Consider the following 57,671-nt stretch of genomic DNA (forward strand, 5'->3'; position numbering starts at 1 on the left):
CTGTGCGGAGGTGGGACGACGAAATCAAATTCTAACGAATTACCGATTTCTGTCCCACTCTCATTTTCTGCAATTTTTTCGAATGGTATAAGTGAGGGGATTCCCTATACGAAATCATCGGAGGTTGCTATGAAGAAACGACACGAGTATGTATCGCCCACCTTGGATTTAATGGCGAAAAAGATTTTTAGTCTACCGGATGTGACAGCCAAATTCATCCGCGAAGTCTTGGATCTGCCAGTAGAGTCCGTTGAGATTTTAGAAGGAGACCAGATCCATGAGCAGGGGTTTTTAGGAGATCTTCCTTTTGAAACATCCGTTGATGTGAGAGCAAGACTAGATAGTGGGCTTGAAGTGATCATTGAGATTCAAGTTTTGAAGCAAGAGTACTTCTTGAATCGTTTCCACTATTATTTAGCCAATCAACTGGTAGAAAATGTCCAACGCAAGCGAAAGAAAGGAGCGACCCATTCTATGTACCAGGAGCTGGAGCCGGTCTATGGGATCGCTATCCTGGAGCGAAGTATTTTTCCTCATTTAGATTCACCCGTCAATGTCTATGAAATGCGCCATACGGTAGATGGGACACCTCTTTATAGCTCTCGAAAGAATGGAGTAGCGCACAATATGTTAAAGGTTGCCTTTTTAGAGTTGGATAAGTATAATGAAAGTAGAGATACGGAGTTGAATGCTCACTGGAGACAATGGCTTGAATTTTTTGGCAATCACCCATTCAGTCATCAACCAGATCAAGTGATCGAGCAGGCAGAATCACTCCTGATCCCATCAAATTGGACAAGGGAGGAAAAAGAAATGATTGATGAACGGATTCGTATCAGAGAAAATTGGGAAATGAGCATGGATACCTTTCGGAAAGAACAACTGGAAGCCGGTTTTCAGAAAGGGTTGAAACAAGGACTCGAACAAGGACTCGAACAAGGACTCGAGCGTGGTCTTGAACAGGGATTGGAACAAGGCAGACAAGAAGGCATGGAGTTGGGAGTTCAAGCTGGTCAGCAGTCTCTGATTCAGAAACTGGCTTTGAAGGGGATGAGTATCGAGATGATTGCTGAAATGACGGATTTATCCAGGGAATCCATCAAAAAAATGTTGGCTACTGATTCGTCTAACGAGGAGTAGTAGCGCGAACAGAATTTGTGGAACAAAGAAACTTTGAGAATTATCTTGCTTAGAAAAAAGTAGTTCTAGAATGGATTGTAAAGATCGTCAGGAGTTCGTTATTCTTGGATCTTGATCCTCTACAGATTTATACGGTTATGATTTATTGATGGTTGGATACTTTTGTCCAACCTTTTTTCTCATTCTTCTTGGCCCATCCTTAGTGAAATGGAATAAAAGTTTAAAATGTCCGAGTTGTAATCCTTGACATTACATTATGATCGTGTATAATAGCTATTGTAACAAAAAATCTTACAACAGAAAGAGGAAACAACTATGAAAAACATTTTATTTATCGTCGGATCTCTTCGTCAAGGATCTTTTAACCACCAAATGGCTAAGAAAGCAGAAAGTCTTCTTGAAGGAAAAGCAACTGTGACTTACTTGGACTACAAGGACATCCCAATGATGAACCAAGATTTGGAAACACCAACCTTGCCAGCTGTACAAGCAGCGCGTGATGCGGTTCTTGCTGCAGATGCCATCTGGATTTTCTCGCCAGTTTATAACTTTGCGATTCCAGGCGTAGTGAAAAACCTGATCGACTGGCTGAGCCGTGCCCTTGACCTGTCAGAAACGCGTGGTCCATCTGCCCTTCAAGACAAGATCGTAACGGTTTCTTCAGTAGCCAATGCCGGACACGAACCAATGTTTGCGGCTTACCAAGCGCTCTTGCCTTTCGTTCGGACTCAAGTGGTTGGAGAGTTTACTGGAACAACCGTTAACCCAGAAGCTTGGGAAACAGGTGAATTGGTCTTGACAGATGAAGCGGTCGCAGGGCTGGAAAAACAAGCACAAGCATTATTAGAAGCATAAGAAAAGCTGAGACAGAAGTCTCAGCTTTTTAGATACTAAAGAGTTGTCCGAAGAAGTATGTCACACCCATGGTGAGAAGGCCAATGATGAGGTTGCGAAGCATGGCTTGCTTGGTTGGAGCTTTTCCCAGTTTTGCACTGGTATAGCCAGTGAAGATCAAGGATAGTCCAACAACGAAGACCGTCACCGGAATACGATAGGCAGTTGGAAAGAGAATAATAGAGAGCATTGGAGGAAGGGAACCAACCGAAAAAGCAAGGAAGCTAGAGGCAGCAGCATGCCAAGGATTGGTAAACTCCTCGTATTCGATACCATATTTTTCTTCAACCAGGGCTTTGAGGGGATGTTTCAGAAAGGCCCGTTCTGTCAAAATCTTTGCGGAAGTTTCGCATTCTCCATTTTGAAGATAAGCGTGGTAGAGAGATTCTCTCGCTAACTTTGGATCGCGATCCAACAAGGCTTGTTCGCGGTTCACAGCGGCTTCTTCCGTGTCTTTTTGTGTGGAAACAGAGACATACTCACCGCCCGCCATCGAAAAGGCACCTGCCAGAATCGCCGACAAGCCAGATAGGAAAATGATCCAGATGTTTGGTGTGGCACTGGCTACCCCAATCACCACCCCAGCAATAGAAATGATCCCATCATTGGCCCCGAGAACAGCGGCTCTCAAGATATTCAAGCGGTCGTTAAATGATTCATCTACTCCATGTTTCATTTCAGTCATACAATATCTCCTTCATCTTATTTAGAATGATTATAAATAAAATACAAAAAGAAAGCAAGGATTTTAACTCAAATGATAAAAGTTCGACAATTTAATGAAGTTTAAGTTGTAATATTTGACATTACAACTTAAAGAGGTATAATGTAACAAATGTAATTACAACAAAAAAGAGAAAGAATATGGTATACGCCTATTCTAGCAAGGTTTATTTAGCGGAAGTGGCCTTACCTTTCAAGATCCTGATGGCATTGTCACACGGGTAAGAAAAGGATAATAAAAAAACAGCAAATTTTGCTGTTTTTTATGAGATAAATTAGTTCATTTCATTTTCTTTTCCGACAACCCAAAATAAGAGAAGGAGTTGGAAGATGCCTAAGGCAAATAGGACCATAAAACCGTTGCGACTTCCCTTAGCAGTGGCTTGGGTGAAGTCCATCTTTTGATTAGCTTGGCTCATGGCAACGATCAGTGAAGCCAGGGTTGTTCCGACAGCGCCTGCAAATTGTTGCAGAGTGTTAAAGATCGCGTTCGCATCGGGTTGCTCTTCCAGAGAAAGTTGTTTTTGTCCGTTGGTCATGATATTGCCAAAGGCCAGTCCCATACCGGTCATGAAGATCATGTAAAAGATGAGAATCAAGCCATTTGTCAGCTTCAGGGCAAAAAGGGTGAAGTGGAAATGGGCTAGAAGGATTAAAGCAGCTCCAAGGAGAATCGGTTTGCGAGCGCCCAACTTATCTAGAATGAGACCAGAGAAGGGAGCAAAACCTGCTCCAATGATGGCTCCTGGAAGCAACATCAAGGCTGCAAGAGTGGTGCTCGAGTGGTTGACCAATTGGACATAATTGGGCAAGAGGAAACTCATGGCCAGAGAACCTAATTGGAAGGTGAAAAAGGCAAGAACATGGCCAGTGAGGAGATGGTTCTTTAAGATGGCAAGGTTGATAATGGGAGTCTCTAACTGATTGGACCGCCAGACTAAGAGAACCAGTCCCAAAAAACCAATCACCAGCCAACCAAGGACAGAAAAACTAAAGAAAGCATGATCAGAAAGACCGTGAATCCCTAAAATCAAGCCTAAAAATGAAGCAATAATGGCGAGAAGGCTCATGATATCAAGCGTTTCTCGCTTGACTGTACTGATTTGTTCAATGGAGCGAAGTCCTGCAACTAGCGAAGCTAGAAGGATCGGGAATTGAACCAAAAAGATGGACCGCCAACCGAAGTTAGCTGTCAAGAGACCACCGACAGTAGGCCCAATGGCGGGAGCGATAGCTGTAATCAGGGTACCCACTCCCATCATGAGACCGATCTTGCGTTTTGGGACCTGCTCTAAAATGATATTAAACATCAGAGGAAGGGCAAAACCAACCCCCATTCCTTGGACCAATCGCCCCAGAACCACAAAGCCAAAACTTGGAGCCAGGAAGTCAATGAGAACACCTAAAACAGATAGGAGATTTCCAACTAAAAAGATGGACTTCATTTTAAAAGAGCGCTTGAGGTAGGCAGATAAGGGGACTACACAGGCAACCACTAGAAGATAGATGGTGGTGACCCACTGGACGGTTGCGGTATTGATCTCAAATTCCTTCATCAATATTGGGAAGGTGATATTCATGGCAGTTTCTCCAGCCACCCCGCAAAAGGAAAGGATCCCTGTTGCAAAAATAGCATACAGGACCTTGGCTGAAATTTTTTCTTGTGACATCGGTGTTTGATTCCTCCTAAATCTTCCTAAAGATATGGACTATGGTATAAAAATCATGGTTACGATCTGATTTTCCGTCAGCTCCAATCGCTATGAGCATAGCAAGACCAACGGTAACCTGATCCATCGTTTTGTTAGCTAACAAATAGTATAGAGGAAATGAAGACCCCTGTCAAAGAGTTTTTGAAAAGTTTTGAAAATATTAACAGCATTCTCAACTGATGACATCTCTCCAAACGAAAGGATACGGTCGCGAGTATGATATAATAAGAAGAAAGCAGTAAACGTGAATAAGTCAATCAACTCGAACAGGAGGCCCCATGACCAAGTATTTAGTCCAGAAGTTTTTCTGGTTACGAGAAAAAAGTTTGATTCAAATTTCCCAGAAAACTCTGGTTTCCTTATTTCCTTTTTTTCTATTTTCAGGAATCATTCGGGTGATCGCTCTATCGGTCTTCTCCGATCGAGGCTATATCCATCAGCTCTTTTCGATGGATAGCTGGTTGCTATGGGATCAGGCCATCAGCCAGGTCCTCGGTAATATTTCTAACTTTCTAGGAGGTCTAGCTGGACCGTTAGCGACCTACTTCGCTGGAAAATACACAGCTGGGCACTACGGTAGAAGTACAGGGACAGCAGGTGTCACTGCTCTTTTGGTCAGCTTGATTGTAGGGTCCCAGGAATTGTTGGTGGGACCACTCCATGACGGGCAACTGACACGTATCAACTTACCTGCGACGACCAATATCGTCTTAGCGATTTTTTTAGGCTATCTAATCGGGCAGATCTTTCGTCTATCCAAGGCCAGTGACGACCAGATTGTGGACAAGGATTTCATCTATCAACCCAAGACGGTGCGTCCCATTTTCTTATCCTTAGTTCTAGGGGTCAGCCTCAATCTTCTTGTGGTTCTTGGGAACCAATTTAATATTTTTCAGACTATCCGACAGTTCTTGGCTTCTCTAACGGTAAGCAGTCATCATCTCTTGTCCACCTTTGTCATGGGACTATTTAGTGGGCTATCTGCTTGGTTTGGTAATAGTCAAGCCTTTGCCTTGAACTCAATTGCGGATGATAACTTTGCTTTGGAAAATCTCACCTACGCTGTGACGCATCATACAACGACAGGCATTCCTCATCTCTATACCTTGACCAATTTGTACCGCAGTTTTGGTCTGGTAGCTGGTGTCGGAGCCGTCCTAGCTCTTTTGGTTGCAATCTTATTGGTTTCACGAAGTCAAAAGGACAAGAAAGTCAGTTTTCTCAGTCTGTTTCCAAGCCTCTTTAACAACGGGGCGTCTTTCATGGTAGGGATACCGGTCCTTCTCAACCTCCTATATGTGATTCCCTTCTTATTGATCCCCTTGGTGAATATGGGAATAGCAGCTGTAGCTTTGTGCTTCAAGCTGATGCCTGCAGCCGTCTATCCGGTGCCAGATGGGACTCCTAGCCTTCTCTATGCTTTTATTGGAACCGGAGGAAGTTTGAGGGCCTTAGCTGTCAGTATCCTTTGTTTTGCCATCGATGTGCTCCTTTATCTACCATTTGTCCGCATGGGAAATCGTATCCGAAAAGATCTAAAAGTGAAAGGAGAAAGCGATGAAGCCATCTAAAAAAACAGCGATCGTCCTCACTTTGGTCAGTCTTTTCTTGATCGCTTTAGCCATTCCTTCTTATAGCTGGACTCGGACCAATGTTTCAAGAATCGAGAAATTTTATAATTCGAAATTGTCTCCCATCATCATGATCCCGGGAAGCTCTGCGACAGAGAACCGCTTTGATGGTTTGGTGACCAAGCTCAACCAAGAACGCCAAGGAACCAAACACAGTCTACTTAAGGTTAAGGTTTGGAATGATGGGCATATCACCTATAGTGGTAGTATTGATGCCAAGGACAATGAGCCGGTAATTGTGGTTGGTTTTGAAAACAACAAAGATGGTTATAGCAACATTAAAAAGCAGGCTAAACTATTCAATCAAGCCTTTGAAGCCCTTCAAGAAAAATATAATTTTAATAATTTTAAGGGCTTGGGTCATTCCAACGGTGGCTTGATCTATACAGCCTTTATTGAAAATTATCTAGGGAATTATGATGTGGATCTCAAGACCCTTATGACGATTGGAACTCCCTACAATTTCACGGAGACCAATATCAAAAATAAATCTGAGATGTTGGCTGACTTTATCAAGGGAAAAGAAGCCATCCCGACAACCCTCCATATGTATTCAGTAGCAGGGACCATCACCTATGATTCAGATGAGTTGGTCCCAGATGCCAGTGTTTCTGCTGGGAAATATATCTACCAAAACCAAGCAGCTAGCTATACGGAGATTACGGTGACGGGGGAAGATGCCCAGCACTCGGATCTTCCGACCAATGATGAGGTAGTTGCCTTGGTGAAAGAGCATATTGAAAGTCAAACGGATAGTCGTGCCAAACCGAATAAAATAAACTAAGTGTGAAGAAGGGATTCCTTCCTCATGTTTTTTTTAGTATAATAAAGATCAGTATGAAAACATGGGAGACTAAAGGAGAAAAGATGAAAAGAAAACAATGGATGCCCTTAGGCTTAGTGGCTTCAAGTATGGTCATGTTAACAGGATGTTACCAAAGATACCAACGCCAGTCCAGTCCCAAAAAAGAGGCTGCAACAAGCCAGACCTCAGCAAAGAAACAAGCGAAAAAAGCAGATAACAAACAATTATACCAGTCTGTTTTTTCAGACTACCAAAAGATTTTTACCACTTCAAAAGATTTAGATGCTATTTCCAAATTGAATGATGCATTAGCCAAAGAAGATCGGATGATCAATAGCTGGGTGATCGAGACTATCATCAATCAGCCAGATGCCGTTCGCTATGCCTTTAAGGACTTAAATAACGATGGGGTAGATGAGATGATCATCGCCAATCAGCAGACTGATGGAAGCTACTTTGTGACAGGAGTTTATTACCTCAAGAACCAAAAACCGACTCTACTAGCTGAAGGTTTCGTCGCTGGACACGGTGGAGCGCGCAATGCGACGACCCTCTATCAGGGAGGAGAAGTCTTAGAAGTCAGCTGGATGTCAGGAACTGGCCGTGGTGTAGCTGTGCTCTCACGGATAGAAAAGGCGCCTCAAGCTGCGACCAAAGTCCAGGAAGAAGAGGTCCAAGTACCTGGTTCAGATCTGAATAGCCTCTTTGGAAAATCGGATGAGGAAAAATTGGATCTCAAGAGTTTTGACTGGCAAACTTTTGACAGCACACCATCGGCGGGAAATAGCCAAAGCCAGGAAAAAACGCCTTGGAATGCTGAGAAATCAGCAAAATTGGCAGAATTTATGAAGACCTGGGGCGAAAAGATGGGCCAACCCAACTATCAAAAAGGCATCGCTGGCGGTGATGTAGGACCAGACAACCTCTATACTCTAGGGGAAAATAGTAAGATGGATGCCATTTATACAGATACTGGTCAAGGAAATGCAAAATACCGCATCGTGGAACGCTATAGCAATTGGGACAAGTATCCAGATGTGCATAGTTATTTCTTTGCCATTACAGATACAGGAGAAGGTATTGTCTTTCATTCTCCAACGACTAATGGTGGAAAGATGTATCTAAAACCAACGGACAACAAGGAACTTCAAGAAGAGTTCAATCAATTACTTCATCAATGAAAAAAAGAAACAGGAGCGAAATCTTGTTTCACACATTTTATGCACTGTTGCAGTTAAAAGGCAAATAAATATGTTAGAAACTTACTTTAATACCTCGATGTAGTTCTTTAAACAATCAGCTACGGGCTTATTCAGTTATTTCAAGCATTCATCAAAGATTGGACGTTTTGTCTAATCTTTTACTTTATTCGCAGAATAAATAAAAATTTATTTTCTGGTTTTTGTGAAGAGGACGGCAAAATATGTTAAGAGTTAGTGATAAAAGCTGGTATAAAAAGGATTAAGTGCATAAAATATTTGACAATAAAAAGATTTCATTTTAAAATATAATTAATCAATATCTATAGGAGAAAAAATATGAAAAAACTTCTTACAGCCGGTGTGGCTCTCTTGTCGGTTGCAACGTTAGCAGCTTGTTCTGGTAAAACTGCTTCAGAATCATCAAGCAAGGATTCAAAAGCTTCTTCTAGCAAAGTAGAAAAATCATCTACTTCAGAAAGCAAATCAAGCAGTTCATCAAAATCAGCGACATCTTCTGTTGAAATTCCAGAAGTTGTCTTGTTGACTGATGAAGAAATCGATAATGCCAAAACAATTGGTGATTTTAAAAATCTTTATACTAAATTAATCGATAATTACAAAAAGTATGCACAAGATATCGGTCAGAAAATGCCGGCTTCACAACGTGATAGCTATAATCAACAAGTAGAACCAGCTATGAAAGCGATGGATGAATCAAAAACTCAATTTGATACTATGCTTTCAAGTGCGGGTTCAGATGATACGGTTGTTCCTGACCAAGGACGTACACCTTTCTTACAACAAATTAAAACATCTCGTGACTCATTGAAAAAAATTCTTGATAGTGTATATACAGCTCTTGGATCATACACATCTTCATCAGCTGAATAATCAAAGAAAAAAATAGGGTAGGACCTCAAGTCCTAGCCTATTTTTGTTTTCTTACAAAAATGTAAGAAATAAAGGGTAAAATGTAAGGTTATGTTATGGTGAAAGCGTTTCAGTTTTAGTACAATAGATTTGTAAAAAACGATTGAAGCTTTTATCGAGCTAGAAAGGAATGGACCATGACCCTACTAGACGTTCAACATATCAAAAAAATCTACAAAACCCGCTTTCAAGGAACGCAGGTTGAAGCCCTAAAAGACATCCATTTCACCGTGGAAAAAGGGGAATACGTTGCCATCATGGGGGAATCAGGATCCGGGAAATCCACCCTCCTCAACATCCTAGCCATGCTGGACCAGCCGACCGAAGGCTGGGTCTACCTCAATGGCACCGACACCTCGACCATCAAGAACAAGGATGCGTCGAGCTTTCGTCGGGAAAAACTAGGCTTTGTCTTTCAAGATTTCAATTTGCTTGATACCTTGTCTGTCAAGGACAATATCCTTCTCCCTCTGGTCCTTTCTCGCAGACCGGTCAAGGAAATGATGAGTAAGGTCGATAGCGTCAGTCGGGAATTGGGCATCCACCAACTGCTTGAAAAATACCCTTACGAAATCTCTGGTGGGCAAAAACAAAGGGTGGCCGTAGCGCGGGCCATCATCACCTCGCCAGAAATCCTCCTGGCAGATGAGCCAACAGGGGCGCTGGATTCCAAGTCTTCGGCTGCTCTTCTAGATGTCTTTGAAGATATTAATAGCATGGGGCAAACTATCCTCATGGTGACCCACTCAACCGCAGCGGCAGCTCGGGCCAAGCGCGTGCTCTTTATCAAGGATGGGATCCTTTACAACCAGATTTTCCGCGGGGAAAAGCCGGAGCGTCAGATGTTCCAAGAAATCTCGGATACCCTGACGGTCATGGCGGGAAAGGAGGATCGTGATGTTTAAATTAACAAGTAAATTGGCTCTTTCCAACCTCAAACAAAATCGCAAGTTGTATTACCCTTTCGCTATAGCTGTCATTTTAACGACCATGATCCTCTATAGTTTTATCGCCTTGGCAACGACCCCTCATTTAGAGGATTCTTACGGAGGGAGAACGGGGAGAACGGTTCTTGGTTTTGGTTGTTTCGTCGTCCAGCTGGTCGTCATCATTTTAGTGGCTTATGCCAATGGCTATGTCATGAAAAATCGTTCCAAAGAACTGGGACTCTACAGTGTTTTGGGAATGGAGAAGAAGCACCTCCTCGTCATGACCTTATGGGAATTGCTTATCTTCTATATTCTCACAGTTGGCGCGGGACTGGGTTTGGGGCTTTTATTTGATCCCTTGATTTTTGCCCTGCTCTTAAAATGTATGGGGCTTCCAGTCGTCATTCAATCAACCTTCCAGATAGGGGCTGTTCTTAACACTTTACTTGGGTTAGCCTTAGCTTTTGGCCTCATTCTTTTGTTGAATTCTTTCCGCCTCTTGCGCTACAGTTCCCTTCATCTTATGCAGCAAAAGAAAGCAGGAGAGAAGAAGGGAAGATTCTTGCTGGTCCAAACTCTTTTAGGTCTAGGGCTCTTAGGAATTGCTTTCTATTTGGCGCTAACAGCGGAGCGTCCGGTTGCGGCTGTCCAAGGATTCTTTATTGCTGTCATTTTGGTCATTCTTGCGACTTATCTCTTATTCAACGCAGGCTCCATTACCTTCTTAAGATTTCTCAAAGGTCGGAAATCCTACTATTACAAGCCAGAGAATTTTATATCTGTCTCTAACTTAATAGCTCGGATGCGAAAAAATGCAGCGGGCCTTGCGACGATTAGTATTCTATCCACCATGGTTTTGGTCACCTTAACCGGGTCGCTTAATATCTTTGTTGGAGGGAAGAACTATCTAGATACTGTTTACCCTTCTGATTACATGATTAGTGTGGGGCATATGCCTTCAGATGCTGAAACAGAACCGGTTATCAAGGATGTTCAAGCTATTATTCAGAAAACAGCCGATGCGACACATCTGTCAGATTATCAGGTGGCACAGACAACATACTGGTCGGCTGAAATTCGAAAGATTGATGGAAGGATCTTAGAGGTGAATGATCAGTCCACTCCATCAACTGGTCAGGAGTTAAAGTCAGAAGGAACAGTCTACTTTTTTGATCAGGCGACTTATGAGCAACTGACCGGTCAAAAAGTTGAGCTTGGGGAAAATGAAATCCTAGCCTATGGTTATCAGTATCCGGGAAGACTAGACTCGAAATTAGAAATCAATGGGAAGACCTTCACGATTAAACAAAAATTAGACTCTAACTTTATCCAAGGGAAAATCCCTCAAATCGAACTGTTTCAACATCAAATGGGCTTGCACCTTGTCCTCCCTGACTTGAACCAACTGGGACTAAAAGTTGATAAAAATTTGGAATTCTCTATTACTGCTAAAAATAAAGAGAACCAAGATTTTATCTCTAGCTTGATCAAAGAGCTGTATTCGACAGACAAAATGAGTCAATATGGTGCGACTCTTTTTGGTGGATATGAACGATACAGCATAGAGAAAGAGTGGCGTGAATCAGCAGGGACTCTCCTCTTTATTGGAGTTTTCCTATCTGTGATCTTTCTATTGGCTACGGTTCTCGTGATTTACTACAAGCAGATTTCAGAAGGCTATGAGGACCGGGAAAATTTTGTGATCTTGCAACAAGTAGGATTGGACCAAAAGCAAACGTCCATCACGATTCGCAAACAGATTCTCACCGTCTTTTTCCTTCCATTATTCTTCTCCTTCCTATACCTAGGAGTAGCCTACAAGATGATTGCAAAAATCGTTGCTATCTTAGGAGCAACCAATGCGGGCTTGGTCCTTCAAACAACTCTCTCTATCTGCGCCGTCTTTTTCATCTCCTATATTCTCGTCTTTCTTCTGACTTCTAGAAGTTATCGGAAGATTGTCGTGAGATAGCGGTTGAGTCTAGAAAAGATTGAGAAATGAAAAAGCCGATAAGTAGACAACCTGTTTTTTTACTTAGAACAAGCTAAGTGTTGCGGAAAGAATTATAATAATGTATGTTATTAAGCTTATTTAAACAAATACCGAAACTTTCCGCCGTGAGAAAAGTGCTAGAAATAATAGTATTTCTAGCACTCGGGAGTTTTGGAACTTCGGAGAAGTTCGCTAACGTCCGTACTCACCTAAGGAAAGTTTCAAAGATAGTTTTATCCTTAACCAAAAAACACCGGGGATTTTATCCCCGGTGTTTTCTATCGTGATTATTTCACGTGTTTTGCAAGTTCTTCTTGCGCTTTTTTGTTTGATTCTTCTTTTTCTTTCAACCAATTCTTATAAGCTTTTTCGTAGTCAGCAGTTGTGACTGTCTTGTCTTGAAGTTTTTGGTATTTGAAGAAGTTTGAATCTCCCTTGATACCAATTGAAGAACGAGCGCCTGAGAATGGTGTTACCTTCGTGATAGATGGAACTCCACCCTTAGAGTAGATTGGAAGAACCATTGCGTTTTCTGTCAACCAAGCTTGAGCAGCAGCGTATTTTTCATAACGTGCATTAGTGTCTAATTTTTCAGCATTGGCAGCATCCAACAATTCTTTGTACTCGTTCAAACCGATTTTCTCGATGAGCGCTTGGTCTTTCTTAGGATCAAGTCCCATACCAGTCAAGGTTGAACCATCTGTTGGGTTTAAGATATCCAAGTAAGTAGATGGGTCTTGGAAGTCAGGTCCCCAACCAGTGATATCCATGTCAAAGTCTTTTTGCTCTGGTGATTGGGCAAAGTAAGTAGCGTTATCCGCATCGTCTGTAGACAATTTTTGCACATCGATCACGACATTGTCTTTACCAAGAGCAGATTCGATAGAGCTCTTCATAGAGTCTGCTTGTTGAACAAGTGAGCTAGAAGATTGGTCTACGACATAGTCGATATGGATTGGGAATTGAACCCCTTGTGATTGCAATTCAGATTTTGCTTTTGCAAGTTCTGCTTTGGCTTTATCCGCATTGTGCAAGCTATCTTGAGCATCAGCAAAGCTAACACCTTTCCACTCATCTCCTGTTGCAGCAAGTTTTTCTTCAACGAGTGTACCGAAGTCTTTTCCGTTGGCTTGCACAAATGTAGGTGGAACTAGTAGGGTACGAAGAGTTTTTGATGCTCCATCTTTCCCATTCACTTGAGCGCTATATGAGGTTCTATCTAAAGCAAAGTTCAAGGCTTGACGGAAGTTCTTGTTTTGAAGAGCTGTCTTAGTGCTGTTCTTTTGCTCGTCAGAAGTCTTCTTAGTATGACCGTAGTTTTGACGGTTGACGTTGAAGTAAGCATAGTAGACAGTCGCATCTTGTGGTGAATAAACGATGTTATCCTTGAATTTCTTCTGAATTGTGCTGTAAGTTGAGCTCGTTGGGAAGAGACGAGCAGAAGATAAGTTGCCATCTGAGAAGTTACGAGCCAGATAGTCTTGGTCTGATCCATCGAAGTAAGTTAATTTAACGGTATCGATGTGAACATTTTTCTTGTCGTAGTATTCAGGGTTTTTATCCAGTTCAATTTGTGATTTTGAAGTGAAGGATTTCAAAATGTATGGACCGTTGTAGAGGATACCACTTGGTTTCACGCTACCAAAGTCTTTACCAGCTGATTCAAGGAATTTTGCATTAACTGGCATCATAGTAGCAGTCGTCAATTTAGAATTCCAGAAAGATTCTGGTTGGTTCAAAGTATATTGAAGAGTGTGATCATCAACAGCTTTTACCCCAACGGTTGAGAAGTCTTTAGTTTTCCCGTTTACATAGTCATCCAAGCCTTTGACTGAGTTTTGAACCAAGTAAAGAGCATCAGATTTTTTATCTGCTACGTATTTTAGAGATGTCACGAAATCTTTTGCAGTGACGTCAGCGTATTCATTTCCTTCTGAATCATACCACTTCGCATCTTTTCGAAGCTTGTAAGTATAAGTCAGACCGTCTTTTGAGACGGACCAGTCTTCTGCAAGAGCAGGAACTAAGTTACCGTATTGGTCGTTTTCAAACAAACCATCGACCAAGTTGGTAGTAATGTCGCTTGTAGTTGCACGGTTTGAAGTCAAATAGTTCAAGGTATCAGGGTCAGAACTATAGACATATTTATAAGTCGTACCTTTTGACGCATTAGAAGATGAGCCACATGCAGCAAGGAAAAGCGTTGAAGCCGCGGCGACACCTGCTAAAAGAGCAAGCTTCGATTTTTTCATATTCGTGTCTCCTTTTGAATAATTTTAATTATTATACTCCAATCAATCTACAAAATAAAGTGTTTTTTGAACTTTTTTTGTATATTTACACACGAGTATACAGAGAAACCTTGATTTTAAGGGATTTTTAAGGAATAAAAATTTTTTTGAAAAAAGTTACTATTATGCTTTACATACTAGCTGAGAAAGAGTATACTGATAGTGAAAAGACTAGTATGTAAAACAAACTAGTGAAAAATGTGAAGAAAGAGGTGAGAAGGATGAAAGAGTCCCAATTACTAAAGGGAGTCTTGGAGGGCTGTGTGCTGGAGATTATTTCAAAAAAGGCCATCTATGGCTATGAATTGATCCAAAGTCTCAAAGAGATGGGATTTGATAAGATTGTCGCTGGGACCATTTATCCCCTGCTTCAAAAATTAGAAAAACAAGGGGTCATTCATGGGGAAATGAGGCCGTCTCCAGATGGTCCTGATCGTAAGTATTTTTCACTCAGTGATGCTGGAAGAGAGCGCTTAGAGGAATTTTGGGACCAGTGGCAGGAGCTAGTCACAAAAGTAGAACGTATCAAGAAGGAGGGAGAAGAATGGTAGAAAGTTATACAGAAAAAATGTCAGATGAATTGATTCATCTAAACAAAGAGGATCAAGCCTATGTGAAAAAAATGGTGGCCTATATTGGGGCCAAGTCCTATTTTTATGATGATGAAGCGCTCGGTGAACAACTCTACAATATGGTTTGCGACCTGAAAGTTGCTGAAAAAGAAGGCATTCGGGCGGTGGATTATTTTGGAAAGGATCCACGGGCGATGGTGGATCAAGTTCTTTCAGACTTGCCTAAACGCTCTTTAGGATCTTATGTGGGACTCGTCTTCCTACTTGGAGTGATCTTGGTTGGCATGCGTTATTTAATGGATTTTACCTGGATGACGCCACTAAAAATCGAACCCTTGACCTATGTTGTCATTCTCCTCAATTTCTTGGTGTTCAGCCAGTTCATCACGTGGCTTTGGTCTAAACAGAGCTATGGTGAAATGAAGTGGTCTTGGGCTATGTTTATCAGTGTGATCAGCCTGATGGTATTTCTGAACATCGTACGACAATTTTCGATCTATTTTGGCCACATTGGGAGTCTCTTCTTATCAGATGGTTGGGCGATTGTTCTCGCTGTCCTAGTCTTACTTGGGTTTACGGTCATGGCTTTTAGAAGCAGGAATCGTCTGATGTCGAGTCTACTAGTCATGGGCCTGACTTTCCTAGTTACAGGATGCTGGATTCGTCTTGTGAATCAGGAAACTGCTCAATTAATAGGCTGGTTACTTCCTCTCATGGGACTAGTCCTGACCCTTATTGTATTTTGTCTCCAAAGAAAGAAGGAAGAAGCATGAAATCAGCAATGTATTTTGAAGAAACGCAGGCCTTGATGCAAACCTTTAGCCAGGAGGACCAAGCCTATTTCCAAGATCTCTGGGATTATTTCAATTTTGCAGGTTTCTTATATGAGGAGAAAGCCTTAAGAGAGCAGGTCTATAATCTAGCGCTAGATTTTTCGCAAGCAGGAGCGGATGGCTTAACGGCCAAGGACTATTTTGGTCTCGATCCAAAGGGAATGGCAGACCAAATCATCGAAAATATGCCCAAAGAATCGACGCGGTCTGTTTTGAAATATGGGGCTATCTTTTCAGGTATTGTGATATTTTATCGCCTCTTAAGTGATTTTGCTTCTCAAGCGGTCCTTGTGCTCAAGCCACTAGTCTATTTGACAGACATCATTTTGGGACTCCTAGCTGTTGGGATCATCTTCTATCTCCTTCGTCGTCTCATTTTTGCGGAGGAAAAAACGAAAAAAGCAATTTATGTAGCATTTGTTCTAGTTCTAGGATTCTATTTTGTCGGTGAAATAGTGGGAGTCCGCTTCTTGCCAGCTCTTGCTTGGTTTGTAGTCCCTAGTCCTTGGGATGCTCTTCTCATGACAGGGTCTAGCGGAGCTCTCATCCTTTGGCAATGGAAAGAAGAGTTTGGACGAGCTTTCATCTTTCCTATCGTCGCCTTTTTAGTGGTTGGATTCTTACATCGCTGGACCTTGGCACAAGGAGTTCAGAATCTTGGTATGACGGTTCTTCTGCCCACAGTGATCATCGTTTTTGGGCTCGTTATTTATTATTGGTTTACGATTCGTGCTTTGAAAAAGAATAGGACGGAAAGTGATAAATAGAAAGAAAAGGGGGGCTGGGACAAAAGTCCTAGCCTCTCAATTGTTTTTGGATTGTCGAGCAAGACGCAGTGGTTGAGTGCTCAAAGCACTGCTTTGAGGTGGTAGATAGGACTTGCTAAGCAAGTTTCCTAAGTAGTTGTTCGCTTTTCAAGTTCCAAAGATGCCCTACTCAACTGTGCGGAGGTGGGACGACGAAATTGAATTCTGACGAATTACCGATTTCTGTCCCACTCTCTTTCTTGTCCAAGTATGATAGAATAAACTCATTAGATGGGAGAATATACATGAATCTATTTCGAAAAAAGGGACTTTGGCAAGTACACCCGGGTCTAAATCGCCATTTACGATTGTGGGATTTGATTATTTTAGGAATCGGTGCCATGGTGGGGACAGGAATCTTCACAATTACGGGAACAGCAGCAGCGAATTTAGCTGGTCCAGCCTTGATTATTTCGATTGTGATTGCGACTTTTTGCGTTGGCTTATCTGCCCTCTTCTTTGCTGAATTTGCGTCTCGCATCCCTTCAACTGGTGGGGCCTATAGTTACCTCTATGCCATCTTTGGAGAGTTTCCAGCCTGGATTGCAGGTTGGTTGACTGTGATGGAATTTATGACAGCTGTATCAGGGGTGGCTTCAGGTTGGGCTGCGTATTTCAAGGGCTTGTTGGCCAATCTTGGCTGGAGCCTGCCGACAGCTTTAAACGGGACTTTTGATCCAGCTAAGGGAACTTATGTGGATCTCTTGCCTATTTTGGTTATGGTCCTCGTCACAGCCTTAGTCCTTATGAATGCAAAAGCGGTTTTACGCTTTAATTCCTTGCTGGTCTTACTCAAGTTCTCCGCTCTTGCCTTGTTTATTCTTGTCGGGATTTTTCACCTAAATCCTGGCAACTGGGCAAACTTTGCTCCGTATGGATTTGGCGAAATCTATGGTGGTCAGACAGGGATTATGGCTGGAGCTTCGCTCATGTTCTTTGCCTTTCTTGGTTTTGAGTCCATTTCAATGGCGGTCGACGAAATCAAGGAACCACAAAAGAACGTTCCTCGTGGGATTGTCCTCAGTCTCTTGATCACAACCGTTCTTTATATCTTGGTCACCCTGGTTTTGACCGGTATGGTTCCTTTTAAGAACTTAAATGTAGAAGACGCGGTTGCCTTTGCCCTTCGTCAGGTCGGAGCTGGTTGGGCTGGAAATTATGTATCCTTAGTGGCTATTTTGACCTTGATTACCGTCTGCATTTCCATGACCTTTGCCCTTTCACGGATGATTTACAGTTTGGCGCGGGATGGGCTTTTGCCAAAAGCTATGAAACAGCTCGATCCAAAAACTAGAATTCCCAAAAATGCAACACTAGTAGCTGGCTCGATGGCTGCCATTGCTGGTGGAGTCTTTCCACTTGCAAGTATCGCTTCCTTCTTAAATATTTGTACCTTGGCTTACCTAGTTATGTTGGCCTTTGCCCTCTTGAAATTGCGCAAGGAACACGGGGCTCCTGGACCTGGTGAATTTAAAACACCCTTGGTTCCAGTCTTGCCAATCCTGTCGATTGTGGTCTGTCTGTCCTTTATGACCCAGTATTCCCTATCGACCTGGCTGGCCTTCGGAGTTGCTCTCCTGATCGGGGTCGGAATTTATTTCGGTTATGGGTATCGCCATTCAGAAGAAAATCAATAAAAGATGAAAGCTAGAGTAGAAGAACTCTGGCTTTTTACATAGAGAAAGCTCTTTTTTTGGTATAATAAAGGGAGAAAGTTAACTAGATAACAAAGGAGAAAAAAATGACATTTGAAGAGATTTTACCAGGCTTAAAGGCTAAGAAAAAATATGTGCGAACAGGATGGGGTGGAGCAGAAAACTACGTCCAACTCTTTGATACCATTGAGCAAGATGGGGTGGCTCTGGAAGTGACACCTTATTTCCTCATCAATGTGTCTGGTGAAGGCGAAGGTTTCTCCATGTGGAGTCCAACCCCTTGTGATGTCTTAGCGACAGATTGGGTGGAAGTCCATGACTAAAAGGGTCTTGATTACAGGCGTGAGTTCCGGGATTGGTTTGGCTCAAGCTCGTCTCTTTCTAGAAAAGGGCTACCAGGTCTATGGCGTGGACCAGGGAGCGGATCCGCAGTTGTCGGGTGCTTTCCATTTCTTGCAGAGGGACTTAACTCTGGATTTGACGCCGATTTTTGACTGGTGTCCTGAGGTAGAGGTCTTGTGCAATACAGCTGGGGTCTTGGACGATTACAAGCCGCTTCTGGAGCAAAGCGCTCAGGAGATTCAGGAGATTTTTGAGATCAACTATGTGACCCCAGTGGAGCTGACACGTCATTATCTGACTCAAATGTTGGAGAAGAAGCAAGGGATCATCATCAATATGTGCTCCATTGCATCTAGTCTAGCTGGTGGAGGCGGTCACGCTTATACTTCCTCCAAACATGCTCTAGCGGGCTTTACCAAGCAGTTGGCCTTGGATTATGCAGAAGCTGGAATACAGGTCTTTGGCATCGCGCCAGGTGCTGTCAAAACAGGCATGACCGCAGCAGACTTTGAACCAGGTGGTTTGGCGGACTGGGTAGCCAGTGAGACGCCCATCAAACGCTGGATAGAACCAGAGGAAGTGGCAGAAGTTAGCCTCTTTTTGGCAAGCGGAAAGGCGACAGCTATGCAAGGACAAATCCTGACGATTGATGGTGGATGGAGTTTGAAGTAGGAGGATGAAAAAGCAAGAGTTAAAATCTTGCTAAGAAATGTAATTGTTTTTTCCTTACTGAAAGAGGATTAAACCTAGGTGAACAATTAAGTTAGGACAGTGGTGAGACAGGTATTTACCTCTATGCTAAAGAAGATCTTACTGAACGAAATTAAACCTACCAGAGTGATCATGATGAATCAGATTTTTTTATAATTAGTCAAGATGGAGGTCTAGCCTATTTCATCAAAAAATACGGGGATGATAACATTTATGAAGATAACGGAGGGTTAGTTCAGAATAACTTTCTGAATGGGATACTTGAAACTTTAAGAGATTTTTTTAGAAGAAACGAATAGTACAATTGATTTGCTAAGTCATTATGGAATGAAGGTGAAATCATGATTAAATTAGTGAATGTTACTAAATGTTTTAGTGATGGATCGAATGTCAGATATATTTTCAAAAATTGTAATTTTGAATTTAAAAAAGGTAGCACGACTGCAATAGTTGGCCGTTCTGGATTAGGAAAAACTACTCTTGTTAAATTAATATTAGGGATTACCAGTTTAAATGAGGGGGATATCTTAGTCTGTGGTAGTTCCGTTTTAGATATGAAAAATTTGAGTAAGGTAAGGCGTAGGAATATTGGCTGTGTGTTCCAAAACTTTAATTTGATTTCAGGTTTTACGGTGAAAGAAAATATTCTACTTCCAAGATATTTTTTTGAAAATGGAGAGAATAACATTAACGAAATTTGTAACACTCTAGGTCTTTCAAAAGAAATGTTAAGTAAGAGTATTGATAAGATTAGTGGAGGTGAAAAACAAAGAGTTGCTTTGGCAAGAGCTCTTATTAATAATCCAGAAATATTGATAGCAGATGAACCTACTGGTAATTTAGACGCTGATAACGAACAAAATATAATAGAATTGTTAAAGAGGATCAATGAAGAGTTAGGTATCACGATTATAACAGTAACTCATAGTGATAAGGTGGCGAATAGTATGCAGTCTATTTGCACAGTTGTTGATGGCAAAATTGAGTACGTAAGGAGATGATAAAATGAATCATTCCATATTATTCATTGCTAGAAGAGATTTAGAAGTTAACAAACGAAGATATAGATTAGTTAGACTGTCAATAGCGATCTCTGTTTTGCTAATTGTTTTAGTGATGCTCATTTCTAATTCATTCTATAATAAAATGATTAAAGAAATGACTGTAGCAAATAAAAATGTTGTTACTGTTGCCTTTGGTAATAAAGAAAATTCTCTGAATTATAAAGCTTTGCCTTTGTTTTCTAATGAAGATATTGATCGAGTAAAAAAAATAGATGAAGTAAAGAATGCTACTGGTGTAAAACTTTTATTTACGGATGATATCAAATTCCAAAATGGTAAGACATCGGTTTCCAATACCATCCATTGTCTAGAAGAAAAGTATTTAAAAAACCTGAATATTAGAATTGCTGATGGAAAATTTCCAGAGAAGGACAATGAAATATTAATCGGAAATTCCGTACACAAGGCTACATCAATGAATGTCGGAGATACGGTGACTATTAAGATTGATAATCATTATGTAAAGTTTGTAATTTCGGGCATTATAGACAAGCAAGAAGCGCAGTTGTTTTCTACGTTGCCAACAGAAATAAATCAAATGATGGCAATAAATATTAATAGTAGTAGCGTCTCATCAAATAAATATTACTATCTGAATGCTACTGTAAAAAATGGAACCGATTTAAATGAGGCAGCAAACAGGATAGAAAAGATTGTTTTAAAAAATGAAAATTTAAAACAATCTTTATCAGGGACAGGATTAGATGTTGTTGTAGCAACACAACAGGATGTTATAAATATGCTATCCAGATGGTTTTCCTACATTGACCTTTTTATCCTATTAATCATAGTTCTTATCTCTATTGTAGCGATTATTAATATTATCAATATTCTAGCCATTACCATTCAGGAGAATCATAAACAGATCGCAACTTTTAAAATCATCGGTGCATCTGATCGACAGATAAAAAGAATTTATTTATTTGAAAGCTTCATGATGGGAGTACGAGGTACAAGCGCGGGATTGGTGATAGGAATTGCTATTTCTTATTTGATCATCTTTTTGAGTGGATTACCACTAGATATTGAACTTATCAGATTGTTGTTCCCAGTATTAATAGGGATTCTCACTTCAGTTTTTGCAGGATTTTTGGTATCTAAAAAAATTACTAAAATAGATATTGAAAAAGTATTAAATCAATAGAGAAGAAATGATTAGTGGCAATCATAGATGGTGTTGCAAAAAGAAAAGCTATACTGATTTCATTATCGACTGAGCTTTGAATGAAAGTAGGAGGATTTGATGAAAATCAAACATCACTTTGGGGTATACGGAGTCTGTCTTCAAGAGGGAAAACTGCTCTGTATTGAAAAAACAAGAGGACCTTATCAACATCGTTTTGATCTACCGGGTGGTAGTCAGGAACTCGGTGAGGGGTTGACAGAAACCCTCAAGAGAGAAGTTCTGGAAGAGACGGGCTATACCCTTAGCCGTTACTCAAATCCTAGGGTTTATGACGTGCTGGTTCAAGAAGAAGGGCAAGACTTCTGTCTAAGACGGTTGATTGAGCGATCAGTATGGGTTGAAAAAGTAAAATAATAAAGTAAAATAATAAGGATAAAATGAGTCTAGTAAAACCGCTAGGCTCATTTTCTATTTTAGCTTTATGGAAAGGGAATCTTATGGTATGATAGACTAAAAGGGACCTGTAATATGGAGGTCAAACTATGGAAAGAGAGACTCAAAAAGGAGAAGGGATGCTTGTATTGACAGACACAGATCCAGCTATTTCAAGAGAAGATCTTTTACAATTTGAGGAGTTTCTTGGAAAGAAATTGCCGGAAGCCATGAAGGATTTTTATCTCAAGTACAACGGTGGCCAGCCCCAAGTAAGGGGTGTTCACGATGATTATCATCTCTTTCCTTTCAATTCCTTTGACTCACTTGAGGAGATAAGGAAGTCTCTTACCTGGTTTGACGATGAGGCTGTGCCTGCGGGATTTAAGGCCACAGACCTTCTCCATTTTGCCTATGATCCTGGATCGGGCAACTATGCTCTTTCTTTAAGGGCAGAAGATTATGGCAAGGTGTACTTCTATGTTTTAGAAGAAAAAGCTGAGTTGTATGGTCAATGGCCATCTTTTGAGGATTTTTTGAATTCCTTTGTTGAAGAGTGAGACGAAAAAGGAGATGGATTACGAAAACATAAATGAAATAATTGCCCCTTTTACCTTGCTAGTCTTTGATGAGAATCCTTAAAATGTTCGAGGGTCGTTTATTTATTACCCAGATGGAGAATACAGACAGGAAGTGTTTGACACTCGAGAAGAGGAGGGATTTGAGGAAATGGCTATGTTTGGGTATCCTTGGCTTTGGTATTTTTGGAGGAAAAAATGCCTGAATTAAGCGATGCAATAGACTTTGATCCTGAAGGAAGTATGTTTTGTGCCTATTCTTCCAAGGTAGACGCCTTAGCTAGATTTGCACTTAGATTGAAAGAGTTTGTGATGATACCGACACCATGAAAGACTTGTTTAGCCGAGCAGAGTTGGATTAGTTGACTAAAATCTCTTTAAATTAAAAAAAAGAATAGAAAGGATTTCAGATGAAGCTACCTGAAGTAGTTGAACAACTGGAAAAACATCCAGATCTACATCTCTATTTAGAAAAAATTTTAAAAAAGAATAAGAAGCCCAAAACTACCTATCTCGAATCGCTGAATCATCTGGCCTATTTACTTTATCTGGATGGCCAAGAGAAAATGGCTAAGGAATTATTAGATAGGATCATACAAGTTCCATTTGAAGGGAATTATAACACCTGGACCTTTGTTGATGGCTCTCTGGTTTTATTGGCCTATCTGGAAAGAGAAGCAGAAAATCAGGTACTCGTCTATAAAAAACTCCTTTTATCTCCATTAGAACAAGGGGAGGAATCCACTCAGAAAATAAGAAGGAGAGTTCATCAGAGATTTTTGAATGGTGATAGCTTGGAGCAAAAGCTTGCAAAAATCGAGCAGGCTTCAAGTCCTGAATCAGAAATGGAACGCCGTTTGCTATACTTGACAGATTTATTGAAGATTCACCTTTTTATTGATGAGTCAACGTGTGAAGAGACAGATATCCAGGCAAAAATTAAAGAGAATATGGAGATACTAAAGAAGTATATTAAGGAGCATGAAATCTATAACCTCTTTCCTTTTTAAGGGATAAGGTGTTCTAGCAATCTTGGACTTTTAGAAAGAGTAGAATATGGAAATCAAAAAACACTTTGGTGTCTATGGCGTTTGCTATGAGAATGGGAAATTGCTTTGCGTTGAGAAAACGAGAGGCCCCTATCAAAATCGTTTTGATCTACCGGGTGGTAGTCAGGAAGTAGGGGAGGGACTAACTGAAACCCTCAAGAGAGAAGTTCTGGAAGAGACAGGGTATACACTTAACAGTTACTCAAATCCTAGGATTTATGACGTGCTGGTTCAAGAAGAGGGGGAAGACTTCGCTGTACATCATATCATGGCCTTTTATGATGTAGTGCTCGATTTCGAGAGCTCTCAAAAATCCCTTCCTCATGAAGTTCTTGATGGAAGTAATGATTCAGCAAAGGCAGTTTGGGTCCCTATTGAGCAGATGACCCAAGAAAATGCCTCACCTTTAGTATTAAAAGTGAAGGCAGAGTTACGAGGATTTCCTGAATTGGAACTGACAAGTTATAGGAATTGGAAAGTAAAAGAAAAGAAGGAGAAAAAATGACACCTCAAGAAATGTGGAATGCCTACAAGCAAATTAACCCCTCTATCGGAGATGAGATAGATGCCTGGGCTTTTGGAGTGGAACCAGACCTTTTAGCAGATTTGGTGCTTAAAGGCGAAAAAACGGCAACCGCCTCTGCCTACGACCTTTACGCACTAGAGGATGAACCCCTTCCCCAAGAAGGAACCTTTGATATCATTTTAGATAGCCAAGATCAGGCTATCTGCATTGTCGAAATTATCAAGGTTTCTGTTCAGCCCTTCCATCAAGTGTCTGCTGACCATGCCTATAAGGAAGGTGAGGGAGACAAATCTCTGGCCTATTGGCGTCAGGTTCATGAAGATTTTTTCAAAGACTGCTTTGGAGAAGCAGGGCAGGCTTTTACACCTGACAGCAAGGTGGTTTTAGAAGAATTTCGCAAGGTTTATCCATTATAGAACGAGGCTGGGCAAAAACTGTCCAGCCTTCGATGTTTAATAGGAATAACTGTATGACGCAGTGGTTGATTGCTCAAAGCACTGCTTTTAAGTGGTGGATAGGACTTGCGAAGCAAGGTTCCTAAGTATTTGTTCGCTACTTAGCTCCAAAGATGACCTATGAAGATGGAAAACAATGTTTTCTTTATCTGCAACCTCCAACAGTCTCCCAGACTGTTGGAGGTGTGCGGGGGTGGGAAAATTGAAAAGGTTTGGGGAACCTTTTCAACTTTTGTTTAATTAGTCGAAGTTCTTTCCCACTCCCTTTGGTTCGGGTCTTATTTTCCAAAAGGGGTGAAAAATGGTATAATAAGTACGATATTGTACAGAAAAGAGAAATGTTATGCCAAATTATGCCATTATTTTAGCAGCGGGGAAAGGTACCCGTATGAAATCAGATCTGCCCAAGGTTCTTCATAAGGTTGCAGGGATCTCTATGTTGGAGCATGTCTTCCGTAGTGTTGGAGCCATCTCACCAGAAAAGACTGTAACAGTTGTGGGCCACAAGGCAGAATTGGTAGAGCAAGTCTTAGCGGGACAAACAGAGTTTGTCAAACAAACCGAACAATTGGGAACTGGTCATGCGGTAATGATGGCAGAGCCAGTCTTGAAAGGTCTTGAAGGGCATACCCTCGTCATTGCAGGAGACACTCCTTTGATTACGGGTGACAGTCTCAAACACTTGATCGACTTCCATATCAACCACAAGAATGTGGCAACGATTTTGACAGCCGAAGCAGCTAATCCATTTGGCTATGGTCGGATTGTCCGTAATGACAATGCGGAAGTGCTTCGCATCGTCGAGCAAAAAGATGCGACAGATTTTGAAAAACAAATCAAAGAAATCAATACAGGGACTTATGTCTTTGACAATGCGCGGCTTTTTGAAGCTTTGAAGAATATCAATACCAACAATGCCCAAGGTGAATACTATATCACAGATGTGATTGGGATCTTCCGAGAAGCAGGAGAGAAAGTTGGAGCCTATACGCTCAAAGACTTTGATGAAAGCCTTGGGGTTAATGACCGCGTGGCCCTTGCGACAGCGGAAGGCATCATGCGTCGTCGCATTAACCAAGCTCATATGGTCAATGGGGTGAGCTTTGTCAATCCGGATGCGGCCTATATCGATGTCGATGTCGAAATCGCACCTGAGGTACAAATCGAAGCCAATGTTACCCTAAAAGGGCACACAAAAATTGGGGCTGAAACCGTCTTAACTAATGGAACCTATATTGTGGACAGTGAAATTGGGGTAGGTGCCGTTATTACCAACTCTATGATTGAAGAGAGTACGGTAGCCGATGGCGTAACGGTAGGACCATATGCTCATATTCGTCCAGCTTCTAGCCTGGCCAAAAATGTCCATATTGGAAACTTTGTCGAAGTCAAAGGTTCGTCTATTGGCGAAAATACTAAAGCAGGTCATCTGACCTACATTGGCAACTGTGAAGTTGGTAGCAATGTCAACTTTGGTGCTGGAACTATCACGGTGAATTACGATGGCCAACACAAGTTTAAAACAACAATTGGCAACAATGTCTTTGTTGGTTCAAATTCGACCATCATTGCACCCGTCGAGCTCGGAGATAATTCCCTAGTCGGGGCTGGATCCACCATTACCAAAGATGTGCCAGCAGATGCGATTGCGATCGGTCGTGGCCGTCAAGTGAATAAAGAAGAGTATGCTCTTCGCTTGCCACATCATCCTAAAAATAAATAGGAGAATCTCATGCAATTTGAAGAAAAAACCATTGAGCGCAAGGAAATTTATCAGGGACCGATTTTCCAAGTGGTGACTGATCAAGTAGAACTACCCGCTGGAAAAGGTCAAGCTCAGCGTGATTTAATCTTCCATAATGGAGCAGTAGCGGTTTTGCCGATCACAGATGAGGGCAAGACGATCTTGGTCAAGCAGTACCGCAAGGCGATTGAAAAGACTTCTGTGGAGATTCCAGCAGGGAAGTTAGAAAAGGGAGAAAATGCAGATCCTAAAGCGGCTGCTCTACGCGAATTGGAAGAAGAAATTGGCTACACAGCGGATCTAGAGTTATTGTATGATTTTTATTCTGCAATTGGATTTTGTAATGAGCGGATTAAACTCTATCTTGCAACCAACTTGAAAAAGGTGGAAAATCCACGTCCACAAGATGCGGATGAGACCTTGGAGTTATTAGAAGTAACCTTGAAGGAAGCTAAAGACTTGATCCAAGCTGGCGAAATCTGTGATGCCAAGACCATCATGGCCATCCAATACTGGGACTTAATCAATAAATAGAGGAGGATCCGATGGGAAAACCTTTATTAACCGATGAAATGATTGAACGAGCGAGGCGAGGTGAGGACCTTTCGAGTCCTAAAATGGTCGATGCTGAAGAGACGAAGATTATTCGGACAGACCACAGGGGATTTGGCTACGAACGTCCTATGAGAGAAAGTCGTAGGGAGCGGCCGCAGGAGAGCTATTCACAGGATACCTTGCAGATCCAAGTGGAGCCCACTGTGACCAAGAGTCGTCGGATTGAAGAGCGCAAACAAAGTGTGGTCCAATCCAAACTCAATAAGATTTTGTTCTGGATCATTGTGCTCCTCATTGCCTTGATCATTGCTATTTGGCGTCTGTAAGGTCGTCACAAGGAGAGAATGGATATGAAAATTGGAATTATCGCAGCCATGCCCCAGGAGTTAAAGATTCTGGTTGAAGCCCTTGAAAATGGGGAAAAGCATCTGCGTCTTGGAAAAGTCTACTATACAGGATCGATTGGTCGCCATGAAGTCGTTTTGGTTGAAAGTGGCATCGGAAAAGTCATGTCTGCCATGAGTGTAGCCGTCTTGGCCAATGATTTCAAAGTGGAAGCCATTATCAATACCGGATCTGCAGGAGCAGTCGCACCGGGAATGGCTGTAGGGGATATCGTCCTTGCGGACAAATTGGCTTATCATGATGTGGATGTGACAGCCTTTGGCTACAAGTATGGTCAAATGGCAGGTCAACCGCTTTACTTTGAATCCAGTCGCTATTTCGTATCAGAAATGAAAAAAGTTCTGGAAGAAGAAGCTGCAACCACATATGTGGGCCTGATTACAACAGGAGATAGCTTTATCGCGAATGAAGAAAAAGTTGCAGCGATTCGGGAGCAGTTTCCAGAAGTCTTGGCAGTTGAGATGGAAGGGGCAGCCATTGCCCAAGCCGCTCATGCAGCTGGACGTCCCTTCATGGTCATTCGCGCCATGAGTGATACGGCAGATCACGCAGCCAATCTCTCTTTTGATGAATTTATCGTAGAGGCTGGCGAACGCTCTGCTCAAACCCTGATTACGTTCTTGAAGAGATTGGTGTAGAAAAAATATAGGGAAATTGAACATGTATCGTGAATCGTATTTTGATGGAGGCCTATTTTCATATATTGGCCATGTTTTATTAGCAACCTTCATTACAGTATTGACTTTGGGGATTTGTGCTCCTTGGGGCGTGTGCATTATGTATAACTGGAAGGTCAAGCATACCGTGATTGATGGTCGTCGTCAGTATTTTGACGGCACGGCTATGCAGTTATTTGGAAATTGGATCAAATGGTGGTTCTTTACCATCATTACATTTGGTATCTATGTGTTCTGGTTAAATATCAAGGTCACACAATGGATTACCAAGCATACTCATTTTATAGACTAATTGAAAAGGACTCGTCTAAGGACTAGTCCTTTTTTGAAGCCGAATCTTTCAGAAATAGGGAACTTTCATGCTATAATAAAGACAAGTAATGTAAAGGAGAGAATATGGTTTTATCAAAGAAACGGGCACGCCATGTGATTGAAGAAATTATCGCCCTCTTTCCAGATGCTAAACCGAGTCTGGATTTTCGTAATCATTTTGAATTACTAGTAGCAGTCATGCTCTCAGCTCAGACGACAGATGCAGCTGTTAACAAAGCGACACCAGGTTTGTTTGCGGCTTTTCCAACCCCGCAAGCCATGGCAGCAGCCAGTGAAGCCGATATCGCCAAGCATATTTCTAAATTAGGCCTCTATCGAAATAAGGCCAAATTTCTAAAAAAATGTGCCCAACAATTGTTAGACAACTTTGATGGTCAAGTGCCTCAGACTCGTGAAGAGTTAGAAAGTCTAGCAGGAGTAGGACGCAAGACAGCAAATGTTGTCATGAGTGTAGGCTTTGGGATTCCAGCTTTTGCTGTCGATACCCATGTGGAGCGGATCTGCAAGCACCATGATATTGTCAAGAAATCAGCGACGCCATTGGAAGTTGAAAAGCGGGTCATGGATGTTCTGCCAAAGAGCGAATGGCTAGCGGCCCATCAAGCCATGATTTATTTTGGACGGGCTATCTGCCACCCCAAAAATCCTGAATGTGACCAGTACCCACAACTCTATCATTTTGATTAGGAATCAGTTCCTCTGCTCGAAAGTGCAGAGGTTCTTTTTGTGATGAAACGTATATTTATTAAAAGGATTGAAAGGTGATATCTTTGTTGGATCTGGTGGTAGGTGCCTAGACTCCCCTATCCGGCTTCTTTGAGATCGATTTCAAGATGCTTTTTCTTTATATCTTATTATATTCATTCAGAAATAACGAACTTTTTTAAAATAAATTTGGTTTTTTTTAAGAAATAGTGTATAATGGTAGAAAATCTAACATAAGGAGATAGTGATGAAAGCAAAAAAACTGTTAGCTCTTGCAGGAGTTTCTGTTGCAGGTGCCTTTCTTTTAGCAGCATGTGGCGGTGGTAGTAGCAATCAAGCAACCTACTCATTCGTCTATTCAGCAGATCCAAATACCTTGGATTACATCGCTGCAACTCGTACAACGACTTCAGATGTCACAAGTAACCTTGTAGATGGTCTTCTTGAAAACGACCGATACGGAAACTTTGTGCCAAGTCTAGCAGAAGATTGGACTGTCTCTGAAGATGGATTAACCTATACTTACAAACTTCGTAAGGATGCCAAATGGTATACGAGTGAAGGGGAAGAATATGGTGCTGTAACGGCTCAAGACTTTGTTACAGGGATCAAACACGCGGTTGAGTCTAAATCAGAAGGTCTCTTCTTGATTCAAAATTCGATCAAAGGTTTGGATGCCTACGTAAAAGGGGAAACCAAAGACTTTAACACAGTTGGAGTCAAAGCCTTAGACGACCACACCATCCAATATACTTTGGTTCGTCCAGAAAGCTTCTGGAACTCAAAAACAACCTCAGGTGTTCTTTTCCCAGTCAATGCGGATTTCTTGAAATCTCAAGGGAAAGATTTTGGTTCTTTGAAACCTAGCAGCATCTTATACAATGGTCCATTCTACTTGAAATCTTTGACTTCAAAATCTGAGATTGAATTGGTCAAGAACAAAGACTATTACGATGCGAAAAATGTTCATATCGATAATGTCAAATTGACCTTTAACGATGGATCAAACCCAGATTCTATCATTAAGAACTTTGAAAAAGGTCAATATTCCTTTGCATCTGTTATGCCAAACAGCTCGACTTATAAGAGTGTCAAGAAAAACTTTGGCGACAACATTGTCTACGGTTTGCAATTGGGAACATCCTACTATCTTGGATTCAACTTGGACCGTCAAAAGTATGACCATACTGCCAAAACAACGGATGAACAAAAAGCTTCTACCAAGAAAGCAATCCTGAACAAGGACTTCCGTCAAGCGGTGAACTTTGGTTTTGACCGCAAATCATATGCGGCACAAGTATCTGGATCTGATGCGGCTGAAAATACCCTTCGTAGCACTTTGGTGCCACCAACTTATGTCCAAGTCAATGGAGAAGATTTTGGTAAGGTCGTTGAAAAACAATTGGTTACCTATGGGGATCAATGGAAGGGTGTGAGTCTGGCCGATGGTCAAACGAGCCTTTACAGCCCAGAAAAAGCCAAGGCTTCATTTGCGAAAGCTAAAGCTGAATTGCAAAAACAAGGCGTTCAATTCCCAATTCATTTGGACTACATTGTTAGCCAAGTGGACAACAGCATGGTCCAACAAGCTAGCTCCTTCAAACAATCTGTAGAGTCAGCGCTTGGTGCAGACAATGTCGTTGTGGACCTTCAAAAGGTATCGGATGATGATTTCCAAAATATCACCTACTTCAGCGATACAGCGGCTGCGAGAGATTACGATATCTCAGGCGGTGGTTGGGCTCCTGACTACCAAGACCCATCGACTTACCTCGAAAGTATCAGCCCAGTAAATGGTTCTGTCTTCTACTATCTTGGTATTGATGCAGGTTCAAACAATCCAGCCATTGCAACAGTTGGTTTGGATCAATACGCTAACATGTTGAAAGACGCCGATGCTGAATTGTTGGATCAAGGAAAACGCTATGAAAAATATGCAGCAGCGCAAGCTTGGTTGACAGATAGCTCGATTACGCTTCCAACTGTCTCAAATGGTGGTGCTCCAATGCTTCAACGGACTGTGCCATACAGCCGTGCTGCTTCATGGGTTGGTACAAAAGGAACAGGAACATTCTACAAATACCTTGAAATGTCTAAAGATGTTGTCACTACAAAAGACTTTAACAAGGCCAAAGAAGAATGGTTGAAGAAAAAAGCAGAATCCAATAAAAAAGCTCAAGAAGATCTCAAAGATCACATTGAGAAGAAAAAATAAAAAAATCAATCATTGGTCTATCAATGAAGATAAAAAAGTCGGAGCCGTCATGTAAGGGCTCCGGTTTTTTTATGTCTCGAAAGTCAGTCTGTCTCATTTTTTAAGATGAAAGATAAATAAATCACCCGCTATTGAACTGTACTCACAAAAATAGATTTTTGGGTATGGTCCATAGACGGGTGATGATCATTCTATTCACTAAATCTTAAAAAATAGCCATCTGGATCTAAAACTGAAAATTCATGAGGATAGATATACTGTTCACCAACACGAAATTCTCTTTTGGTCAATGGACGATGAATAGGATAGTTAGATTCTAGCAATTTTTGATAGAGTCTAGGGACATCTTTTATGCCAAAGGAGATATTGACTCCACGACCAAATGGATAGGTCAGTTCAGCTAGCTCCTCCTTTGTCCCCTCCTCTATCATTAGCTGGCAATCTTCGAGAGAAAGGAAAAGGAAGTTCTCTTCTGGTCGCCCGTATTCGATGGTAAAACCCAGTAAATCACAGTAGAAGGAACGGGACTGCTCTAAATTCGATACAATAAACTCAGGAATCACTGCATTGAAATTCATAAAGACCATCCTTACAAATCAATTTCTAATACAATTGGTGTATGGTCTTGGCGAGCGCCTGAGTCGATCATATCTGACTTGGTAACTTTGTCTGCCACACGGTTACTTGTGAGCCAATAGTCGATTCTCCAGCCTGTATTGTTGATTTTTGAGGTTTTACTTCGTTGCGCCCACCAAGTGTAGCGTTCTGGGACATCACCATGGACATGGCGGAAGGTATCTGTAAATCCTTTGGCCAAAAGATTTGTAAATCCTTCGCGTTCTTCGTCTGTGAATCCTGGCGAACGGCGGTTGCTGGCTGGGTTAGCAAGGTCGATTTCCTTGTGAGCAACGTTGTAGTCACCGGTTGCAAGGACAGGTTTTTCTTTGTCTAATTCAGCCAAATATTCAGCATATTTGACATCCCATACTTGACGTTCTTCTAAACGTTTGAGACCATCACCAGCGTTAGGTGTGTATACCTGAGTAACGAAAAATTTATCAAATTCCAAGGTAATGATCCGACCTTCCAAGTCCATGGTCGAAGGGGCTCCGATCTCTGGGAAAGTCACAACGGGTGTGAGCTCTTTTTTATAGAGGAACATGGTTCCAGCGTAGCCTTTACGAGCCGGTTCTTGAGAAGAGCGCCAGGTGTTTTCATAGCCAGGGAAGAGTTCCTCAAGGATTTCAAGGTGTTTTTTGGTAGGTCCTTTGGCGGATAACTTGGTTTCTTGAATGGCAATGATATCCGCATCCTCAGCAACCAAGGTTTGGAGGACTTCTTGAGAAAGTTTAGCGCGTGCTGAATCACTGGTTAATGCAGCATTAAGCGAGTCGATATTCCATGAAATGAGTTTCATTGTGTTTCCTTTTCTTGACATGATGGATAATTTTATTATAACAAAAATTTAATGATTTTCTGATTAGAATGCCTTGAATTCTCTCCTGAAATACATTATAATAGCTTGAATTCATTTGGAGAAAGGGAGTTCATTATGAAATTTTACTCTTATGACTATGTATTGAGTCAGATTAGTCAGCAAAATTGGGTGACCATTGTGATCTCTGGTTTGCTCATTCTACTGACTGGTTTTTTTGCGGTGAAAGCCTATCGGGATAAGCACGATAGCAAATTCCGGGAATTATCCATTATTTCCATTTTGACTCTGGTTGCAGTGGTCTTGATCGGCATCAGCAATTTCCAAAATAGCCAAAGTAATAATGACCAATTCCAACGTTCTCTGCATTTTATTGAGGTCATCTCAAAGGAGTTGGATGTCAAAAAAGAAGACGTCTATGTCAATACTTCAGCAGCCACAGATGGGGCGATCCTGAAGGTTGGAGAGGTTTATTACCGAGCTATCGCAGGATCTGACCCAGATAGCTACCTATTAGAAAAGATGGATCTGTATAAAACAGACGTGGAACTTGTGGAGGTGAACAAATGATAGTAAATTTTTTAAACATCTTGATTAAATTAGCTTTGGGCTTGATTTCCTTGGTATTTGTCATCAATGTGACCGGGAAAGGAAACTTAGCACCAAATTCTGCAGTAGACCAGATACAGAACTTTGTTCTTGGGGGCATTATTGGTGGGGTCATCTACAATAGCTCCATTACCATTCTTCAATACATTGTGATTCTCTTAATGTGGACTATTTTGATCTTGCTCTTAAAATGGCTCAATACCAATGTTCGTTTTATGAAGCACTTGATTGATGGAAAACCAACTGTCATCATTAAAAATGGGAAACTGGATCCGGAAGCGTGTCGTTCCAAAGGACTTTCTGCTTCAGATGTTGCTTTGAAACTACGTGGACAAGGGATTTTTCAATTAAAAGATGTGAAGCGCGCTGTTATTGAACAAAATGGTCAATTGATCGTTGTCCGTGCGGGGGATGAAAATCCTAAATACCCGATTATTACGGATGGAGTGGTTCAGCTTGAAATTTTGGAAACAATTGGAAAAAGCGAAGAGTGGTTGCTGGCTGAATTGGAAAAAGAAGGCTATGACAACGTTCTGGACATTTTCATTGCCGAGTATGACAAAGGCAAGATCAATGTTGTGACCTATTAGAAGAAGGGATTGGACGAGCCTGTCCAATCTTTTTTCTTTGTAAAATTCCAGGAAAGGGCTCTTCCTTTTCTTGAGATACTCTGGGAAAAATAGTAAAATGGAAGGTAAGTGTTGATTAGAAAAGAAGGATAGAAAATTTCATGAAGAAGAAAATACGGAAGTTTGAGAATCATTCGATTACACGCAGACTCTACCTGCTGTTTAGTTTGATTTGCCTTCTTTTTTTGGTGCTGATTGCCCGACTTGGCTATATGCAGATCACTCACCAAGCCTACTATACGGATAAATTGGCAAAAGCTACGAAAAAGACGGTCAAACAAGGGAGTGTGCGAGGGCAAATCTATGATGCTTCTGGTAAGCCCTTGGTGGAAAATGTGGGAAAACAAGTCCTGACTTTTACGCGCGATCGTAAAATGACGGCCCAAGAAATGCGAGAGACAGCTGGGAAACTCCTGCAGTATGTCGACGTAGAAAATCCTCAAGTAACCGAACGGCAAGAAGTGGATTACTATCTAGCCAATACCAAGGTCTACCAAGAGGTCGTGGAACACCTGCCTGAGAAAAAGAAATTTGATACCGATGGCAACCGCCTGCCGGAAGCCAAGATTTATCAAGCGGCAGTGGATAGTATCGACCCTTCAAAACTCGGCTATACAGATGATGAGAAAAAGATTATTTATCTCTATAGCCAGATGAATGCGGTAGAGAATTTTGCGACTGGGATCATTACGACGCAGGCACTAGGAGCTGAGCAGATTGCGACCATCGCTGCGGACAGTCAGGACCTTCCGGGAATTGCCATCACGACTAGCTGGGACCGCAAGGTTTTGGATACTCCTTTAGCTTCTATTATTGGAAATGTATCGACCGAGCAGGCGGGACTTCCAGCAGAAGAGGTTGAAGATTATGTCAAAAAAGGCTATGCTCTCAATGACCGGGTTGGCACCTCTTATTTGGAGAAAGAATACGAAAATGTCCTTCAAGGAAAACGCAGTGAAAAAGAAATTCTCCTAGATAAAAATGGCAACATGGAGAAAGTGGTCGACGTTTCAAAAGGGGCCAAAGGAGAAAACCTCAAGCTCTCGATTGATTTGGATTTCCAAAAAGGAGTGGAAGATATCCTTCGCTCCGCCTTTAGCGCAGAGTTGCAAGCTGGAAATGCGACCTACTCCGAAGGTGTCTATGCCGTAGCTCTGGAGCCCGATACAGGAAAGGTCCTTGCCATGGCAGGGATTAAACACCAGGCTGGTAGTCAAGATCTATCAGCAGATGCTTTGGGAACAGTGACCAACGTCTTCGTTCCAGGATCCGTGGTCAAAGGAGCGACCTTGACTTCTGGATGGGAAAATGGAGCCATTTCTGGGAATCAGGTTCTGACCGATCAGCCGATTGTTTTTGCAGGATCAGCACCTATCAATTCTTGGTTTACCCAATACGGTAGTCGTTCCATCAATGCGGTGGAAGCCTTGGAATACTCTTCTAATACCTATATGGTTCAAATTGCCCTTAAGATGATGGGGCAACCTTACACTCCCAACATGACCTTACAAGTGGATCAGGTTGAACCGGCTATGAAAAAACTGCGCTCTACTTTTGCGGAATACGGTCTTGGAACATCAACGGGGATTGACCTTCCCAATGAATCGACCGGTTTTATTCCGAAAGACTATACAGTCGGTAATTATTTGACCAATGCCTTTGGTCAGTTTGACAACTATACGCCTATGCAATTGGCCCAGTATGCGGCAACGGTAGCGAATGATGGGAAGAGGGTGAGTCCTCATGTCGTCGAAGGCATCTATGACAATAATGATCAAGGGGGCCTTGGTCAGTTGAAAAAAGCGATCGAAACTAAAGAGCTCAATCAGGTGCATATCTCAGCGGAGGACATGGCTTTGATCAAGCAAGGGTTCTACCAAGTTGCAAATGGTACGAGTGGGTTAACGACAGGAAAGACCGTGGGTCGAGGTGCTAGTGTGCCCATTAGTGCAAAGACAGGTACAGCTGAAACCACAGTCGATGGAGGCAAACAAGCCATTAATACCAATGTTGTGGCTTATGCACCATCAAACAATCCAAAGATTGCGGTAGCAGTGGTTTTTCCACATAATACCAATCTACAAGCGACGGTCAGTCATTCCATTACGCGTGACATTATTAATTTATACAATCAGAAACACCCCATGAATTAGAAAGGAAATTATGCTTTATCCAGCACCTATTGCAAAATTAATTGACAGCTATTCGAAGTTGCCAGGAATTGGGATCAAAACAGCGACTCGTCTGGCTTTTTACACCATTGGTATGTCAGATGATGATGTGAATGAATTTGCCAAAAACTTACTGAATGCTAAGCGTGAGCTAGGGTATTGCAGTATTTGTGGCAATTTAACCGATGAAGAAACCTGCGAGATTTGTCGAGATGAAACGCGGGATCCATCCCTCATACTTGTTGTAGAAGATAGCCGGGATGTATCTGCTATGGAAAATATCCAGGAATACCATGGCCGTTACCATGTCTTGCATGGCTTGATCTCGCCCATGAATGGCGTGGGACCCGATGATATCAATCTCAAGAGTTTGATTAGTCGCTTGATGGATGGAACAGTCACAGAGGTCATTGTTGCGACCAATGCGACAGCAGACGGGGAAGCAACATCTATGTATATCTCGCGCGTGCTCAAGCCAGCAGGGATCAAAGTGACACGTTTGGCACGTGGTCTGGCAGTTGGAGCCGATATCGAGTATGCGGACGAAGTGACCTTGCTTCGCGCGATTGAAAATCGGACAGAATTATAAGAGAAGTTCTTTCGAAAGGGCTATCATTGTGGTATACTATCAAGTAAGAAATCAAGGGAACAATTAGGGAGAAACTATGAGTAAACAAGACTTAATCCTGTTGTATGGTGGACGTAGTGCAGAACGTGAAGTATCTGTTCTTTCAGCAGAAAGCGTGATGCGCGCGATTGATTACCAAGCATTTTCGGTTCAAACCTACTTTATTACGCAGTCAGGAGACTTCATCCAGACGCAAGCTTTTGAAGAGAAACCAGCGGATGATGAGAAATTGATGACCAATGAGACAGTGGACTGGTCTAAAAAAGTGGCACCATCTGCGATTTACAAGGAAGGAGCAGTAGTCTTTCCAGTTCTTCATGGACCAATGGGAGAAGATGGTTCCATTCAAGGCTTCTTAGAAGTCTTGAAGATGCCTTATGTCGGCTGTGGTATCCTGGCTTCTAGTGTTGCGATGGACAAGATCACGACCAAACGGGTCTTGAAGTCTGCAGGAATTCCACAAGTTCCTTATGTAGCTGTAGTGGAAGGCGATGACGTGGATGAGAAAATTGCTGCAATTGAAGCCAATCTCTCTTACCCTGTCTTTACCAAACCATCCAATATGGGTTCAAGCGTAGGGATTTCAAAATCTGAAAACCAAACAGAGCTTCGGGCTGCTCTTGAATTAGCCTTTAAATACGATAGCCGTGTTTTGGTAGAACAAGGGGTTAATGCGCGTGAGATCGAAGTTGGACTGCTTGGAAACTATGATGTGAAGAGCACCTTGCCAGGTGAAGTTGTGAAAGATGTGGCCTTCTATGATTATGATGCCAAATACATCGACAACAAAATTACCATGGCGATTCCGGCTCAATTGGACCCTGAGGTTGTGAAAATCATGCGGACCAACGCAGAAAAAGCCTTTCGTGCGATTGGTGGTCTGGGCTTGGCGCGTTGTGATTTCTTCTATACCGATAAAGGAGAGATCTTCTTAAACGAACTCAATACCATGCCAGGATTTACCCAATGGTCTATGTATCCCTTGCTTTGGGACAATATGGGACTTAACTATACAGATTTGATCACCAAGTTAGTAGAGCTTGGAAAAGAAGTCTTCCAAAAACACGAAGCGCATTTGTTGTAAGAAAAGAGAGAGTGGGACAGAAATCGGCAATTCGTTAGAATTCGATTTCGTCGTCCCACCTCCGCACAGTTGAGTAGGGCTGTAAAAGCTGATGAAATCAGCGTAGTAGAGCCCACTCAACCACTGCGTCTTGCTCGACAATCCTAAAACAATCAAGAGGCTAGGACTTCTGTCCCAGCCACTTTTTTTGTGGTCTAGAATATGGTATAATGAGAAGAATTTGATAGGAGTGTCCAAATCTTAGAGGACGCTACGGAGAACTGAGGAGTTGGATATGAATCTCACATTACATGAAGTTGCTCATCTAGTACATGCAAAAAATGATATCAGCCAATTTGAAGATGTGGCCCTCGTCAAGCCGGAATTTGACAGCCGTTTGATTGGGCCTGGAGACCTGTTTGTTCCTTTAGAAGGAGCGCGTGATGGTCATGACTTTATTGAGACTGCTTTTGAAAACGGAGCCGTAGCCACTTTTTCAGAGAAAGTGGTAGAAGGCCACCCTTATATTTTGGTGGAAGATGTATTGAGTGCTTTTCAAACACTTGCTGCAGCCTATCTTCAAAAGACAAAAGTAGATGTTTTTGCAGTGACGGGGTCAAATGGTAAAACCACCACAAAAGATATGTTGGCACAGCTTTTGTCCACCACCTACCTGACCTATAAAACACAAGGAAACTATAATAACGAAATTGGTCTTCCTTATACGGTTTTGCATATGCCAGAAGGGACGGACAAACTGGTCCTTGAAATGGGGCAAGACCATCTAGGAGATATCCATCTCTTGTCAGAACTGGCGCATCCAAAAGCTGCTATTGTCACCTTGATTGGGGAAGCCCATTTGGAATTCTTCAAAGATCGAAGTGAGATCGCAAAAGGAAAACTCCAGATTGCGGACGGGATGCCAGAAGGTGGTCTTCTGGTAGTTCCAGCTGATCCGATCGTGAATGCCTACCTTCCTGAAAAGCAAACAGTCGTCCGCTTTGGTCCAGACGAGGAGATTTTTATTACCGAGTTAATCGAGCGAAAGGACAGCTTAACTTTCCGAGCGAATTTCTTAGAAGAAGCGATTGATCTTCCAGTAACAGGAAAATACAATGCGACCAATGCCATGATTGCAGCTTATGTTGCCCTGCAAGAAGGGGTGAGTGAAGCTGCGATTCGAGACAGTTTTGAAACCTTGCAATTGACGCGCAACCGCACAGAATGGAAAAAGGCCAGTAATGGAGCGGATATCCTATCCGATGTCTACAATGCCAATCCAACGGCTATGCGCCTAATCTTAGAAACTTTCTCGACTATTCCTGCTAATCCAAATGGTCGAAAATTAGCCGTCCTGGCAGATATGAAAGAACTAGGGGAGCAATCTGTAGATCTGCACAACCAAATGATTCTTAGCCTCTCGCCGGATGTTTTAGATACGGTTATTTTCTACGGCCAAGACATTGCAGGATTGGCTCAGTTAGCGAGTCAGATGTTCCCACTCGGACATGTCTATTATTTCAAGAAGACAGCTGAGGAAGATCAGTTTGAGGACCTGGTCAAACAAGTCAAGGAAAGCTTGAAAGAGCAAGACCAAATCCTTATCAAGGGAAGCAATTCCATGAATTTGGCAAAATTGGTAGAGGAATTGGAGAATGGTAAGTAATAATGTACTGAAGGATATTCAGCGCTTGATTTCAATCACCAATACAGGCTTAGCGTTCTCAAAAGATCCATTTGATCAAGAGCGCTACCAGGATATTCGTGAAATTTTACAGGATCTTGTGAGAGAAACGACTGATCTGAATTCACAAGAATTATCGGATTTGTTTCGACCGACAGACCATTACGACACTCCCTTGATTGATGTAAGGGCCTGGATTGTCAAAGATGACAAACTTTGTTTAGTGAAAGGTCAGGGAGAAGAGACCTGGGCTTTGCCGGGTGGTTTTGGTGAGGTTGGCTATTCTCCTAAAGAAAATATTTTAAAGGAAATCCAAGAAGAAACGGGCTATGTAGCACGTGTCAATCGCTTGTTGGCAGTATTTGATACCAATCGCTACCAATTGCAAAGCCGCCAATATGTGAAATTGGTATTTGAATGTGAATTGCTGGATGGAAGTTTTCAACAGAATCAGGAAATTTCCGATCTTGCATTTTTTGAGAGAGAGAAGATGCCTGCTCTTTCTACCAAGCGCAATACAGAAGAACAATTGAATTTCCTTTGGGAGGTTTATGATGGGAAACGAGATTTGTATTGTGATTAAAAACGATCTATAAATTAAAGGGATATAAAAATGACACTTTGGGATTTATTGTTTACGAACCAAAAATCAGCCCCGCCTGAGTTTGGACTCTGGTACTTTTTCCTACCAGTTTCCTTGTTGGTGGTTGGCTACTTTTCTATCAAGTATGCGCAGTCAAAAAGCTACCAGCGCTTTTGGTACTGGGCACAATTGATTCAAGTCTTGACCATCAATGCTTGGTATATTCTAGCCCACATGCCTTTGACAGATAATTTGCCTTTTTATCATTGTCGCTTGGCCATGCTTGCAATACTCTTTGCACCTAGAGGGACCTATATCAAGCAATATTTTGCCTTGTTGGGAGTTCTAGGATCGATTGCGGCCTTGGTTTACCCGGCCTTTGACCCCTTCCCTTTCCCTCATATTACTGTGCTCAATCTGATTTTTAGTCACTGGGCTTTGCTTGCCAATAGTTTGATTTACCTACAGGATCATTATCAATCTGCAAAACAAGACAGCTTGAGAATTTTCAAGATTACTTTTGGCATGAATGCCTTGATTTTCTTGGTCAACCTTTTGACGAAAGGAGATTACGGCTTCTTACGACGTCCACCAATCATTGGAGACCAGGGTGCTCTTTTGAACTACCTCTTGGTCAGCATTGTGATGGTAGCTGGTATTTGCTTGGTCAACCAGCGCTACAAATACAAGATGGCTGAAGAGACTGTTGTTTCGCGTTCGGAATAGAAAAAAGAGTAGATGAGGGAAAGAAATCATGGCACTTTGGAACTTATTTTTCACTAGTCAACCAACATCCCCTCCTCAATTGGGGGTCTGGTATTTCTTATTGCCGACTTCTTTGGTAGTGGTGGGAGTTCTGTCCGTTCGATTTGCTCACTCCAAAAGCTACCAAACCTTTTGGTATTGGGGGCAGTTGATCCAGCTGCTCATCATCAACTCTTGGTATCTAGCTGCTCGCTTGCCTCTTTCAGAGAGTCTTCCCTTCTATCATAGCCGGATGGCCATGTGGATCATTCTTTTGGCGCCCAAGGGCAGCTTTAAACAATATTTTGCTCTCGTGGGAGTCTTTGGCTCCATTATGGCCTTGGTTCATCCCGTTTTTTATCCCTACCCTTTTCCTCACGTTTCCTCGATCAACAATGTCTTTGGTCACTGGGCTCTCTTGGCTAACTGTTTGATCTATCTGGTTCAATCCTACCAGGTGGAAGAAGGGGCTGTTTGGAAAATCTGTCAGATGACGTTTGGGGTCAATGCCATTATTCAGCTTGCGAATCTCGCAACGGGTGGGAACTACGGCTTTATGCGTCGCCCTCCTGTGATCGGTGACCATGGCCTTGTGCTCAACTATTTGATCGTGACAGTTCTCATGACGGGGACACTGATTTTCATCAATACAATCGTTCAGTACAGTAAGAAAAGAAGAATACCTGAATCTGTTTAAATAAGGAGACTTTATGCATCATTTTTTCACTACAGAATCAACAGCACCACCAGCAATCTCAGCACTTTGGTATAGTTTGATGGTCTTGTTAATTGTGACAGCGATCATGATGTCACTTCGCCATTATCAGAATGAGCAATTTCGCAAATGCTTTCAATACTTACAGGGCTTCCAGTTAATTTGCTTGTATCTTTGGTATTTTGCCTACCACATTCCTTGGTCCAATAGCTTACCATTTTATCATTGCCGCTTGGCCATGTTTGCGGTCTTGTTTTTACCAGACCGCTGGAAAAGCAAACAGTTCTTTGCCTTGATGGGAGTGAGTGGAGCCATCTTTGCTTTGGGCTATCCAGTCTTTGATCCCTACACTTTCCCTCATATTACGAGCTTTTCTTTCCTCCTCGGACATTACTGTCTCCTGATCAATTCCTTGATTTATCTCTTGAGATGGTATGATCGAAACCTCTTAAAAAATAGTCAGATTGTTCTCTATACCTTTGCCTTAGATTTATTCCTGGTTGGAGTCAATCAATTGACGGGAGGAAATTATGGCTTGATGGCCCGCCCTCCGATTATGAGAGGTGATAAGGTATGGCTCAATTATCTGGTTGTATCCAGTATTTTAGCCCTTGCTTTATTGCTCTTTAATCAGTTCTTCAATCGCAGAAGTGAGCGGGTGAAACTGAGAAAATAACCATGATTGAAGAAGACTAGAATCTATGGATTTTGGTCTTTCTTTTTGCTCTCAAAGAAGAATCATCGTTGAAAAAAGTGCCTATTTTCGCTATAATAGGACAGATAGAGAAATTGAGGAGAAATCCGATGTAGAGATGAATTTGTAAATTTATCAAAAAATAAGAAGAGAAAGAATTAGGAATATGAACGTACAAGAAGAAATCAAAAAACGCCGTACCTTTGCCATCATCTCCCACCCGGATGCTGGTAAAACGACAATTACTGAGCAGTTGCTCTACTTTGGGGGAGAGATTCGGGAAGCCGGTACTGTTAAAGGGAAGAAAACAGGAAACTTTGCTAAATCTGACTGGATGGATATCGAGAAACAACGTGGGATTTCGGTAACCTCATCTGTCATGCAGTTTGACTACGATGGAAAACGGGTCAATATCCTTGATACCCCAGGGCACGAGGACTTCTCAGAAGATACTTACCGGACCTTGATGGCTGTGGATGCGGCGGTTATGGTCGTAGACTCTGCCAAGGGTATCGAGGCCCAAACCAAGAAATTGTTTGAGGTTGTGAAACACCGTGGGATTCCAGTCTTCACTTTTATGAATAAGCTGGACCGTGACGGTCGCGAGCCACTGGACCTCTTGCAAGAATTGGAAGAAGTCTTGGGCATCGCGAGTTATCCAATGAACTGGCCGATCGGGATGGGGAAAGCCTTTGAGGGGCTTTACGACCTCTATAATCAACACTTGGAACTCTACAAAGGGGATGAACGTTTTGCGAGTTTAGAAGATGGAGACAAGCTCTTTGCCAACAATCCATTCTACGAGCAAGTGAAAGACGATATCGAACTTTTGCAAGAAGCTGGAAATGAATTCTCAGAAGAAGCCATCCTTGCGGGTGAATTAACACCAGTCTTCTTCGGATCCGCTTTGACCAACTTTGGAGTACAGACTTTCTTGGAGACTTTCCTCAAGTTTGCTCCAGAACCACACGGCCACAAGAAGACCGATGGAGAAATGGTCGATCCTTATGACAAGGATTTCTCAGGCTTTGTCTTTAAAATCCAAGCCAATATGGACCCTCGTCACCGTGACCGGATTGCCTTTGTACGGATCGTATCGGGTGAATTTGAGCGTGGGATGAGTGTCAACCTGCCTCGTACTGGTAAGGGAGCGAAACTCTCTAATGTCACTCAGTTTATGGCTGAAAGCCGTGAGAATGTCAGCAATGCCGTAGCAGGAGACATCATCGGGGTCTACGATACAGGGACTTATCAGGTTGGAGATACGCTGACTGTTGGTAAAAACAAGTTCGAATTTGAACCACTGCCAACCTTTACGCCTGAAATCTTCATGAAGGTATCTGCCAAGAACGTTATGAAGCAAAAATCCTTCCACAAAGGGATTGAGCAATTGGTGCAAGAAGGAGCTATCCAGCTCTATACCAACTACCAAACAGGTGAATACATGTTGGGTGCCGTTGGTCAATTGCAGTTTGAAGTCTTCAAACACCGGATGGAAAATGAATACAATGCAGAAGTGGTCATGAGCCCAATGGGTAAAAAGACCGTTCGCTGGATCAAACCAGAAGACTTAGACGAACGAATGTCTTCAAGCCGAAACATCTTGGCTAAGGACCGCTTTGACCAACCTGTCTTCCTCTTTGAAAATGATTTTGCCCTCCGTTGGTTTGCGGACAAGTATCCAGACGTTGAGCTGGAAGAAAAAATGGGTTAAGAAACAATTCACAACCGATTCATTAAAATAGAAATACGAAAATGGACACTACCCGTTTTCGCTTATAAAGGAGAAATGATGGGATTATTAAGTGGTTTGATGGGCAATGCCTCTCAAAAAAATGTCGATAAGGTAGAAAGAGATCTAGAAGATATCTTGGTGCCGGGAGAGCAAGTTACACTTGCTTTTAGCTTGATTCGTGATTTAATCGTCTTTACAGAGTTTCGTTTGATCTTGGTGGATAAGCAAGGAGTAACAGGAAAGAAAACGTCCTACAAATCCCTTCCTTATCGTTCTATCTCTCGTTTTTCAGTGGAAACATCTGGTCATTTTGATTTGGATGCAGAATTAAAAATCTGGGTCTCTTCTGCAGTGGAGCCTTCAGAAGTGTTACAATTCAAGAGTGACAGCAGCGTCATTGAAATCCAGCAAGCATTAGCCAGTGCAGTTTTTAAATAAAAATATCATTTTGATAGAGAACAGTTGAGAAAGGAGACGGAATGTTTATCGAAAAACAATTGGGTCAAGATCGGAAATGGATCAATATCGACTCGGATATGATTGCTGAAAACTCATATCTTTATAAAAAATACGAGATTGACAAAGAAACCATTGAGTACGCGATGGATAAGAACGAACGTGCCCATATGGATTATAATCGAGAAAACGGTACGATCACATTTATCTACAATGTATTGGATTTAGAAAAGGACAAGGAATACTACGAAACCATCCCTATGACCTTTATCGTTCAAGATACGCGACTCGTGACCATCAGTAACCAGGACAATGCCTATATCATTGAACAAATGGTTCGCTATTTGGAAAGCCATGGGGAGTTGTCGATCTATAAGTTGCTTTTTGCAGGTCTTGAAATGATCAGTAATGCTTATTATCCGATTATTGATCGCTTAGATAAGCACAAGGATGAACTCAATCGTTTGCTTCGAAAGACAACGACGACCAAGAATCTTTATGCCCTGTCTGACCTTGAGACCGGTATGGTGTATCTGGTCGCAGCAGCCAAGCAAAATCGGATGTTGCTAGAACATATTAAAGCGCATGCCATTTATCGCAGGATGAATGATGTTGAAAAAGAGCAGTTTGATGATGCCATGATCGAAGCGCGTCAGTTGGCTTCGATGACTGAGTTGATTTCCAATGTCTTGCAACAGTTGTCAGGATCTTACAACAATATCCTAAACAACAACTTGAATGACAACTTGACAACCCTAACCATCTTTGAAGCCTTGTTGGCGGTTTTAGCCGTTATCACCGGTTTCTTTGGAATGAATATCCCTCTTCCGATGACAAAGGATCCCAATGCTTGGATTTATGTATCCGTATGTAGCTTTATATTATGGCTCATTTTGGGAAAGGTTATGCGGTGGATTGTGAAACAAAGATAAAAAAGAGGCTTGGAGAAATCCGAGCCTCTTCGTATCTAGAATAATCTGAGAAATAGGAACCATCTAGACACCTGCCCTCCTCTCCAAAGAAGGGGCAGTGTGAATAGTTCATTGACTGTACAAAATCTTCTTGGAAATAGTAGGAGTAGATTTAATAGTACTGAGTGGTTCTAAATAAATCAGAACTTAGAATAAATCGTTGAATCAGATAAAATGATCCTATTTCTTTATACAGAAATATTTTAGATACTAACTGTATTATACATATTTATTTGTAAAAACGCAAGAACTACCAAAAAAAGTTTTTCCGAAGTTTTTATACTCCTATTTAAAGGGATTCTTGAACGGTGTCAGAAGAAAGTCAGCTAAATCTAGGGGAAACTGCCCTCTTGACTATTTTCAAGTTTTTAAAAATTTTTCCTAAAAAATAAAATTATTCTCCTTTGACTATCATTTGGTCGTCCATTGTGTTATACTAGATAAGTTGCAAACTTGTATGAGAGAAATGCTAGGGAGGCAGAACAGATGGAAGGATTCTGTTCGAAAGAAGACTCCCGCAAATAGGATCATGTTGCCTATTTGTTTGAAAAAACGATTCTAGTCAACAACATCCGTTAGGACGCAAAACATTTTTCTCTAAAGAAAATGTAGTCTTAAACAGACGGACTAGTTTTTCTTTAGATGAGTCTTGCGACAGGTGACCGGGAAGGTGACTTCCTATGCAATCAGTGCGTATTCGCATTGAAAGAAGTTTGATAAAGTGGCTTCGCACCACTTTTTAGAAAGAAGAAAGAATTGAAATTCAATGAATTTAACTTATCTGCTGAATTATTAGCAGAAATCGAAAAAGCTGGCTTTGTAGAAGCGAGCCCGATCCAGGAACAAACCATTCCGTTGGCTCTTGAAGGAAAAGATGTCATCGGTCAAGCGCAAACAGGGACTGGTAAAACAGCCGCTTTCGGTCTTCCAACTTTGGAGAAGATTGATGTCGATAACACAGTAATCCAAGCCCTTGTTATTGCTCCGACGCGTGAGTTGGCGGTTCAAAGTCAGGAAGAACTCTTCCGTTTTGGACGCAGCAAGGGTGTTAAAGTCCGCTCTGTCTATGGTGGATCAAGCATTGAAAAGCAAATCAAAGCCTTGAAGTCAGGTGCTCATATCGTTGTGGGAACCCCTGGACGCTTGCTAGATTTGATCAAGCGCAAGGCCTTGAAACTCGATCATATTGAAACCTTGATCTTGGATGAAGCAGATGAAATGCTCAATATGGGCTTTTTGGAAGATATCGAAGCTATCATTAGCCGTGTTCCAGAAACACGTCAAACCTTGCTCTTTTCAGCAACGATGCCAGAAGCCATTAAACGCATTGGTGTTCAGTTTATGAAAGAGCCCGAACACGTTAAGATTGCGGCCAAAGAATTGACCACCGACTTGGTCGATCAATACTATATTCGTGTCAAAGAAGGCGAAAAGTTTGATACCATGACTCGATTGATGGATGTCGAGCAACCGGAGCTTGCCATTGTCTTTGGTCGGACTAAACGCCGGGTCGATGAATTGACGCGTGGCTTGAAGATCCGTGGTTTCCGAGCAGAAGGGATTCACGGAGATTTGGATCAAAACAAACGTCTTCGTGTCCTTCGTGACTTTAAAAATGGGAACTTGGACGTCTTGGTGGCAACGGACGTTGCGGCACGTGGGTTGGACATTTCAGGTGTGACCCATGTCTACAACTACGATATTCCACAAGATCCAGAAAGCTATGTTCACCGGATCGGACGGACAGGTCGTGCTGGGAAAACAGGGCAATCCATTACCTTTGTTTCGCCAAATGAAATGGGCTATTTGCAAATCATTGAGAACTTGACTAAAAAGCGGATGAAGGGAATGAAACCTGCAACAGCAGCAGAAGCCTTCCAAGCGAAAAAACAAGTAGCGCTGAAGAAAATTGAGCGAGACTTTGAGGATGAAAAAATCCGAACTAACTTCGAGAAGTTTGGTAAGGATGCTCGCAAATTGGCTGCAGAATTCACTCCTGAAGAATTGGCTATGTATATCTTAAGCTTGACCGTTCAAGATCCAGATAGTCTTCCAGAAGTTGAAATTGCGCGTGAAAAACCATTGCCATTTAAACCATCCGGTGGTGGCTTTGGTGGGAAAGGCAAAGGGGGCCGTGGAAATGGCCGTCGTGGAGACCAACGCCGTGACCGAAATCGCAGAGATGACCGTGAAGGTGGACGCCGTGATTTCAAACGCAAGTCCAATAAAAATAGCCGAGACTTTGAAGGTAAAGGCAACAAACGTCCTCATCGTACTTCTAATGAAAAGAAAAATGGATTTGTCATCCGCAATAAAGGGGATAAATAAGTCCTAAAGACGGTCTAGCAATAGGCCGTCTTTTTAATGAAAATCAAAAATACAAGGGTTAACTAGCTGTTAACCCTTGTATATTTATAAGGAGACCTAAATGATAACTGACTCTTTTAGAAAAATGTATCATGATAAGGAGCATCCTAAAAAAGTCAGAAAACAGAAAGAACGGATTCCTAAAGCGGAATGTTTCTGTTAACATATTAAGTTTACAATTATTTCTAAGCTTTGTCAAGGTTTTTTTCTTATATTTTTAAAATTTTTAACGAAAAAGATAAAAATTGACAATCTTAGCTAAAAGGTTATAATGAATATAATAACTATATTAATCATAAAGAGGTGTCGTCCATGGTGATTGCATTAAAAAACGATGATCTAGAAGTACAATGTAAGACATTTGGAGGGGAATTGAGCTCCATTCGTAATAAAGAAGGCGTAGAATATCTCTGGCAAGGGGATCCGGAGTATTGGTCGGGACAAGCGCCTGTTTTGTTTCCAATTTGCGGAAGCGTTCGTAATGGCCGAGTACAGTATCATCTAAAAGATGGAGTGAAGACAGGTCAGCTGCCAAGACACGGTCTCATTAGGAAGAGAGAGTTTGAGCTTAAAGAACAAACAGACAATCGTCTTGTCTTTGAAATTACCTCTAACGAAGAGAGCCTGCAAAATTATCCCTACCATTTTCGAGTTGAAATCGTTTATGAATTACAAGGAAAAGAAATCACCATCACCTATCGTGTACAAAATTTAGAGTCTGATCAAGTCATGCCTTATTTCATTGGAGGGCATCCAGCCTTTCATTGTCCTCTTTTAGCAGATGAAGACTATGAAGACTACGAGTTGATTTTTGAAAAAGAAGAAACCTGCAGCGTCCCTCTCTTGTTCACAGAAACTGGATTGGTCGATCGCCTGCAGCGGACGCCATTTTTTGATCATAAGCGTAGCCTACCTTTACGACATGAACTATTTGAAAAAGATGCCATTATTTTAGATCAGTTAACCTCTAAATCTGTGAAGCTGATCTCGAAAAAATCAGGTAAAGGTTTGGAATTTGATTTTGCAGATTTTGAAAATCTGGTCCTTTGGTCTACTAATAACAAGGGCCCCTTCATTGCCTTAGAGCCTTGGACAGGTATTTCCACATCTGCAGAAGAGGGCGATTTCTTCGAAGACAAAAAAGGTGTGATCCAGTTGGACCCTCAAGAGACGCGGAGTCATCAGTACCGTATCACCATTTTATAATTGAAAAACCGTTGGACTATGGAGTCCGACGGTTCTTTTTGATATAGTTTAGCTTTGCCTGGCGCGATTTCTTTTTAAAGAGAGCTTCGGCAGACATCGCAGAGGGTTTATCTGGATAGGATTCTTTGTAAAGAAGTTTAACGGGGAGGCGAGCCCGTGTGTATTTGGCCCCTTTTCCAGCATTATGAGTCTTCAGGCGTTTTTCGACATCAGTGGTATAGCCAGTGTAGAGAGAGCCATCCGCACACTCTAAAACATACATGTAAGCCTTAGTTTCCATAGTAGATCTCATGAATCTCATCTGTATAGCTGCCATCTTCATTGTGAATAAAGAGAGGAGGCAGAATTTTTAACCCATCCAGTGAGCCATCCTTGATCGCCTCAATCAATAACATATTCGCCTCTTTGGTCACTTTTGGATAGACAAACTGGATCCGCTTAGGTGCAAGATTATAGCGCTTCATGGTTTCGATGATATCCAAAAAGCGATCTGGACGATGGACCATCGCTAAGCGACCATTTGATTTGAGAACCCGCTGGGCCACATGGCAAATCTCATCTAAATTGGTGGTAATTTCATGCCGGGCTAAGAGGTAGTGTTCACTCTCATTGAGATTGGAATGCTCATCAACCTTGAAATAAGGGGGATTACAGAGGATAATATCCACCTTACTCCCCTTGATATGTTGAGGCAAATGCTTGAGGTCATCGGTGATCATGGATATTTGCTGGTTCAAGCCATTGAGGGCAATCGAGCGGGTAGCCATATCCGCCAAACGTTCCTGAATTTCGACACCAATGATCTGAGCCTCTGTTCGGGTACTTGCAAATAGTCCCACAGCTCCATTTCCAGCGCAGAGATCCACGATCAATCCTCGCTTGGGCAATTTTGGAAAACGCGAGAGCAGGACGCTATCCACGGAGTAACTAAAAACTTCCCGATTTTGTATGATTTTTACATCACTTGAAAAGAGTTGGTTTACGCGCTCGCCGTCTTTTAATTCGATATCTGTCATGGCTCTATTATAGCATGAAAAGAGGCTCGGGGAAAGGTGGGCAGAACAGAAAAAGTTGAGAGTTTTTCTCTCAACTTTTTTTAATCAAATTCATATTTTTGTAGAATCGTTGTGAGGATAAAGACTCCTGTAAAGATGGCCATCAATGCCAGATAAACTGGGAAAGTAGTGGCTGTAAGGAGTGAAATCTCGATCAAGTTTTTCAATACGACCGCAGATGCGTAGAATCCTACAACAGAGAAGAGAATGAGGAGGGCTCGCCAGATATTTAGTGGAAGGCAGGCACGGATGACGGATAGGAAACCGATGGATCCAAGTAAGTAATAGGATACAGTAGACATATCGGCTGCAGACCAACCATGGCTTGCTCCCCAAAGGCGAATGAACAAGACACTAAAGACGACCATCAAGGCGCTTGGTAAGGCTAACAGAAGGGAACGTCTTAAGAAGTGTTTTTCAACCGGTTTGATATTGCGTTCAAAGGTCAACACAAATGGTGGGAATCCTTCGACGAATTGGTCGATCAGGGTGATTTGAATAGGGATGAAAGGGAAAATCAGCAAATAATTGACGTTGAAGAAAAGGGCACTGGCGATACAGATAATAGCCAAGAGGAAGGAATAGATCGTTTTGATAAAGAAGATTGGAGCGATTCGTCCAATGTTATTGACCACACGACGACCTTCGAATAGAATTTCTGGAACATCATTAAAGTCAGAGTTCAAAAGAACAATATTTGCAATTTGACGGGTTGCAGGATCTCCTTCAGCCATTACGATGGAGCAGTCTGCTTCACGAAGAGCAAGGATATCATTGACTCCATCTCCTGTCATAGCTGTCGTTCGACCAGCTGCTTTCAAGGTTTGGATGAGCAGTTTTTTCTGGTGAGGAGACACGCGCCCAAAGATAGCTGTTTCTTCTGCTTGATCCACTAATTGATCATCAGAAATTTTTGAACAATCGACGTAGTTCTCATAATTTTTGAAGCCAGCTTGTTGAGCGATATAAGAGACTGTTACAGGGTTGTCACCGGATATGATTTTAAGATCCACGCCTTCAGAGCGCAAATACTCAAGAGTATCTGAAGCCCCTTCACGAATGGGGTCTGTAATCTCAATAACGGCAATCCCTTCAAGATTTTCAGGTAGTTTCAATTCCTGCATGCTGATCCGTTCTGAACTGTGGGCTAAGACGAGAACGCGCGATCCACGGCCTTGTGCTTCGACGACAGCAGTTGGATTTTCTTGAAGGAGCATTTCAGGAGCACCGAGAAAGACAGTTCCGAGGTTGGATAGATGCATAGCTCCCCATTTCCGATCACTTGAGAAAGGAATAATGTTTTCTGCAGTATAAGCATGCTCCAACTCTCCATAAGCCTTGCGAATAGCTTGAGCAGTAGGATTGGTGTCCTCACTATTTTGCATGTAAGCAGAGAGGATGACCTGGATCGTTTCCTCAGAAAAATGTTCGGATAAGCTATGGAGAGCTTCGACTGTCATCTTTCCTTGAGTAATGGTCCCGGTCTTATCTAGACACAAGGTATCCACACGCGCCAGGGTTTCCACTGAATACATTTCTTGAACAAGAACCTTGCGCATGCCGAGCTTAATGACAGCAGTCAAGAGAGACGTAACTGTCAGAAGGGCGATTCCTTTTGGCAACATTCCCAGGAGAGCTGTGGAAGAATTCACGACAGAATCCTTGATCGGCAGCATCTTGATCAACAATGCTTCAAAGAAGAGGGCAAGGCCAAATGGGATGATAATTTTACCAGTGAAGCTTGAAATTTTCGCTAAGTTATAAAGAATACGCGAATTGATAGGCTTCAAGGTTTTAGCTTCCATCATCAGTTTGTTGGCATAGTTGTTTGCTCCAACTCGCTTGACACGGGCATAGACTTGACCACTGGCAATATAACTACCAGAAAGCAGTTCATCACCAACTTCTTTTAAGACCAGGTCACTCTCACCAGTCAGCATAGCCTCATTGGCTTCTGCAATACCAGACATGACTTCGGCATCACTAGGGATCTGCTCACCCGAAGATAAGAGCATTAAATCACCTAGAACAAGCTTTTCTGGTGGAATCGCATCTTTTTCCCCGTCACGAATGACAGTCACTAGCTCACGACTCATGAGGTTGAGCTTATCAATCATCCGCTTGGCGCGCATCTCGGTCATGATCCCTGTAATGGCATTGAAGCAAATGACTGCAAAAAAGATCATATTGCTCCAGGCCTGTACAGCAGCCAAGGCCACAGCAATCACAAAGTTTAAGGTATTAAACAAGGTGAAGACGTTGCGCTTGATGATTTGCCAGGTGCTGGTACTGGTATTCGTTGTAAAATCATTGGTTTGTCCGCGATCCATTTTCTTGCGGACTTCACTGAGGGACAAGCCCTTTAAATCAATAGTTTCCATAGACAATATGATATCATTTTTTTGAGAAAAAGACTATCTAGAATCGGTCCGCTGAGACAATTTTTATCTAAAAAAGGTTTGCGGTCAAAATCAGGATACGGTATAATAAGAAAGAACCTTTTACAGGATGGAATATCTTGTAGAGAGACGAATGAAATGGATTTGAGGAACAACTATGTTTTATACCTATTTACGTGGCCTTGTTGCCTTTATTCTTTGGGTTTTAAATGGGAATGCCCATTACCATCATAAGGACAATATTCCAGATCGGGAAGAGAACTACATCTTGGTATCCCCTCACCGGACTTGGTGGGATCCGGTCTATATGGCCTTTGCAACCAAGCCAAAGCAGTTTATCTTTATGGCGAAAAAAGAACTCTTCACCAATCGTATTTTTGGCTGGTGGATTCGTATGTGTGGGGCATTTCCGATCGACCGTGAAAATCCGGGAGCAGAAGCCATTAAGTATCCTGTCAATATGCTGAAAAAGAGCAACCGTTCTTTGATTATGTTCCCAAGTGGAAGCCGTCATTCTCAAGACGTCAAAGGTGGTGTTGCCATCATTGCCAAAATGGCGAAGGTCCGTATCATGCCAGTGACTTATACTGGTCCAAGAGACTTGAAAGGGTTGGCAACAGGTGAACGCATTGATATGAACTTCGGACATCCTATTGATATTTCAGATATTAAAAAGATGAATGACGAAGGAGTGGCAGAAGTTGCCCGCCGTATCCAGGAGGAGTTTGATCGCTTGGATGCGGAAGCACAAGCGATCAACACCCCAACAAAACCTTTTATCTTGATTCGTTTGTTAAAAATCCTTTTGATTCCCCTTGTCTTAGTCGTTGGCATCTTGACCTTGCTCTTTAGTTACCTAGCAAGCTTTGTATGGGATCCAGACAAACATCGGAAAAATAAGTAAAAAAGCTGAGAGTTTTTCTCAGTTTTTTTTATTTTTACGAATAATAAAAGTGAGAGGAGGTTTCTTATGGAGGATATCATCGAAAAAATCAAAGAATATAAGCTCTTTTTAGCTCTTACTGCTATCGGACTCTTACTTGGAGGGTATTTTCTTTTTCATCGACCTCAGTCAAGTGCATCCACCATACCGGATCTTTATCAGTCTTCGAGTTCAACTTCGAGCAAAGAAAAGGTGCAGACCGCTAGTTCCAAAGAAGAAAAGACGGGGACTTCTGTGTCTGATGCACCTGAGATCATTACGGTCGATGTCAAAGGAGCCGTCAAACAACCAGGTGTCTATGAGTTGCGCTCCAATAGCAGAGTCCACGATGCCATTTATAAGGCAGGCGGGATGACAGCAGATGCCAATAGCCAATCGGTCAACTTGGCGCAAAAACTCACCGATGAAGCAGTGATCTATGTTGCTAAAGAAGGGGAGGATGTTCCAGCACTTGGAAGTTCAGAAAGTCCTGCAACTTCGTCAGCGCCAGCAGAAAAAACAGGCAAGGTCCATTTAAATCGAGCAACCGAATCAGATCTCCAGACCGTATCAGGCATTGGCCAGAAACGTGCCCAGGATATTATCGCCTATCGCGAAGCAAATGGTCCTTTTCGATCAGTGGATGATCTGAAGAATGTTTCAGGAATCGGAGAGAAAACACTGGAGAAACTAAGAGATGCTTTCACGGTGGATTAAAGACCTTCCTTTTTCGCTTGTCCATCTCGCCTTTTTGCTCCTATGGCTGTATTTTAGTATCTATCAACCATCTTGGCTTTCAATCATCGGTCTAGTAGTAGTGGGAATTTTAGCGGTTCATCACTATAAAGGGGATCGCTCAAGTTTGCTAGGGCTTGGTTTAGCATCCCTTTGTTTTGCGGCCTTCTTTGTCTTTCAGCGACTACAGGATCATCCAGTACAAGCAGAAAGTCAGCCCCCATCCCACTTACGCCTGATTCCAGATACCATCAAGATCAATGGGGACGCCCTGTCTTTTCGTGCTAAAAATCAGGGAAGAACCTATCAAGTCTTCTACACTTTAAAATCAGAAAAAGAAAAACAGCAGTGGCAAAGTCAAACCCACTTGCTGGAGTTGACATATAAAGGTGTTATAGAAGAACCAGAAGCGCAACGAAATTTTAGAGGATTTGACTACCGGTCTTATTTGGAAACACAGGGAATTCACTATCAAATAAAAATTGAAGCGATTCAATCTGCGGTTCCCATCCAAACGTGGAATGTTTTTGACTGGCTATCTCAATGGAGGCGCCAAGCCATTGTTTGGAGCAAGGAGCACTTTCCACAGCCGATGAACCAGTATATGACCGGCCTTCTTTTTGGTTATTTAGATAGGGATTTTGAAGAGATGGATCAGCTTTACACGAGTTTGGGAATCATCCATTTATTCGCCTTATCTGGGATGCAGGTCGGCTTTTTCATTAATGGGATCCGAAAAGTTCTCTTACGCCTAGGGATCTTGCAAGAAACAGTCGATATTTTGATGGTTCCAATCTCTTTGGTCTATGCTGGCATGACAGGTTTTTCTGTTTCAGTGGTTCGCAGTCTCTTGCAGAAGATCCTCTCTCAAAAGGGCATCCGAGGGATGGAGAATATGGCGATGACCTTGATGCTCTTAATGTTTCTCATGCCCAAGTTTCTCCTGACAGCTGGAGGGGTTTTGAGTTGTGCCTACGCCTTTATTTTGACCTTGGTAGATACCAGTTCTTATTCCGGAATGAAAAAGCTACTAGTGGAAAGTTTATGGATTAGCCTGGGGATTTTGCCCCTTTTGACCTATTACTTTAGTGTCTTTCAACCGTGGTCACTCCCTTTAACCTTCCTCTTTTCTTTCTTATTTGATCTTGTCCTTCTTCCAGGTTTAACGGTGCTATTTATCTTATCGATTCTAAAGCCCCTTACAATTTTTAACAGTTTCTTTCTTCTTATAGAGGAGTGTATTCGTTGGATTTCAAAGCTCACGTCGCTACCTTTGGTATTTGGTCAGCCGACGGGACCAGCTCTGATCGCTCTCTTCCTTCTTTTAGGGATCTTGTATGATCTTCGAAAGCAAAAAAAACGTCGTTTCCTGTTAATCGGTATGATTCTACTCATCTTTTGTTGGACCAAGCATCCTTTAGAAAATGAGATTACCATGGTGGATATCGGTCAAGGAGATAGTATCTTTTTACGCGATTGGAAAGGAAGAACCATATTGATTGATGTCGGAGGACGTGTCACTTTTAAAAGTGGAGAAAAGTGGCAAGAGCGCAGTCAATCTGCTAATGCGGATCAAACCTTGATTCCCTATCTCAAGAGTCGTGGTGTTGGAAAACTCGATGCTTTGGTCTTGACTCATACAGACCAGGACCATATGGGCGATATGGTGGAGGTTGCCAAACAAATCCCAGTTAAAAAAGTGTATGTCAGTCCAGGTAGTCTAACTAATTCTCAATTTCGAGAGAAATTGAAACAGCTTCATAGTCCGATTAAAGTAGTCCAGAGAGGAGATCAACTACCTATTTTTGATCATCATCTAGAAGTCTTATCCCCTGATGAAGTGGGGGATGGTAAAAATGATGATTCGATTGTCCTCTATGGGCAGTTCTTTCAGAAACGATTTTTGTTCACGGGTGATTTGGAAGAAGCTGGAGAGAAAAAACTATTGAAAAACGATCCACAATTACAAGTAGATGTCTTGAAAGTAGGCCACCACGGTTCTAAAGGTTCCTCTAGTGATGTGTTTTTAGATCAGTTACATCCTCAGTTGGCCTTGATCTCTGTTGGAAAGAAAAATCGCTACCAACATCCCCATAAAGAATTGCTCGATCGTCTAGAGGAACGCTCTATTTCTTACCTTCGTACCGATGAAAGGGGAGCGATTCGCTTGATTGGGTGGGACCATTGGAGGGTAGAAACGGTCCGCTAGAGACGAGGAGAGGTTTGCTTTCTATGCTGAAAATTGCTATTATAGAAAGTGAAATCAATGTAAAGGTAGAATCGTATGAACGCATTTAAGCAATTTTGGATACAGTATGCAGATTTTTCAAGTAAGACCAGTCGGGCCCATTTTTGGCTAGCTTTTTTCTGGAATTCCCTGATTTCTTTGCCTCTTTGGGTTTTTTACATCGTGACCTCTTTATCCCATCAAAATGCTCAAGAAACGCTCAATTTTTCAACTGTTCATTCTAAGACAGGTTTATGGGCGCTCGCTTTCTTAGCATTCTTTTACTTCCTCATTTTGGTACCCAGTCAAGCCATTTGTGTACGTCGCTTGCGGGATGCGGGAATCCATTGGTCTTGGATCTTTTTGAACCTTGGTCCGGTTCTGCTCTATTTGTTGACGGGGCTAGATATTTTCCTATTTCTTTGGGGGATTACAGTTATTTCTCTCTTGATTCTCATGATGCTTCCAGGGAAAAACACCTTCCCACAACCAGTAGAAACTCCTATGGGAGTGGCTTCTGAACCACAGGTCACAGCGACAGGGGGGAGCTTTGGAGGCAACTCGTTTGAGCAAATCCCTAATTTTGTAGCAGCACCTGATTTGTCTGATGAAAAACCACCATTGGAACAAAGAATGGCTGCTGAACACGAAATCCACTAAAGTGATAAAGATAAGAGAGTTTCATGCAAGCAATTACCGACATTAAACATCTGACGGTTCAAACTCTGCCTCCTATTCTTGTCTTGACGGGTGAGGATGTAGGTCAATTTGAATGGTTAAAAAAAGACATTTTAAAAAAAATAGGCTATGATCCCTCAGATTTGAATTATTCTTATTTTGATATGAAGGAAGCCTCCTATGCTGAAGTCGAGCTGGATTTGGTCAGTCTTCCCTTTTTTGCAGATGAAAAAATTGTGATTTTGGATCACTTATTGGATTTGACCACTGCCAAGAAACGCAATTTAACCGATGAAGATCTGAAGCAATTTGAAAACTATTTGGAAAATCCTTCTGAATCGACCCGTTTGGTGATATTTGCAGAAGGAAAATTAGATAGTAAGCGTCGCTTAGTCAAACTCCTAAAACGGGATGCCCAGATCATTGAAGCAACATCTCCTAAAGAGCAAGATTTAAAGTGTTATTTTGCAAGTCAGGCACAAGAATTGGGCATACAGTTTGTGGGCGATTCCTTGGACCAGCTACTCTTAAAATCTGGCTATGATTTTGGAGAGTTACAGAAGAATCTCGCTCTGTTGCAGGCTTATAAAGAAGATGGTCAGATTACCCTCCAAGATATTGAGGAGGTTGTTCCAAAGTCCTTGCAAGATAATATTTTTGATCTGACACAGATGATTCTCAAACGCCAAATCGATCAAGCCCGGAATTTGGTTAAGGATCTCCGCTTACAAGGAGAAGATGAAATAAAATTGATCGCTATTTTGTTGGGACAATTCCGAATGTTTTCTCAAGTTAAAATTTTCTCAGAAGAAGGTCAATCCGAAAGCCAAATTGTAGCGAGCTTGTCGGAGTTGTCAGGACGCAAGGTCAATCCTTATCAGGTGAAGTTTGCCTTACGGGATAGCCGCAGGCTTTCCTTGTCCTTTTTGAAG

Annotated in this window: 56 protein-coding genes and 1 pseudogene (1 of these 57 running past the window's edge); 49 read left to right on the forward strand and 8 right to left on the reverse strand. The window is 42.0% G+C overall.

Annotation, left to right across the window (positions count from 1 at the left end; genetic code table 11):
• The first annotated feature begins 129 nt into the window (after positions 1–129).
• Positions 130–1,140, forward strand: a complete 1,011-nt coding sequence (locus tag ADH92_RS03630) for an Rpn family recombination-promoting nuclease/putative transposase (RefSeq protein WP_049497171.1) — start codon at positions 130–132, stop codon at positions 1,138–1,140.
• A gap of 315 nt (positions 1,141–1,455) precedes the next feature.
• Complete coding sequence (locus ADH92_RS03635; RefSeq protein ID WP_045759196.1) at positions 1,456–1,995, forward strand: NADPH-dependent FMN reductase; 540 nt, start codon at positions 1,456–1,458, stop codon at positions 1,993–1,995.
• A 28-nt stretch (positions 1,996–2,023) separates the two neighbouring features.
• Here the strand turns inward: ADH92_RS03635 and ADH92_RS03640 are convergent, their stop codons facing one another.
• Positions 2,024–2,719: a VIT1/CCC1 transporter family protein gene (locus tag ADH92_RS03640; protein ID WP_049497174.1), complete on the reverse strand. Its 696-nt coding sequence runs from the start codon at positions 2,717–2,719 to the stop codon at positions 2,024–2,026.
• A gap of 313 nt (positions 2,720–3,032) precedes the next feature.
• Positions 3,033–4,427, reverse strand: a complete 1,395-nt coding sequence (locus ADH92_RS03645; RefSeq protein WP_049497176.1) for an MFS transporter — start codon at positions 4,425–4,427, stop codon at positions 3,033–3,035.
• A 320-nt stretch (positions 4,428–4,747) separates the two neighbouring features.
• Here ADH92_RS03645 and ADH92_RS03650 point away from each other — a divergent pair, with 320 nt between their 5' ends.
• From ADH92_RS03650 to ADH92_RS03675, 6 genes are all read left to right on the forward strand, one after another.
• A complete protein-coding gene (locus ADH92_RS03650; protein WP_049497178.1) occupies positions 4,748–6,040 on the forward strand; it encodes a PTS transporter subunit EIIC in 1,293 nt (430 codons plus the stop codon).
• Positions 6,027–6,884 (forward strand): alpha/beta hydrolase, encoded by an 858-nt coding sequence (locus ADH92_RS03655; protein WP_049497180.1) that lies wholly within the window; start codon positions 6,027–6,029, stop codon positions 6,882–6,884. Before ADH92_RS03650 ends, ADH92_RS03655 begins: the two co-directional genes overlap by 14 nt.
• Positions 6,885–6,967: 83 nt before the next feature.
• Complete coding sequence (locus tag ADH92_RS03660) at positions 6,968–8,086, forward strand: DUF4767 domain-containing protein (RefSeq protein ID WP_049497182.1); 1,119 nt, start codon at positions 6,968–6,970, stop codon at positions 8,084–8,086.
• Positions 8,087–8,443: 357 nt separating this feature from the next.
• Positions 8,444–8,998, forward strand: a complete 555-nt coding sequence (locus tag ADH92_RS03665) for a hypothetical protein (protein WP_049497184.1) — start codon at positions 8,444–8,446, stop codon at positions 8,996–8,998.
• 176 nt (positions 8,999–9,174) lie between these two features.
• Entirely contained in the window at positions 9,175–9,942 is a 768-nt protein-coding gene (locus ADH92_RS03670; protein ID WP_049497186.1) for an ABC transporter ATP-binding protein, read from the forward strand.
• The gene (locus ADH92_RS03675; RefSeq protein ID WP_049497189.1) at positions 9,935–11,938 is read left to right on the forward strand and encodes an FtsX-like permease family protein; all 2,004 of its coding nucleotides are present in this window, start codon (positions 9,935–9,937) and stop codon (positions 11,936–11,938) included. The genes ADH92_RS03670 and ADH92_RS03675 overlap by 8 nt, the downstream gene beginning before the upstream one ends.
• A gap of 308 nt (positions 11,939–12,246) precedes the next feature.
• On the opposite strand, the gene ADH92_RS03680 is transcribed toward ADH92_RS03675, so the two are convergent.
• The gene (locus ADH92_RS03680) at positions 12,247–14,211 is read right to left on the reverse strand and encodes a peptide ABC transporter substrate-binding protein (protein WP_049497191.1); all 1,965 of its coding nucleotides are present in this window, start codon (positions 14,209–14,211) and stop codon (positions 12,247–12,249) included.
• Positions 14,212–14,471: 260 nt separating this feature from the next.
• On the opposite strand from ADH92_RS03680, the gene ADH92_RS03685 reads away from it, so the two are divergent.
• The 21 genes and pseudogenes from ADH92_RS03685 (at position 14,472) to ADH92_RS03780 (ending at position 31,033) form a co-directional block, all read left to right on the forward strand.
• Entirely contained in the window at positions 14,472–14,801 is a 330-nt protein-coding gene (locus ADH92_RS03685; protein ID WP_003012258.1) for a PadR family transcriptional regulator, read from the forward strand.
• Positions 14,795–15,595: a hypothetical protein gene (locus ADH92_RS03690; protein WP_049497194.1), complete on the forward strand. Its 801-nt coding sequence runs from the start codon at positions 14,795–14,797 to the stop codon at positions 15,593–15,595. Before ADH92_RS03685 ends, ADH92_RS03690 begins: the two co-directional genes overlap by 7 nt.
• Complete coding sequence (locus ADH92_RS03695; protein ID WP_049497196.1) at positions 15,592–16,422, forward strand: hypothetical protein; 831 nt, start codon at positions 15,592–15,594, stop codon at positions 16,420–16,422. Before ADH92_RS03690 ends, ADH92_RS03695 begins: the two co-directional genes overlap by 4 nt.
• Positions 16,423–16,706: 284 nt before the next feature.
• Positions 16,707–18,098: an APC family permease gene (locus tag ADH92_RS03700; protein WP_049497197.1), complete on the forward strand. Its 1,392-nt coding sequence runs from the start codon at positions 16,707–16,709 to the stop codon at positions 18,096–18,098.
• Positions 18,099–18,202: 104 nt separating this feature from the next.
• Positions 18,203–18,439 carry a DUF2829 domain-containing protein gene (locus ADH92_RS03705; protein WP_049497199.1) on the forward strand — a complete coding sequence of 79 codons (237 nt, stop codon included), beginning with the start codon at positions 18,203–18,205 and terminating at the stop codon, positions 18,437–18,439.
• Entirely contained in the window at positions 18,432–19,130 is a 699-nt protein-coding gene (locus ADH92_RS03710) for a 3-oxoacyl-ACP reductase (protein WP_049497201.1), read from the forward strand. Before ADH92_RS03705 ends, ADH92_RS03710 begins: the two co-directional genes overlap by 8 nt.
• Positions 19,131–19,510: 380 nt before the next feature.
• Positions 19,511–20,170 carry an ABC transporter ATP-binding protein gene (locus ADH92_RS03715; protein WP_013903274.1) on the forward strand — a complete coding sequence of 220 codons (660 nt, stop codon included), beginning with the start codon at positions 19,511–19,513 and terminating at the stop codon, positions 20,168–20,170.
• A gap of 4 nt (positions 20,171–20,174) precedes the next feature.
• Entirely contained in the window at positions 20,175–21,377 is a 1,203-nt protein-coding gene (locus ADH92_RS03720; protein ID WP_013903275.1) for an ABC transporter permease, read from the forward strand.
• A gap of 99 nt (positions 21,378–21,476) precedes the next feature.
• Positions 21,477–21,740: pseudogene (locus tag ADH92_RS03725) on the forward strand (NUDIX domain-containing protein); the annotation flags it as partial.
• Between the two features lie 161 nt (positions 21,741–21,901).
• A complete protein-coding gene (locus ADH92_RS03730) occupies positions 21,902–22,351 on the forward strand; it encodes an SMI1/KNR4 family protein (protein WP_014713043.1) in 450 nt (149 codons plus the stop codon).
• Positions 22,352–22,567: 216 nt separating this feature from the next.
• Complete coding sequence (locus ADH92_RS11370; protein WP_239681845.1) at positions 22,568–22,699, forward strand: Imm51 family immunity protein; 132 nt, start codon at positions 22,568–22,570, stop codon at positions 22,697–22,699.
• 80 nt (positions 22,700–22,779) lie between these two features.
• Complete coding sequence (locus ADH92_RS03735) at positions 22,780–23,379, forward strand: DUF6707 family protein (protein ID WP_049497204.1); 600 nt, start codon at positions 22,780–22,782, stop codon at positions 23,377–23,379.
• 46 nt (positions 23,380–23,425) lie between these two features.
• A complete protein-coding gene (locus ADH92_RS03740) occupies positions 23,426–23,923 on the forward strand; it encodes an NUDIX hydrolase (RefSeq protein ID WP_049497205.1) in 498 nt (165 codons plus the stop codon).
• Positions 23,920–24,360 carry an ASCH domain-containing protein gene (locus tag ADH92_RS03745; RefSeq protein WP_049497207.1) on the forward strand — a complete coding sequence of 147 codons (441 nt, stop codon included), beginning with the start codon at positions 23,920–23,922 and terminating at the stop codon, positions 24,358–24,360. The genes ADH92_RS03740 and ADH92_RS03745 overlap by 4 nt, the downstream gene beginning before the upstream one ends.
• A 382-nt stretch (positions 24,361–24,742) precedes the next feature.
• Complete coding sequence (gene glmU / locus ADH92_RS03750; protein WP_049497209.1) at positions 24,743–26,122, forward strand: bifunctional UDP-N-acetylglucosamine diphosphorylase/glucosamine-1-phosphate N-acetyltransferase GlmU; 1,380 nt, start codon at positions 24,743–24,745, stop codon at positions 26,120–26,122.
• Positions 26,123–26,131: 9 nt separating this feature from the next.
• The gene (locus ADH92_RS03755) at positions 26,132–26,677 is read left to right on the forward strand and encodes an NUDIX hydrolase (RefSeq protein WP_049497211.1); all 546 of its coding nucleotides are present in this window, start codon (positions 26,132–26,134) and stop codon (positions 26,675–26,677) included.
• An 11-nt stretch (positions 26,678–26,688) separates the two neighbouring features.
• Positions 26,689–27,024, forward strand: coding sequence for a cell wall synthase accessory phosphoprotein MacP (gene macP, locus ADH92_RS03760; protein WP_049497213.1), 336 nt, complete (start codon positions 26,689–26,691; stop codon positions 27,022–27,024).
• A 24-nt stretch (positions 27,025–27,048) separates the two neighbouring features.
• Entirely contained in the window at positions 27,049–27,741 is a 693-nt protein-coding gene (locus ADH92_RS03765) for a 5'-methylthioadenosine/adenosylhomocysteine nucleosidase (protein WP_049497215.1), read from the forward strand.
• A gap of 22 nt (positions 27,742–27,763) precedes the next feature.
• Positions 27,764–28,072, forward strand: coding sequence for a YjgN family protein (locus ADH92_RS03770; RefSeq protein ID WP_049497216.1), 309 nt, complete (start codon positions 27,764–27,766; stop codon positions 28,070–28,072).
• 104 nt (positions 28,073–28,176) lie between these two features.
• The gene (nth, locus tag ADH92_RS03775) at positions 28,177–28,800 is read left to right on the forward strand and encodes an endonuclease III (protein WP_003006251.1); all 624 of its coding nucleotides are present in this window, start codon (positions 28,177–28,179) and stop codon (positions 28,798–28,800) included.
• 265 nt (positions 28,801–29,065) lie between these two features.
• Positions 29,066–31,033, forward strand: a complete 1,968-nt coding sequence (locus tag ADH92_RS03780; RefSeq protein WP_049497218.1) for a peptide ABC transporter substrate-binding protein — start codon at positions 29,066–29,068, stop codon at positions 31,031–31,033.
• 191 nt (positions 31,034–31,224) lie between these two features.
• Here the strand turns inward: ADH92_RS03780 and ADH92_RS03785 are convergent, their stop codons facing one another.
• The gene (locus tag ADH92_RS03785; RefSeq protein WP_003011764.1) at positions 31,225–31,611 is read right to left on the reverse strand and encodes a bleomycin resistance protein; all 387 of its coding nucleotides are present in this window, start codon (positions 31,609–31,611) and stop codon (positions 31,225–31,227) included.
• A gap of 11 nt (positions 31,612–31,622) precedes the next feature.
• A complete protein-coding gene (locus tag ADH92_RS03790) occupies positions 31,623–32,450 on the reverse strand; it encodes an exodeoxyribonuclease III (protein WP_049497221.1) in 828 nt (275 codons plus the stop codon).
• 135 nt (positions 32,451–32,585) lie between these two features.
• Here ADH92_RS03790 and ADH92_RS03795 point away from each other — a divergent pair, with 135 nt between their 5' ends.
• The 15 genes from ADH92_RS03795 (at position 32,586) to ADH92_RS03865 (ending at position 48,723) form a co-directional block, all read left to right on the forward strand.
• On the forward strand, positions 32,586–33,038 hold the full coding sequence (locus ADH92_RS03795) for a DUF3290 family protein (protein WP_049497223.1): 453 nt from the start codon (positions 32,586–32,588) through the stop codon (positions 33,036–33,038).
• Positions 33,035–33,667 (forward strand): DUF421 domain-containing protein, encoded by a 633-nt coding sequence (locus ADH92_RS03800; protein ID WP_004219793.1) that lies wholly within the window; start codon positions 33,035–33,037, stop codon positions 33,665–33,667. The genes ADH92_RS03795 and ADH92_RS03800 overlap by 4 nt, the downstream gene beginning before the upstream one ends.
• 140 nt (positions 33,668–33,807) lie before the next feature.
• Positions 33,808–35,859, forward strand: a complete 2,052-nt coding sequence (gene pbp2b, locus ADH92_RS03805) for a penicillin-binding protein PBP2B (RefSeq protein WP_049497226.1) — start codon at positions 33,808–33,810, stop codon at positions 35,857–35,859.
• Between the two features lie 10 nt (positions 35,860–35,869).
• On the forward strand, positions 35,870–36,466 hold the full coding sequence (gene recR / locus ADH92_RS03810; protein WP_003002450.1) for a recombination mediator RecR: 597 nt from the start codon (positions 35,870–35,872) through the stop codon (positions 36,464–36,466).
• A 76-nt stretch (positions 36,467–36,542) separates the two neighbouring features.
• Positions 36,543–37,589, forward strand: a complete 1,047-nt coding sequence (locus ADH92_RS03815) for a D-alanine--D-alanine ligase (RefSeq protein WP_049497229.1) — start codon at positions 36,543–36,545, stop codon at positions 37,587–37,589.
• Positions 37,590–37,863: 274 nt separating this feature from the next.
• Positions 37,864–39,234, forward strand: coding sequence for a UDP-N-acetylmuramoyl-tripeptide--D-alanyl-D-alanine ligase (locus ADH92_RS03820; RefSeq protein WP_049497232.1), 1,371 nt, complete (start codon positions 37,864–37,866; stop codon positions 39,232–39,234).
• Positions 39,224–39,835 carry an NUDIX hydrolase gene (locus tag ADH92_RS03825; protein WP_049483657.1) on the forward strand — a complete coding sequence of 204 codons (612 nt, stop codon included), beginning with the start codon at positions 39,224–39,226 and terminating at the stop codon, positions 39,833–39,835. Before ADH92_RS03820 ends, ADH92_RS03825 begins: the two co-directional genes overlap by 11 nt.
• Positions 39,836–39,865: 30 nt before the next feature.
• A complete protein-coding gene (locus ADH92_RS03830; protein WP_049497233.1) occupies positions 39,866–40,561 on the forward strand; it encodes a YwaF family protein in 696 nt (231 codons plus the stop codon).
• Between the two features lie 28 nt (positions 40,562–40,589).
• The gene (locus ADH92_RS03835; RefSeq protein ID WP_049497235.1) at positions 40,590–41,276 is read left to right on the forward strand and encodes a YwaF family protein; all 687 of its coding nucleotides are present in this window, start codon (positions 40,590–40,592) and stop codon (positions 41,274–41,276) included.
• Between the two features lie 13 nt (positions 41,277–41,289).
• Positions 41,290–41,970 carry a YwaF family protein gene (locus tag ADH92_RS03840; protein WP_049497237.1) on the forward strand — a complete coding sequence of 227 codons (681 nt, stop codon included), beginning with the start codon at positions 41,290–41,292 and terminating at the stop codon, positions 41,968–41,970.
• 184 nt (positions 41,971–42,154) lie between these two features.
• Positions 42,155–43,702: a peptide chain release factor 3 gene (locus tag ADH92_RS03845; RefSeq protein ID WP_049497239.1), complete on the forward strand. Its 1,548-nt coding sequence runs from the start codon at positions 42,155–42,157 to the stop codon at positions 43,700–43,702.
• 78 nt (positions 43,703–43,780) lie between these two features.
• The gene (locus ADH92_RS03850) at positions 43,781–44,161 is read left to right on the forward strand and encodes a PH domain-containing protein (RefSeq protein WP_004219989.1); all 381 of its coding nucleotides are present in this window, start codon (positions 43,781–43,783) and stop codon (positions 44,159–44,161) included.
• Positions 44,162–44,202: 41 nt separating this feature from the next.
• Positions 44,203–45,111, forward strand: coding sequence for a magnesium transporter CorA family protein (locus ADH92_RS03855; RefSeq protein WP_003006305.1), 909 nt, complete (start codon positions 44,203–44,205; stop codon positions 45,109–45,111).
• 795 nt (positions 45,112–45,906) lie between these two features.
• Entirely contained in the window at positions 45,907–47,478 is a 1,572-nt protein-coding gene (gene cshA, locus ADH92_RS03860; protein ID WP_049497241.1) for a degradosome RNA helicase CshA, read from the forward strand.
• Between the two features lie 351 nt (positions 47,479–47,829).
• Positions 47,830–48,723, forward strand: a complete 894-nt coding sequence (locus tag ADH92_RS03865) for an aldose 1-epimerase family protein (RefSeq protein WP_049497242.1) — start codon at positions 47,830–47,832, stop codon at positions 48,721–48,723.
• A gap of 16 nt (positions 48,724–48,739) precedes the next feature.
• On the opposite strand, the gene ADH92_RS03870 is transcribed toward ADH92_RS03865, so the two are convergent.
• The 3 genes from ADH92_RS03870 to ADH92_RS03880 form a co-directional block, all read right to left on the reverse strand.
• Positions 48,740–49,003: a GIY-YIG nuclease family protein gene (locus ADH92_RS03870; RefSeq protein WP_049472126.1), complete on the reverse strand. Its 264-nt coding sequence runs from the start codon at positions 49,001–49,003 to the stop codon at positions 48,740–48,742.
• Positions 48,993–49,739: a tRNA1(Val) (adenine(37)-N6)-methyltransferase gene (locus ADH92_RS03875; RefSeq protein ID WP_049497244.1), complete on the reverse strand. Its 747-nt coding sequence runs from the start codon at positions 49,737–49,739 to the stop codon at positions 48,993–48,995. Before ADH92_RS03875 ends, ADH92_RS03870 begins: the two co-directional genes overlap by 11 nt.
• A gap of 80 nt (positions 49,740–49,819) precedes the next feature.
• On the reverse strand, positions 49,820–52,159 hold the full coding sequence (locus ADH92_RS03880) for a cation-translocating P-type ATPase (RefSeq protein ID WP_049497246.1): 2,340 nt from the start codon (positions 52,157–52,159) through the stop codon (positions 49,820–49,822).
• Between the two features lie 175 nt (positions 52,160–52,334).
• Between ADH92_RS03880 and ADH92_RS03885 the strand changes: the two genes are divergently transcribed.
• The 5 genes from ADH92_RS03885 to holA all read left to right on the forward strand — a co-directional run.
• Positions 52,335–53,081 (forward strand): lysophospholipid acyltransferase family protein, encoded by a 747-nt coding sequence (locus tag ADH92_RS03885; protein WP_003006324.1) that lies wholly within the window; start codon positions 52,335–52,337, stop codon positions 53,079–53,081.
• Positions 53,082–53,147: 66 nt separating this feature from the next.
• Positions 53,148–53,816 (forward strand): helix-hairpin-helix domain-containing protein, encoded by a 669-nt coding sequence (locus ADH92_RS03890; protein WP_049497249.1) that lies wholly within the window; start codon positions 53,148–53,150, stop codon positions 53,814–53,816.
• Entirely contained in the window at positions 53,797–56,043 is a 2,247-nt protein-coding gene (locus tag ADH92_RS03895) for a DNA internalization-related competence protein ComEC/Rec2 (RefSeq protein WP_049497251.1), read from the forward strand. The genes ADH92_RS03890 and ADH92_RS03895 overlap by 20 nt, the downstream gene beginning before the upstream one ends.
• Before the next feature lie 75 nt (positions 56,044–56,118).
• Positions 56,119–56,721, forward strand: coding sequence for a DUF805 domain-containing protein (locus ADH92_RS03900; protein WP_003006331.1), 603 nt, complete (start codon positions 56,119–56,121; stop codon positions 56,719–56,721).
• Positions 56,722–56,744: 23 nt separating this feature from the next.
• Positions 56,745–57,671, forward strand: partial view of a DNA polymerase III subunit delta gene (gene holA / locus ADH92_RS03905; protein ID WP_049497253.1) — the 5' portion only. Its footprint extends 108 nt past the window's final position; the window shows 927 of its 1,035 coding nt (coding positions 1–927); its start codon is at positions 56,745–56,747; the stop codon falls past the right edge of the window.

Origin of the sequence: Streptococcus parasanguinis, assembly GCF_001073155.1 — a bacterium.
Taxonomy (GTDB): domain Bacteria; phylum Bacillota; class Bacilli; order Lactobacillales; family Streptococcaceae; genus Streptococcus; species Streptococcus parasanguinis_D.

Excerpts from the sequence above, each read along its gene's own strand:
- pbp2b (WP_049497226.1), top strand. The coding sequence starts at position 33,808 with ATGAAGAAGAAAATACGGAAGTTTGAGAATCATTCGATTACACGCAGA.
- ADH92_RS03645 (WP_049497176.1), bottom strand. The coding sequence starts at position 4,427 with ATGTCACAAGAAAAAATTTCAGCCAAGGTCCTGTATGCTATTTTTGCA.
- ADH92_RS03690 (WP_049497194.1), top strand. The coding sequence starts at position 14,795 with ATGGTAGAAAGTTATACAGAAAAAATGTCAGATGAATTGATTCATCTA.
- ADH92_RS03790 (WP_049497221.1), bottom strand. The coding sequence starts at position 32,450 with ATGAAACTCATTTCATGGAATATCGACTCGCTTAATGCTGCATTAACC.
- glmU (WP_049497209.1), top strand. The coding sequence starts at position 24,743 with ATGCCAAATTATGCCATTATTTTAGCAGCGGGGAAAGGTACCCGTATG.
- ADH92_RS03745 (WP_049497207.1), top strand. The coding sequence starts at position 23,920 with ATGACACCTCAAGAAATGTGGAATGCCTACAAGCAAATTAACCCCTCT.
- ADH92_RS03800 (WP_004219793.1), top strand. The coding sequence starts at position 33,035 with ATGATAGTAAATTTTTTAAACATCTTGATTAAATTAGCTTTGGGCTTG.
- macP (WP_049497213.1), top strand. The coding sequence starts at position 26,689 with ATGGGAAAACCTTTATTAACCGATGAAATGATTGAACGAGCGAGGCGA.
- ADH92_RS03700 (WP_049497197.1), top strand. The coding sequence starts at position 16,707 with ATGAATCTATTTCGAAAAAAGGGACTTTGGCAAGTACACCCGGGTCTA.
- ADH92_RS03795 (WP_049497223.1), top strand. The coding sequence starts at position 32,586 with ATGAAATTTTACTCTTATGACTATGTATTGAGTCAGATTAGTCAGCAA.
- ADH92_RS03715 (WP_013903274.1), top strand. The coding sequence starts at position 19,511 with ATGATTAAATTAGTGAATGTTACTAAATGTTTTAGTGATGGATCGAAT.
- ADH92_RS03880 (WP_049497246.1), bottom strand. The coding sequence starts at position 52,159 with ATGGAAACTATTGATTTAAAGGGCTTGTCCCTCAGTGAAGTCCGCAAG.
- ADH92_RS03675 (WP_049497189.1), top strand. The coding sequence starts at position 9,935 with ATGTTTAAATTAACAAGTAAATTGGCTCTTTCCAACCTCAAACAAAAT.
- ADH92_RS11370 (WP_239681845.1), top strand. The coding sequence starts at position 22,568 with ATGCCTGAATTAAGCGATGCAATAGACTTTGATCCTGAAGGAAGTATG.
- ADH92_RS03640 (WP_049497174.1), bottom strand. The coding sequence starts at position 2,719 with ATGACTGAAATGAAACATGGAGTAGATGAATCATTTAACGACCGCTTG.
- ADH92_RS03650 (WP_049497178.1), top strand. The coding sequence starts at position 4,748 with ATGACCAAGTATTTAGTCCAGAAGTTTTTCTGGTTACGAGAAAAAAGT.
- ADH92_RS03825 (WP_049483657.1), top strand. The coding sequence starts at position 39,224 with ATGGTAAGTAATAATGTACTGAAGGATATTCAGCGCTTGATTTCAATC.
- ADH92_RS03705 (WP_049497199.1), top strand. The coding sequence starts at position 18,203 with ATGACATTTGAAGAGATTTTACCAGGCTTAAAGGCTAAGAAAAAATAT.
- ADH92_RS03865 (WP_049497242.1), top strand. The coding sequence starts at position 47,830 with ATGGTGATTGCATTAAAAAACGATGATCTAGAAGTACAATGTAAGACA.
- ADH92_RS03730 (WP_014713043.1), top strand. The coding sequence starts at position 21,902 with ATGGAAAGAGAGACTCAAAAAGGAGAAGGGATGCTTGTATTGACAGAC.
- ADH92_RS03820 (WP_049497232.1), top strand. The coding sequence starts at position 37,864 with ATGAATCTCACATTACATGAAGTTGCTCATCTAGTACATGCAAAAAAT.
- ADH92_RS03900 (WP_003006331.1), top strand. The coding sequence starts at position 56,119 with ATGAACGCATTTAAGCAATTTTGGATACAGTATGCAGATTTTTCAAGT.
- ADH92_RS03630 (WP_049497171.1), top strand. The coding sequence starts at position 130 with ATGAAGAAACGACACGAGTATGTATCGCCCACCTTGGATTTAATGGCG.
- ADH92_RS03755 (WP_049497211.1), top strand. The coding sequence starts at position 26,132 with ATGCAATTTGAAGAAAAAACCATTGAGCGCAAGGAAATTTATCAGGGA.
- ADH92_RS03680 (WP_049497191.1), bottom strand. The coding sequence starts at position 14,211 with ATGAAAAAATCGAAGCTTGCTCTTTTAGCAGGTGTCGCCGCGGCTTCA.
- ADH92_RS03635 (WP_045759196.1), top strand. The coding sequence starts at position 1,456 with ATGAAAAACATTTTATTTATCGTCGGATCTCTTCGTCAAGGATCTTTT.
- ADH92_RS03780 (WP_049497218.1), top strand. The coding sequence starts at position 29,066 with ATGAAAGCAAAAAAACTGTTAGCTCTTGCAGGAGTTTCTGTTGCAGGT.
- ADH92_RS03890 (WP_049497249.1), top strand. The coding sequence starts at position 53,148 with ATGGAGGATATCATCGAAAAAATCAAAGAATATAAGCTCTTTTTAGCT.
- ADH92_RS03850 (WP_004219989.1), top strand. The coding sequence starts at position 43,781 with ATGGGATTATTAAGTGGTTTGATGGGCAATGCCTCTCAAAAAAATGTC.
- ADH92_RS03845 (WP_049497239.1), top strand. The coding sequence starts at position 42,155 with ATGAACGTACAAGAAGAAATCAAAAAACGCCGTACCTTTGCCATCATC.
- ADH92_RS03765 (WP_049497215.1), top strand. The coding sequence starts at position 27,049 with ATGAAAATTGGAATTATCGCAGCCATGCCCCAGGAGTTAAAGATTCTG.
- ADH92_RS03695 (WP_049497196.1), top strand. The coding sequence starts at position 15,592 with ATGAAATCAGCAATGTATTTTGAAGAAACGCAGGCCTTGATGCAAACC.
- nth (WP_003006251.1), top strand. The coding sequence starts at position 28,177 with ATGGTTTTATCAAAGAAACGGGCACGCCATGTGATTGAAGAAATTATC.
- ADH92_RS03720 (WP_013903275.1), top strand. The coding sequence starts at position 20,175 with ATGAATCATTCCATATTATTCATTGCTAGAAGAGATTTAGAAGTTAAC.
- ADH92_RS03785 (WP_003011764.1), bottom strand. The coding sequence starts at position 31,611 with ATGAATTTCAATGCAGTGATTCCTGAGTTTATTGTATCGAATTTAGAG.
- ADH92_RS03835 (WP_049497235.1), top strand. The coding sequence starts at position 40,590 with ATGGCACTTTGGAACTTATTTTTCACTAGTCAACCAACATCCCCTCCT.
- ADH92_RS03735 (WP_049497204.1), top strand. The coding sequence starts at position 22,780 with ATGAAGCTACCTGAAGTAGTTGAACAACTGGAAAAACATCCAGATCTA.
- ADH92_RS03660 (WP_049497182.1), top strand. The coding sequence starts at position 6,968 with ATGAAAAGAAAACAATGGATGCCCTTAGGCTTAGTGGCTTCAAGTATG.
- ADH92_RS03655 (WP_049497180.1), top strand. The coding sequence starts at position 6,027 with ATGAAGCCATCTAAAAAAACAGCGATCGTCCTCACTTTGGTCAGTCTT.
- ADH92_RS03740 (WP_049497205.1), top strand. The coding sequence starts at position 23,426 with ATGGAAATCAAAAAACACTTTGGTGTCTATGGCGTTTGCTATGAGAAT.
- recR (WP_003002450.1), top strand. The coding sequence starts at position 35,870 with ATGCTTTATCCAGCACCTATTGCAAAATTAATTGACAGCTATTCGAAG.
- ADH92_RS03770 (WP_049497216.1), top strand. The coding sequence starts at position 27,764 with ATGTATCGTGAATCGTATTTTGATGGAGGCCTATTTTCATATATTGGC.
- ADH92_RS03875 (WP_049497244.1), bottom strand. The coding sequence starts at position 49,739 with ATGACAGATATCGAATTAAAAGACGGCGAGCGCGTAAACCAACTCTTT.
- ADH92_RS03665 (WP_049497184.1), top strand. The coding sequence starts at position 8,444 with ATGAAAAAACTTCTTACAGCCGGTGTGGCTCTCTTGTCGGTTGCAACG.
- ADH92_RS03885 (WP_003006324.1), top strand. The coding sequence starts at position 52,335 with ATGTTTTATACCTATTTACGTGGCCTTGTTGCCTTTATTCTTTGGGTT.
- ADH92_RS03830 (WP_049497233.1), top strand. The coding sequence starts at position 39,866 with ATGACACTTTGGGATTTATTGTTTACGAACCAAAAATCAGCCCCGCCT.
- ADH92_RS03815 (WP_049497229.1), top strand. The coding sequence starts at position 36,543 with ATGAGTAAACAAGACTTAATCCTGTTGTATGGTGGACGTAGTGCAGAA.
- ADH92_RS03685 (WP_003012258.1), top strand. The coding sequence starts at position 14,472 with ATGAAAGAGTCCCAATTACTAAAGGGAGTCTTGGAGGGCTGTGTGCTG.
- ADH92_RS03870 (WP_049472126.1), bottom strand. The coding sequence starts at position 49,003 with ATGGAAACTAAGGCTTACATGTATGTTTTAGAGTGTGCGGATGGCTCT.
- ADH92_RS03840 (WP_049497237.1), top strand. The coding sequence starts at position 41,290 with ATGCATCATTTTTTCACTACAGAATCAACAGCACCACCAGCAATCTCA.
- ADH92_RS03855 (WP_003006305.1), top strand. The coding sequence starts at position 44,203 with ATGTTTATCGAAAAACAATTGGGTCAAGATCGGAAATGGATCAATATC.
- ADH92_RS03895 (WP_049497251.1), top strand. The coding sequence starts at position 53,797 with ATGCTTTCACGGTGGATTAAAGACCTTCCTTTTTCGCTTGTCCATCTC.
- ADH92_RS03670 (WP_049497186.1), top strand. The coding sequence starts at position 9,175 with ATGACCCTACTAGACGTTCAACATATCAAAAAAATCTACAAAACCCGC.
- ADH92_RS03710 (WP_049497201.1), top strand. The coding sequence starts at position 18,432 with ATGACTAAAAGGGTCTTGATTACAGGCGTGAGTTCCGGGATTGGTTTG.